The 56,064-nt window shown below is 44.4% G+C and carries 61 protein-coding genes, 1 pseudogene, 3 riboswitches and 1 other annotated feature (1 of these 66 only partly in view); of the genes and pseudogenes, 26 read left to right on the forward strand and 36 right to left on the reverse strand.

Features of this window, described 5'->3' with window-relative positions; all coding sequences use genetic code 11:
* The 4 genes from N288_RS11675 to N288_RS11685 form a co-directional block, all read left to right on the forward strand.
* Positions 1-567 carry the 3' portion of a dimethylarginine dimethylaminohydrolase family protein gene (locus N288_RS11675; protein ID WP_009793755.1) on the forward strand. Its footprint begins 303 nt before the window's first position, so 567 of the gene's 870 nt are visible here — the last part of the coding sequence; its start codon lies beyond the left edge, outside the window; the stop codon is at positions 565-567.
* A 65-nt stretch (positions 568-632) separates the two neighbouring features.
* Entirely contained in the window at positions 633-800 is a 168-nt protein-coding gene (locus N288_RS25125) for a hypothetical protein (protein ID WP_022543874.1), read from the forward strand.
* Between the two features lie 83 nt (positions 801-883).
* The gene (locus tag N288_RS11680) at positions 884-1,087 is read left to right on the forward strand and encodes a hypothetical protein (protein WP_009793752.1); all 204 of its coding nucleotides are present in this window, start codon (positions 884-886) and stop codon (positions 1,085-1,087) included.
* A gap of 88 nt (positions 1,088-1,175) precedes the next feature.
* Positions 1,176-2,285 carry an AI-2E family transporter gene (locus tag N288_RS11685; protein WP_022543875.1) on the forward strand — a complete coding sequence of 370 codons (1,110 nt, stop codon included), beginning with the start codon at positions 1,176-1,178 and terminating at the stop codon, positions 2,283-2,285.
* Positions 2,286-2,348: 63 nt separating this feature from the next.
* Here the strand turns inward: N288_RS11685 and N288_RS11690 are convergent, their stop codons facing one another.
* The gene (locus N288_RS11690) at positions 2,349-2,906 is read right to left on the reverse strand and encodes a GNAT family N-acetyltransferase (RefSeq protein WP_009793750.1); all 558 of its coding nucleotides are present in this window, start codon (positions 2,904-2,906) and stop codon (positions 2,349-2,351) included.
* 120 nt (positions 2,907-3,026) lie between these two features.
* Here N288_RS11690 and N288_RS11695 point away from each other — a divergent pair, with 120 nt between their 5' ends.
* The 4 genes from N288_RS11695 (at position 3,027) to N288_RS25385 (ending at position 5,486) form a co-directional block, all read left to right on the forward strand.
* Positions 3,027-3,371, forward strand: a complete 345-nt coding sequence (locus tag N288_RS11695) for a hypothetical protein (RefSeq protein ID WP_009793749.1) — start codon at positions 3,027-3,029, stop codon at positions 3,369-3,371.
* A gap of 86 nt (positions 3,372-3,457) precedes the next feature.
* Entirely contained in the window at positions 3,458-3,937 is a 480-nt protein-coding gene (locus tag N288_RS11700; protein WP_009793748.1) for a YusW family protein, read from the forward strand.
* 199 nt (positions 3,938-4,136) lie between these two features.
* A complete protein-coding gene (locus N288_RS11705) occupies positions 4,137-5,252 on the forward strand; it encodes a metallophosphoesterase (protein WP_022543876.1) in 1,116 nt (371 codons plus the stop codon).
* 96 nt (positions 5,253-5,348) lie between these two features.
* Complete coding sequence (locus tag N288_RS25385; protein WP_009793745.1) at positions 5,349-5,486, forward strand: hypothetical protein; 138 nt, start codon at positions 5,349-5,351, stop codon at positions 5,484-5,486.
* A 699-nt stretch (positions 5,487-6,185) separates the two neighbouring features.
* On the opposite strand, the gene N288_RS11710 is transcribed toward N288_RS25385, so the two are convergent.
* The 5 genes and pseudogenes from N288_RS11710 to N288_RS11730 all read right to left on the reverse strand — a co-directional run bounded on the left by N288_RS11710 (position 6,186) and on the right by N288_RS11730 (position 12,110).
* Positions 6,186-7,124, reverse strand: a complete 939-nt coding sequence (locus tag N288_RS11710; RefSeq protein ID WP_009793744.1) for a ketopantoate reductase family protein — start codon at positions 7,122-7,124, stop codon at positions 6,186-6,188.
* A gap of 145 nt (positions 7,125-7,269) precedes the next feature.
* On the reverse strand, positions 7,270-8,715 hold the full coding sequence (locus tag N288_RS11715; RefSeq protein ID WP_009793742.1) for a carbon starvation CstA family protein: 1,446 nt from the start codon (positions 8,713-8,715) through the stop codon (positions 7,270-7,272).
* A 148-nt stretch (positions 8,716-8,863) separates the two neighbouring features.
* Positions 8,864-9,599: pseudogene (locus N288_RS11720) on the reverse strand (LytR/AlgR family response regulator transcription factor).
* 1 nt (position 9,600) lies between these two features.
* A complete protein-coding gene (locus tag N288_RS11725; protein ID WP_009793739.1) occupies positions 9,601-11,337 on the reverse strand; it encodes a sensor histidine kinase in 1,737 nt (578 codons plus the stop codon).
* 329 nt (positions 11,338-11,666) lie between these two features.
* Complete coding sequence (locus tag N288_RS11730; protein WP_009793737.1) at positions 11,667-12,110, reverse strand: NUDIX hydrolase; 444 nt, start codon at positions 12,108-12,110, stop codon at positions 11,667-11,669.
* A gap of 100 nt (positions 12,111-12,210) precedes the next feature.
* Here N288_RS11730 and N288_RS11735 point away from each other — a divergent pair, with 100 nt between their 5' ends.
* The gene (locus N288_RS11735) at positions 12,211-12,807 is read left to right on the forward strand and encodes a biotin transporter BioY (protein WP_009793736.1); all 597 of its coding nucleotides are present in this window, start codon (positions 12,211-12,213) and stop codon (positions 12,805-12,807) included.
* Positions 12,808-12,928: 121 nt separating this feature from the next.
* On the forward strand, positions 12,929-13,201 hold the full coding sequence (locus tag N288_RS11740; RefSeq protein WP_022543878.1) for a YqhV family protein: 273 nt from the start codon (positions 12,929-12,931) through the stop codon (positions 13,199-13,201).
* Positions 13,202-13,539: 338 nt separating this feature from the next.
* On the opposite strand, the gene N288_RS11745 is transcribed toward N288_RS11740, so the two are convergent.
* Positions 13,540-14,883 (reverse strand): S8 family peptidase, encoded by a 1,344-nt coding sequence (locus N288_RS11745; protein ID WP_009793734.1) that lies wholly within the window; start codon positions 14,881-14,883, stop codon positions 13,540-13,542.
* Positions 14,884-15,049: 166 nt separating this feature from the next.
* Here N288_RS11745 and N288_RS11750 point away from each other — a divergent pair, with 166 nt between their 5' ends.
* Complete coding sequence (locus N288_RS11750) at positions 15,050-15,625, forward strand: YkoP family protein (protein WP_009793733.1); 576 nt, start codon at positions 15,050-15,052, stop codon at positions 15,623-15,625.
* A gap of 85 nt (positions 15,626-15,710) precedes the next feature.
* Here the strand turns inward: N288_RS11750 and N288_RS11755 are convergent, their stop codons facing one another.
* The 5 genes from N288_RS11755 to N288_RS11775 form a co-directional block, all read right to left on the reverse strand.
* Positions 15,711-16,667: a cation diffusion facilitator family transporter gene (locus N288_RS11755; protein ID WP_009793732.1), complete on the reverse strand. Its 957-nt coding sequence runs from the start codon at positions 16,665-16,667 to the stop codon at positions 15,711-15,713.
* An 88-nt stretch (positions 16,668-16,755) separates the two neighbouring features.
* Positions 16,756-17,859 carry a Ger(x)C family spore germination protein gene (locus N288_RS11760; protein ID WP_009793731.1) on the reverse strand — a complete coding sequence of 368 codons (1,104 nt, stop codon included), beginning with the start codon at positions 17,857-17,859 and terminating at the stop codon, positions 16,756-16,758.
* A complete protein-coding gene (locus N288_RS11765) occupies positions 17,856-18,950 on the reverse strand; it encodes a GerAB/ArcD/ProY family transporter (RefSeq protein WP_009793730.1) in 1,095 nt (364 codons plus the stop codon). Before N288_RS11765 ends, N288_RS11760 begins: the two co-directional genes overlap by 4 nt.
* Positions 18,928-20,442, reverse strand: coding sequence for a spore germination protein (locus N288_RS11770; protein WP_022543879.1), 1,515 nt, complete (start codon positions 20,440-20,442; stop codon positions 18,928-18,930). The genes N288_RS11765 and N288_RS11770 overlap by 23 nt, the downstream gene beginning before the upstream one ends.
* Before the next feature lie 123 nt (positions 20,443-20,565).
* Entirely contained in the window at positions 20,566-21,741 is a 1,176-nt protein-coding gene (locus tag N288_RS11775; protein WP_009793728.1) for an acyl-CoA dehydrogenase family protein, read from the reverse strand.
* 370 nt (positions 21,742-22,111) lie between these two features.
* Between N288_RS11775 and N288_RS11780 the strand changes: the two genes are divergently transcribed.
* Positions 22,112-22,327 (forward strand): hypothetical protein, encoded by a 216-nt coding sequence (locus N288_RS11780; RefSeq protein ID WP_009793727.1) that lies wholly within the window; start codon positions 22,112-22,114, stop codon positions 22,325-22,327.
* A 127-nt stretch (positions 22,328-22,454) separates the two neighbouring features.
* Here N288_RS11780 and N288_RS11785 read toward each other — a convergent pair whose 3' ends face one another.
* A complete protein-coding gene (locus N288_RS11785; RefSeq protein ID WP_232217719.1) occupies positions 22,455-22,733 on the reverse strand; it encodes a late competence development ComFB family protein in 279 nt (92 codons plus the stop codon).
* Positions 22,734-22,871: 138 nt separating this feature from the next.
* On the opposite strand from N288_RS11785, the gene N288_RS11790 reads away from it, so the two are divergent.
* Positions 22,872-23,207, forward strand: coding sequence for a YqzG/YhdC family protein (locus N288_RS11790; protein ID WP_022543881.1), 336 nt, complete (start codon positions 22,872-22,874; stop codon positions 23,205-23,207).
* Positions 23,208-23,386: 179 nt separating this feature from the next.
* On the forward strand, positions 23,387-23,680 hold the full coding sequence (locus N288_RS11795; RefSeq protein WP_165352571.1) for an ArsR/SmtB family transcription factor: 294 nt from the start codon (positions 23,387-23,389) through the stop codon (positions 23,678-23,680).
* Here the strand turns inward: N288_RS11795 and N288_RS11800 are convergent.
* Both N288_RS11800 and N288_RS11805 read right to left on the reverse strand, forming a co-directional pair.
* Entirely contained in the window at positions 23,677-24,594 is a 918-nt protein-coding gene (locus N288_RS11800) for a cation diffusion facilitator family transporter (protein ID WP_009793721.1), read from the reverse strand. The genes N288_RS11795 and N288_RS11800 overlap by 4 nt on opposite strands.
* 210 nt (positions 24,595-24,804) lie before the next feature.
* Entirely contained in the window at positions 24,805-25,533 is a 729-nt protein-coding gene (locus N288_RS11805; RefSeq protein WP_009793720.1) for a polymer-forming cytoskeletal protein, read from the reverse strand.
* A gap of 134 nt (positions 25,534-25,667) precedes the next feature.
* Here N288_RS11805 and N288_RS11810 point away from each other — a divergent pair, with 134 nt between their 5' ends.
* On the forward strand, positions 25,668-25,997 hold the full coding sequence (locus N288_RS11810; RefSeq protein ID WP_009793719.1) for a hypothetical protein: 330 nt from the start codon (positions 25,668-25,670) through the stop codon (positions 25,995-25,997).
* 91 nt (positions 25,998-26,088) lie between these two features.
* Here the strand turns inward: N288_RS11810 and N288_RS11815 are convergent, their stop codons facing one another.
* The gene (locus tag N288_RS11815) at positions 26,089-26,940 is read right to left on the reverse strand and encodes an STAS domain-containing protein (protein WP_009793718.1); all 852 of its coding nucleotides are present in this window, start codon (positions 26,938-26,940) and stop codon (positions 26,089-26,091) included.
* Positions 26,941-27,155: 215 nt separating this feature from the next.
* Positions 27,156-27,407 (forward strand) — a binding site (T-box leader).
* 77 nt (positions 27,408-27,484) lie between these two features.
* Here N288_RS11815 and metG point away from each other — a divergent pair.
* Positions 27,485-29,128, forward strand: coding sequence for a methionine--tRNA ligase (gene metG / locus N288_RS11825; RefSeq protein ID WP_009793716.1), 1,644 nt, complete (start codon positions 27,485-27,487; stop codon positions 29,126-29,128).
* Positions 29,129-29,182: 54 nt separating this feature from the next.
* On the opposite strand, the gene N288_RS11830 is transcribed toward metG, so the two are convergent.
* The 8 genes from N288_RS11830 to N288_RS11865 form a co-directional block, all read right to left on the reverse strand.
* Positions 29,183-29,656 (reverse strand): acyl-CoA thioesterase, encoded by a 474-nt coding sequence (locus tag N288_RS11830; protein WP_009793715.1) that lies wholly within the window; start codon positions 29,654-29,656, stop codon positions 29,183-29,185.
* 138 nt (positions 29,657-29,794) lie between these two features.
* Positions 29,795-29,984: riboswitch (cobalamin riboswitch) on the reverse strand.
* Between the two features lie 52 nt (positions 29,985-30,036).
* A complete protein-coding gene (locus N288_RS11835) occupies positions 30,037-30,300 on the reverse strand; it encodes a hypothetical protein (protein ID WP_009793713.1) in 264 nt (87 codons plus the stop codon).
* Between the two features lie 98 nt (positions 30,301-30,398).
* Positions 30,399-31,472, reverse strand: coding sequence for an ABC transporter substrate-binding protein (locus N288_RS11840; RefSeq protein ID WP_009793712.1), 1,074 nt, complete (start codon positions 31,470-31,472; stop codon positions 30,399-30,401).
* Positions 31,469-32,272: an ABC transporter permease gene (locus N288_RS11845; RefSeq protein WP_009793711.1), complete on the reverse strand. Its 804-nt coding sequence runs from the start codon at positions 32,270-32,272 to the stop codon at positions 31,469-31,471. The genes N288_RS11840 and N288_RS11845 overlap by 4 nt, the downstream gene beginning before the upstream one ends.
* 1 nt (position 32,273) lies before the next feature.
* On the reverse strand, positions 32,274-33,077 hold the full coding sequence (locus N288_RS11850) for an ABC transporter permease (protein ID WP_009793710.1): 804 nt from the start codon (positions 33,075-33,077) through the stop codon (positions 32,274-32,276).
* Positions 33,067-34,173, reverse strand: a complete 1,107-nt coding sequence (locus tag N288_RS11855) for an ABC transporter ATP-binding protein (protein WP_009793709.1) — start codon at positions 34,171-34,173, stop codon at positions 33,067-33,069. Before N288_RS11855 ends, N288_RS11850 begins: the two co-directional genes overlap by 11 nt.
* A 217-nt stretch (positions 34,174-34,390) precedes the next feature.
* Positions 34,391-34,993: an energy-coupled thiamine transporter ThiT gene (gene thiT, locus N288_RS11860; RefSeq protein WP_022543883.1), complete on the reverse strand. Its 603-nt coding sequence runs from the start codon at positions 34,991-34,993 to the stop codon at positions 34,391-34,393.
* A 71-nt stretch (positions 34,994-35,064) separates the two neighbouring features.
* Positions 35,065-35,163: riboswitch (TPP riboswitch) on the reverse strand.
* Positions 35,164-35,239: 76 nt separating this feature from the next.
* Positions 35,240-35,479 carry a hypothetical protein gene (locus N288_RS11865; RefSeq protein WP_009793707.1) on the reverse strand — a complete coding sequence of 80 codons (240 nt, stop codon included), beginning with the start codon at positions 35,477-35,479 and terminating at the stop codon, positions 35,240-35,242.
* Positions 35,480-35,698: 219 nt separating this feature from the next.
* Between N288_RS11865 and N288_RS11870 the strand changes: the two genes are divergently transcribed.
* Positions 35,699-35,944, forward strand: coding sequence for a hypothetical protein (locus tag N288_RS11870; RefSeq protein WP_009793706.1), 246 nt, complete (start codon positions 35,699-35,701; stop codon positions 35,942-35,944).
* 111 nt (positions 35,945-36,055) lie between these two features.
* Positions 36,056-36,292, forward strand: a complete 237-nt coding sequence (locus N288_RS11875; protein WP_009793705.1) for a helix-turn-helix transcriptional regulator — start codon at positions 36,056-36,058, stop codon at positions 36,290-36,292.
* Positions 36,293-36,448: 156 nt separating this feature from the next.
* Here N288_RS11875 and dnaN read toward each other — a convergent pair whose 3' ends face one another.
* From dnaN to N288_RS11905, 6 genes are all read right to left on the reverse strand, one after another.
* On the reverse strand, positions 36,449-37,627 hold the full coding sequence (gene dnaN / locus N288_RS11880) for a DNA polymerase III subunit beta (protein ID WP_009793704.1): 1,179 nt from the start codon (positions 37,625-37,627) through the stop codon (positions 36,449-36,451).
* Between the two features lie 42 nt (positions 37,628-37,669).
* Positions 37,670-38,125 (reverse strand): NUDIX hydrolase, encoded by a 456-nt coding sequence (locus N288_RS11885; RefSeq protein WP_009793703.1) that lies wholly within the window; start codon positions 38,123-38,125, stop codon positions 37,670-37,672.
* An 18-nt stretch (positions 38,126-38,143) separates the two neighbouring features.
* On the reverse strand, positions 38,144-38,821 hold the full coding sequence (locus N288_RS11890; protein ID WP_022543884.1) for an HAD hydrolase-like protein: 678 nt from the start codon (positions 38,819-38,821) through the stop codon (positions 38,144-38,146).
* A 98-nt stretch (positions 38,822-38,919) separates the two neighbouring features.
* Complete coding sequence (locus tag N288_RS11895) at positions 38,920-39,342, reverse strand: GtrA family protein (protein WP_009793701.1); 423 nt, start codon at positions 39,340-39,342, stop codon at positions 38,920-38,922.
* The gene (locus tag N288_RS11900; RefSeq protein ID WP_022543885.1) at positions 39,296-40,333 is read right to left on the reverse strand and encodes a glycosyltransferase family 2 protein; all 1,038 of its coding nucleotides are present in this window, start codon (positions 40,331-40,333) and stop codon (positions 39,296-39,298) included. Before N288_RS11900 ends, N288_RS11895 begins: the two co-directional genes overlap by 47 nt.
* Before the next feature lie 19 nt (positions 40,334-40,352).
* A complete protein-coding gene (locus N288_RS11905; RefSeq protein WP_156917055.1) occupies positions 40,353-41,984 on the reverse strand; it encodes a DUF6044 family protein in 1,632 nt (543 codons plus the stop codon).
* A 205-nt stretch (positions 41,985-42,189) separates the two neighbouring features.
* On the opposite strand from N288_RS11905, the gene galU reads away from it, so the two are divergent.
* The gene (galU, locus tag N288_RS11910) at positions 42,190-43,071 is read left to right on the forward strand and encodes a UTP--glucose-1-phosphate uridylyltransferase GalU (protein ID WP_009793698.1); all 882 of its coding nucleotides are present in this window, start codon (positions 42,190-42,192) and stop codon (positions 43,069-43,071) included.
* 1,159 nt (positions 43,072-44,230) lie between these two features.
* Here galU and N288_RS11915 read toward each other — a convergent pair.
* Positions 44,231-45,571, reverse strand: coding sequence for an MATE family efflux transporter (locus N288_RS11915; RefSeq protein WP_009793697.1), 1,341 nt, complete (start codon positions 45,569-45,571; stop codon positions 44,231-44,233).
* Between the two features lie 176 nt (positions 45,572-45,747).
* Here N288_RS11915 and N288_RS11920 point away from each other — a divergent pair, with 176 nt between their 5' ends.
* Entirely contained in the window at positions 45,748-46,287 is a 540-nt protein-coding gene (locus tag N288_RS11920; protein WP_009793696.1) for an STM3941 family protein, read from the forward strand.
* A 40-nt stretch (positions 46,288-46,327) separates the two neighbouring features.
* On the opposite strand, the gene N288_RS11925 is transcribed toward N288_RS11920, so the two are convergent.
* Positions 46,328-46,885 (reverse strand): hypothetical protein, encoded by a 558-nt coding sequence (locus N288_RS11925; protein ID WP_009793695.1) that lies wholly within the window; start codon positions 46,883-46,885, stop codon positions 46,328-46,330.
* A 114-nt stretch (positions 46,886-46,999) separates the two neighbouring features.
* On the opposite strand from N288_RS11925, the gene N288_RS11930 reads away from it, so the two are divergent.
* Complete coding sequence (locus N288_RS11930; RefSeq protein WP_009793694.1) at positions 47,000-47,581, forward strand: TetR/AcrR family transcriptional regulator; 582 nt, start codon at positions 47,000-47,002, stop codon at positions 47,579-47,581.
* Positions 47,582-47,633: 52 nt separating this feature from the next.
* Here N288_RS11930 and N288_RS11935 read toward each other — a convergent pair whose 3' ends face one another.
* Together N288_RS11935 and N288_RS25390 are read right to left on the reverse strand one after the other, a co-directional pair.
* Positions 47,634-48,440 carry an alpha/beta hydrolase gene (locus N288_RS11935; RefSeq protein ID WP_035402322.1) on the reverse strand — a complete coding sequence of 269 codons (807 nt, stop codon included), beginning with the start codon at positions 48,438-48,440 and terminating at the stop codon, positions 47,634-47,636.
* Between the two features lie 16 nt (positions 48,441-48,456).
* Positions 48,457-48,624 (reverse strand): Fur-regulated basic protein FbpA, encoded by a 168-nt coding sequence (locus N288_RS25390; RefSeq protein WP_084520832.1) that lies wholly within the window; start codon positions 48,622-48,624, stop codon positions 48,457-48,459.
* 67 nt (positions 48,625-48,691) lie between these two features.
* A riboswitch (SAM riboswitch) is annotated at positions 48,692-48,796 on the reverse strand.
* Positions 48,797-49,163: 367 nt separating this feature from the next.
* On the opposite strand from N288_RS25390, the gene N288_RS11950 reads away from it, so the two are divergent.
* The 3 genes from N288_RS11950 to N288_RS11960 all read left to right on the forward strand — a co-directional run bounded on the left by N288_RS11950 (position 49,164) and on the right by N288_RS11960 (position 52,464).
* Positions 49,164-50,090: a DMT family transporter gene (locus N288_RS11950; protein ID WP_009793689.1), complete on the forward strand. Its 927-nt coding sequence runs from the start codon at positions 49,164-49,166 to the stop codon at positions 50,088-50,090.
* A 108-nt stretch (positions 50,091-50,198) separates the two neighbouring features.
* On the forward strand, positions 50,199-51,938 hold the full coding sequence (locus N288_RS11955) for an AAA family ATPase (RefSeq protein WP_009793688.1): 1,740 nt from the start codon (positions 50,199-50,201) through the stop codon (positions 51,936-51,938).
* Between the two features lie 235 nt (positions 51,939-52,173).
* The gene (locus N288_RS11960) at positions 52,174-52,464 is read left to right on the forward strand and encodes a hypothetical protein (RefSeq protein WP_009793687.1); all 291 of its coding nucleotides are present in this window, start codon (positions 52,174-52,176) and stop codon (positions 52,462-52,464) included.
* 44 nt (positions 52,465-52,508) lie between these two features.
* Here the strand turns inward: N288_RS11960 and def are convergent, their stop codons facing one another.
* On the reverse strand, positions 52,509-53,087 hold the full coding sequence (gene def, locus N288_RS11965; RefSeq protein ID WP_009793686.1) for a peptide deformylase: 579 nt from the start codon (positions 53,085-53,087) through the stop codon (positions 52,509-52,511).
* Positions 53,088-53,209: 122 nt separating this feature from the next.
* On the opposite strand from def, the gene N288_RS11970 reads away from it, so the two are divergent.
* A complete protein-coding gene (locus N288_RS11970) occupies positions 53,210-54,481 on the forward strand; it encodes an ATP-binding protein (RefSeq protein WP_009793685.1) in 1,272 nt (423 codons plus the stop codon).
* Positions 54,482-54,517: 36 nt separating this feature from the next.
* On the opposite strand, the gene N288_RS11975 is transcribed toward N288_RS11970, so the two are convergent.
* Complete coding sequence (locus N288_RS11975; RefSeq protein ID WP_022543891.1) at positions 54,518-54,928, reverse strand: hypothetical protein; 411 nt, start codon at positions 54,926-54,928, stop codon at positions 54,518-54,520.
* A gap of 285 nt (positions 54,929-55,213) precedes the next feature.
* Between N288_RS11975 and N288_RS11980 the strand changes: the two genes are divergently transcribed.
* Positions 55,214-55,858, forward strand: a complete 645-nt coding sequence (locus tag N288_RS11980; protein ID WP_009793683.1) for an SDR family oxidoreductase — start codon at positions 55,214-55,216, stop codon at positions 55,856-55,858.
* The last annotated feature ends 206 nt before the right edge of the window (positions 55,859-56,064 follow it).

Raw genomic sequence — 56,064 nt, forward strand, 5'->3', positions numbered from 1 at the left:
ATGGCAAGCAGGATCAGGCAGGGAGAAGAGGATGTGTTCAAGGAATGGCTGGAGAAGGAGAGAATTTCCTATTTCAACCTGATAGGAGAAAAAATTGAAGGCGGAGATATCGTCATAGACCGCGACACTGTTTATGTTGGCTTGAGTGACAGGACAAATGAGAAAGCCGCTGCCCATTTGAAATCACTTCTGCCTGATCATGAGGTAATTACGGTCCCTTTTACAGATAAATTCCTTCATCTGGATTGTGTCTTCAATGTCATATCTGAAGACGAAGCCTTGATTTTCCCAGGAGAAATTGAGCCGAAAGCACTGGAATACATCAAATCCAGGTATCACCTGATAGAAGTAACCAAAGAAGAACAATTTTCCCTGGGCACGAATGTATTATGCATCGGGGACAAAAAGATCTTCAGTCTGACGGTAAATGAAAATGTCAACAGCCAGCTGAAAGAAAGAGGCTTCGAGGTGATCGAAGTGGATATAACGGAAATCATTAAGTCCGGGGGAGCCTTCCGCTGCTGCACCCTTCCTGTGTTGAGAGAAAGTCCCGGAATCAGAGGATAAAAATGATCATCAAGCCTCCCTTCCTTTCATAAGATTTATATATGACTGGTTGGGAGGCATAATCTGTGATAAATCTTTTACCTGCAATCATCCCTATACTATTATTGCTTATGATCATTGAAGAGGGATCCATATTTGGAATTTGCCGCTATATGAATGGACCAGGTAAATTCGAGAAATCATTGGCCGCCGGACTGAAACAGGCAAAGCAGAAGTTTTCAGAAAAAAATTAGCTCCGCGGACCAGGAACCCATTGTTTGAGTGACCTGGATATTATAAAATAAATACATTCCATAAAGACAGGAGTGTAGATTAAATGGCTAAATCCAAAGCGAAGAAGCTGCGCGCTAAAATGGTGCGTGAAGGAAAAAGAAATCCGGAAAGCAAAAGAAGCCCTTATGCATTGATTGATATGTCTGAGAGAAGGACAAAAACAAAGAAAGATCTTTTATACAAATCCAAACATAAGGGCCAATCTGGGTCTTTTTATTTTGCACTTCGAATGGTGATGTCCGCCTAAAATACATAGCCTGGCAATTATCAGGAAAATTATCCTAACTTCTGTTATACTTTTTACAGGAAGAAAGCGAAAGCGAAAGGTGAATTCTGTGACAAAAAAAAATATCCAATTCTGGTCCCTTCAGATCCTTCTGATTGTGGCCATCATTTACGTATCATCCAAAATCTCCTTTTTATTTGAACCAATCGGAATCTTTGTGTCTACCTTGTTTTTCCCGATTATCATCTCAGGCTTCCTTTATTTTCTGCTTAACCCGGTCGTCAATTTCCTCCAGGCAAGAAAACTGCCGAGGACCCTTGCCATCATAATCATCTACCTGATTATCATCGGGCTTATCGTCCTGGTGATCGGCAGCCTTGTTCCTATCATTTCAAAGCAGGTTACAGCATTATTCAATGATCTGCCGACATATGCACAAAGAACAAGAATCTACTTAGAAAATCTTTCAAGCTCGCAGCAGTTCAAATGGGTTATGAACCAGGACTATGTCCCGATTGAAAATCTGGAAAGGTCATTGATGGAGTTTGCCAACACAATCCCTGACAGGGTGACAAATGGAATTTCCAATGTATTCAGCCTTGTCGCCAATATTACAGTCACGATTGTAACGGTTCCCTTCCTGCTCTTTTATATGTTCAAGGATGGCGGAAGATTTCCGGCTGCCATATCCAAATTCCTCCCTCTTTCTTATCGGAGTGAAGGTTTAAAGACACTGAAGGAGACAGGTGAAACCCTGGCAGCATACATACAGGGACAGGTGACCGTAGCTTTATTCGTCGGGACTCTGGCCTTCATCGGCTATATGATCATTGACCTGCCATATGCCCTCGTTCTGGCGCTGATTGTCGCTGTTACGAATATCATTCCTTACGTCGGTCCATTTCTCGGCGGGGCGCCTGCTGTATTGATCGCACTGTTCGATTCCCCGGCCAAGGCCATCCTGGCGATTATCGTCATTGCCGTTGCCCAGCAGGTTGAAGGGAATATCCTATCTCCTCTGATACTCGGCAAAAGACTTGATACACATCCTGCTACCATTATCATTCTGCTGCTTGTGGCAGGAAACCTTGCAGGAATTCTGGGCATGATCCTTGCAATTCCGACGTATGCGGTTGTAAAAACAATTGTCATGAACTTTGTCCGGTTCCTTCGGGCAAAAAGAGAAAGTGTTGTCTCGGGCTCAGATACTGCCCTATAAAAAAGGAAGCAAACTCAGTTGAGTTTGCTTCCTTTTTATGGTGTTCTTACCTATTTTCCTTTTTTACAATTCTATCCCGCTTTTTTTGTCATATTCCATCAGCCAGGCATCTCTCCATTCACCTTCATGGTATTCGTTTTTCGGGAGAAGCTTTCTTTTTTGCATTCCGCAGCTCTCATAACAGGCAATGGCCCTTTCATTCCATGTCTGGGGATCCATGACTACCAGGTCTGCTCCCTTTTCTTTTATTAAATAGCTGATCATTGACTGAACGAGCAGCTTCCCGATTCCTTTTCCCCAGCATTTTGACTCCCCGATGAACTGGTCTGTACCATAGACAGAAATACCCGGAAGGTATCCGTATTTCTCCCTTTCTTCTTCTTCCAGCGGATAAAACTGAATATATCCCAGTTCTGTTTCTTCCCATTCAAAAATACAGGCTGCCACATGCCGGTCCCGATTATAGAAATGCTCATCTACCATTTGCAGTGAATGAGGATTGTCTCTGCCTTCGTAATATTCCAGTACTGACGGATCCTGCAGCCAGCGTACAAGGTGTAATTTATCCCTTTCTTCCAGTTCTCTTACTTTCAGGCTGCCATTTTCAAATAATACACTCATTATAAGCCTCCACATTAATATTCACTCTATTATAAGAATTCTATAATCTTCTGTTCTTTCCTGTATGAACTCAGTTTTTTCTGTCAATAGTGGTAGAAAACACAGGAACGGGGTTCATAGATGAAGAAAGGCATTTATTTTATCAATGAAAAACTGGCAGCCGGAGATTATGCGCCTGAAATTGTACAGGAAATCCAAAAGAAGGCAGCGCAAAATTATATGAAATTAAACGGGATATCTCCTGTCAAGTTGAACCGCTGGCAGATTAATGAGCATTATGAAAACCTGCATGCCCTTTATTATGACTTAAAGGAAGGCAGAACGATGCTGGACTGCCTCGTATGTTATAATGAACAATCTGCTTCTGACTTCGCTGCTGCCTATCCAGCCAGATGGCTGCTGCTGAAAAGTTTTTTCCATGAAATATGCTTTTCAGAGGACCGGCTGCTGCCTGCAGCAGAGTAGATCAGAACAGAAAACCTCACATATGCGTTTTTAATATAGCGAAATAGGAAATATACATATTATAAAAACGAAATAGGAGGTCTGTCATGAAAAAATCGAAGTTATTGAAACCAATAGCAGCCGCCCTTCTGATGCTGCCGCTTGCTGCCTGCGGGAATGATGAGAATGAAGTCCAGGATCCGCCCCCTAGCGCACCTAGCCAGGAAGATGATTTGAATACAGATAATAAACAGCCGGTTGAGGATTTCTCCCGCATCAATTTTACAGATTTTGAGCTTGATGCTGAGTATCCGGATATGAAATCGTATGAAGTTGATTACGAATATGATCGAAATAATACGATGGAAGCTGAGATCAAAGATGGTTTAAATGATGAAGAATTAAACGGAGATGAAGCGCTGGACAAGCTGCTGGAAGCATTCAAGCAATTTACTTTTGATGAAGAGTCTTCTGAGGATGAGGTACTGGTACAGGTAATACAAGGCCTTGATCTTAACGAAGACTATGAAAATATTGAAGTTGAAGTAACTTTTACGGATGGTACAGAAAAAACTTATTCAAAATAAACGAAATCTGAAGGGACAGCTGGACTTAGCCCTTCAGATTTTTTACTGTGTTCCTGAATGGGAAATAAAAGGCTCTGCTGCTGAAAGCGGTATTTGCGGCCCTCCTTCTATAATCTGAACAGTTATCCTCCGCTTAACTTTCTGGCATGATTCTTTGTGTTTAAGGCACAATAACAGAATCACGGGAAGGCGGTGAGCCATGTTGAAAAAAGAATCCATTTTTATTACCGTGTTTGTTTTATTAACCATGCTCCTCTGTGTTCCTTCAGGCTCAGCTGTATTCAGCGAACACCATCCCAACATGCAGCTCAGGATCATGGAGACGACGGACCTTCACTCTTACATATTGAATTACGAATATAAAAGCGGAAAAAAAGTGAAGAGCTTCGGATTTGTAAAAACCGTTAGCTTAATCAAAAAAGCGCGCCTGGAGAGACATAATACCCTTCTTTTTGACAATGGCGATCTAATCCAGGGAAGTGCTCTGGGAGATTATATTCATGAGCATCCCGGCCTGCCTCACCCTATTATCAGCATTATGAACGAGCTGCAGTATGATGCCGCGGCAGCCGGCAATCATGAATTCAATTACGGGCTGGGCTATCTTAATAAAAAGCTGAAAGAGGCAGCCTTTCCTTATGTTAACAGCAATCTCTTTATCCAGGGTACAGAATCATTCCAGGAAGAGCTTCCCTATTTCTCCCCTTATGTGATTCTTCATCGGAACTTTACGGCAGATGATGGCAGAAAATATCCTGTCAAAATTGGTGTGATTGGTTTCATTACACCTGTTGTCCTGAAATGGGATGAAGAACATTTAAAAGGAAAGCTCAGCAATAAATCTATGGTCGAGTCAGCTGAGCATTATATTCCGATTATGAGGGAAAAAGGCGCAGATGTCATAATAGCACTGGCACATGCTGGTCTCGAAGCTGATGAACAGGTTAAGGATAAAAGCAGGAATTCAGTGCTCGGGCTGAGCAAGGTGCCTGGAATTGATGCCATTATGTTCGGCCATACCCACCAGGTCTTTCCGTCTCCTAAACTCAGGGACAGCAGCGGTCTGATCGATTCGGAAGCAGGGACAATCAATGGAATTCCGGCTGTACAGGCAGGTTCCTGGGGAAGCCATTTAGGGATTATAGATTTCAGCCTGGCTCTTGATGAAGGAAAGTGGAAAGTTGTATCAGCACATTCCGAAGTCCGCCCCGTCTTTCTGCCTGATACACCGGGCCTTTCAGGCGGCATTGAAAACGATCAGAGAGCAGAACAGCTCGCAGAGGAGATTCATACTAAAACGAAAAAGCATAAATGAGTGAACTGCAGGTAATTTTACTTTACTTCCAATCTCTGCTATTTTATACTAAAATGTATGAAATTAGACCTATTTCGATAGTAGGGGTGACTATTTATGCTGAAAGACAGCGAATATTTGCTTTTTATTAGGGAAATTGGCAGATTGATCACTGACTTTGAAAAATGCAAAGAGCCTGATATCCAGCAGAAAATCCTCCAGGATATAAAACTGCTGGGGTTTGCTCTCCAATAGTATAAGGTTAAAGATCTGCATTAGACTTTAAGACAACTAATGAAATTAGAAATCCCCTTCAGGCAAACAGAAGTTGTGATTGGGGGGAAACCCTCTGCTTCTGTTTTTCAATGAGCAAGTGGGCTTTGGGGGCCCTGACTAAGACCGTCTGATTCACTTTTCTGTAGCTAGATGGTGTTAGTCGCACTGACTAAGACCCTCTGATTCGCTTTTCTGTGGACAAGAGGGTATTAGTCGCTCTGACTAAGACCTTCTGATTCGCTTTTCTGTGGCTAGATGGTGTTAGTCGCACTGACTAAGACCGTCTGATTCGCTTTTCTGTGGACAGACGGTTTTAGTCGCACTGACTAAGACCGTCTGATTCACTTTTCTGTGGCTAGATGGTGTTATTTGCTCTGACTAAGACCCTCTGATTCGCTTTTCTGTGGACAGACGGTTTTAGTCGCACTGACTAAGACCCTCTGATTCGCTTTTCTGTGGACAAGAGGGTATTAGTCGCTCTGACTAAGACCGTCTGATTTACTTTTCTGTGGCTAGATGGTGTTAGTCGCTCTAACTAAGACCGTCTGATTCGCTTTTCTGCGGCTAGAGGGTATTAGTCGCTCTGACTAAGACCTCTGAATCGCTTTTCTGCAGCCAGAGGGTGTTAGTCGCTCTGACTAACACCCTCTGATTACTTGTCTCCGGACTGTTTTGAGTTTACCCCCTCTCTTTTTGTTCTTCCCTCCTCTTTTCATATACCTGCAGATTCATATAGATGGTATTCAGAACTGGCACTGGTAAACGGTGTTCAGCCGCTGCATCCAGGAGATATTTAAAGAAGTGGGCTGACTCGGTCTGCAAGCCTTTTTCCATGTCTCGCTGCATGGAAGATTTCATATGATATCCGACTGCATTTATTTTCTTAATGATATTTTCTTTTGCATCATCCGGAAGATTCGCTCCCAAGCTTTTCATGACAGGAAGGATTTCCAGAGCAAGCCCCTCTATGATGCTTCTCCCCTCTGCTGTATCCCTTATAGGACCGACTGGCGAACGTGTCAGCGTTGTAAGCCCGGACATCATGCTGATAAAAAGATACTTGCTCCACATTTCACTCACGATCTCACTGCTGTACCGGAAAGAAGCCTTTGTTCCGGCAAGTGCTTCACGTATTCGGGAAATCCGCCCGGTCTCCCTCCCGTCAATTTCGCCAAAAACAACCTCCTGTATATCGCTTTTCTGAACAATTTCTCCTTTTTCATCCAATGTTGATTCTATGAAGCAAAGACCTCCAAGGAGCCTCTCCTTTCCAAAGGCCCTTTCAAGCGTGTCCATATGTGCAATGCCATTCAGCAGCGGAAGGATGCATGTACCTTCTCCAGCAAAAGGCTTAATATTTCCGATGGCTTCCTCAAGGTGATAGGCTTTCACAGAAAGCAAGATCAAATCAAAGTTTTCTTCTGAAGGAAGCCCTGTTCTCAGAAGCTTTGGTTTCAACATCGCATCTCCATGTACGCTGTTGATGACCAGGCCGTTCTGCTGAAGCTGATCGTATTTCTTTTCCCTTACTAGAAAGGTAACATCTTCTCCTTTTTCAAGGAGCCTGCCTCCGAAATACCCTCCTACTGCTCCTGCCCCTGCAATCAATATACGCATATTCTTACCTTCCTTTCTCAGAAAACGGCTGCAAAAATAAATCCTGCATCATTCCGTTTATTTCCAGCATTATTTTTAATTTTAGCACAGCATCTAAGCAGAAGAGCCCGGAAATGCTCATCCAGGCTCTTACGCATAATTGATCTTAAGCAACTCTTCCTGTGATATCTTCTTCGAGTGCGATATTGTTCTTTCTTGCCCTTCCTGCAGCGTTATAGAAAAGAACAGTGATAATAACCGTAGCAATCGCAGCCCCTAAATACGATATATTCATTGAAAGGCCAAATCCGATTTTTGCGTTCAGGATATAAGTGACGGTGGCCATTGTCATGAAGATGCCCGGTATCATGGCAATCCAATAATTTTTTCTTGCAATGAAAAGGTACATGCTTGCTACCCAAAGGGCGATGACAGCAGTAGACTGGTTTGCCCAGGAGAAGTATCTCCAAAGAATCTCAAAGTCAATCTTTGTCAGTGCAAATGATATTACAAACAGCGGCAGGGCGATAACCAGGCGGTTGCCCAGCTTCTGCTGGCCGAAGCGGATATAGTCGGCAATGATCATCCTTGCACTCCGGAAAGCAGTGTCGCCTGATGTGATCGGCAGGACTATCACTCCGAGCACAGCCAGTGTTCCGCCGACAGCACCAAGAGTCAGTTTGGAAGCTTCACTTACTACTGCGGCAGGCCCGCCTGCTGCAAGCAGTTCATTCAAGCCTGCAGAGCCATTGAAAAGGCTCATTGCAGCTGCAGCCCAAATCATGGCAATAACGCCTTCTGCAATCATCATGCCATAGAAAATCTTTCTGCCTTGGTCCTCATTTTCTGTTGTCCTCGAAATGATTGGGGTCTGGGTCGCATGGAATCCGGATAAAGCCCCGCAGGAAATTGTCAGGAACAGAAGCGGGAAGATCGGTGCATTATCAGGATGCATGTTTGTCAGATTGATTTCAGGGATAGGCGCACCGCTGATGATGAGCGAAGCCCCTACTCCAAGCGCACTGATCAAAAGCAATGCTCCAAAGATGGGATAAAAGCGTCCAATGATTTTGTCAATCGGCAATAGTGTCGCCAGTATATAGTAGATAAAGATGGCACCAAGAATCAGGCCCATGCTCATCCACCCGTTCATCAAATTGTGAAGAAGCCCTGCCGGGGAAGTAACAAATACAGTTCCCACAAGAAGCAGCAGCAGAATGGCAAATGCATTCACAACATGCTTCATAAAGCTGCCGAGAAATTTTCCGGCCAGTTCCGGCAAGTGTGCACCCCTGTTGCGGATGGAAATCATACCTGTCAGATAATCATGGACAGCACCGGCGAAAATGCAGCCGAGCACAATCCACAGGAAAGCAACTGGTCCATATAATGCACCCATGATAGGTCCAAAGATCGGACCAACACCTGCTATATTCAGCAGCTGGATGAGAGAGTTTTTTTTCGTATTCATCGGCAGATAATCAACGCCGTCTTTGTGCGTATAAGCTGGAGTCTGCCTCTCCTTTTTAACGCCGAATACTTTTTCTACAAATTTTCCATAAGTGAAATACCCTGCTATAAGTAAAATGATGCCTGCTATAAAAGAATACAATTGAAATGCCTCCTTTTGTAATCGCTTACAGAAAGTATAAGGCACCTGGAGGAAAATGTGGCGGAATTGTGGCCAACATGTCAATAATCTGTCTTAAGATGCTGAAATAGAGAGGTGAAATGCAGGCACAATACTCCTGCCTGCATCACTAAATTTCCAGCCTGCTCCTTAATCCTTTGGCATAATTCCGGCTGACAGATAATATTTCTTCAGACCCCTCCACTTCAAGCTGGTAAGCGCCGTTAAACCATGGAGTCAACCTTGATACATAGGGCAGATGGACGATTGTGCTTTTATGTATGCGGAAAAAAGGAAATTGCTGCAGCCTGCTTTCAAGCTCCTTTAATGGAGTTTTAACAGAATAGCTTCCGTTTTTCGCAACAATCCTTGAAACTTTATCATCACGAGAAATATATAGGATGGACAATGGGTCTAATATAAGAGATATTGCCATCTTCCTCCACTGCCAGTTTCCCCGGGTTCACGGCTGCGGCTGTGCTGTCGCCTTCTTCTGCAAAAATCTTTCTGAGTCTTGATACAGTTTCTTTAACCAGCTCTTCGTCAAAGGGCTTCAGCAGATAATCAACCGCTTCATAGCGGAAAGCTTCTGCCGCAAACTGCGGGTAAGCTGTCGCAAAGATTATTTTTGGCACTTTTTTTAAATCATTCAGCGATCGGGCGGCTTCCATGCCATTCATTTTTGGCATTTCAATATCCAAAAATACAGCATCCGGCTGCAGCTGCAGACACTGGATGACTGCCTGTTCACCAGATTCTGCTTCCCCTATTACCTGAAGGTCTCCATATTCGTTCAGCAGGTGAACAAGCTCCTGCCTGCTGTATGGCTCATCGTCCGCAATCAGTATGCTGATTTTTCTTTCCATGCTATTCTTCTCCTTTGTCCGGCAGCACGAATGAGACTGTCGTCCCTTCATTCAGCCTGCTGTCAAAATTAAGTCCGGCTCTTTCCCCAAAGAGCATCGCCAGCCTCCTGTTTACATTATAAATTCCAAGTCCAGTCCCAGTCAGGGAAGGTACGATGCCCCTTGCCAGCTGGTGAAGGCGTTCTGTTTCGATACCTGCCCCATTGTCAGAAACGGAAACTTTTGTCCCTTCTTTTTTAACAGCAGCAGAAATAATGATCCTGCAGTCAGCTTCCTTATCCTTGATGCCATGCTTTACTGCATTCTCTACAAGCGGCTGGAGTGTCAGCGGCGGAATTTGAGCAGAAAGTGCTTCCTCTTCTATCCGGAATTCAGTTTTAAGCCTGTCAGAAAATCTTGCTTCCTCTATTTCCAAGTAGGCTTGTACATGCTTTAATTCTTCCTTCAATGTTGTACGTTCCAAAGTTGTACCCGTAAGATTCTGCCTCAGGAAATGGGAAAGCGACAAGAGCAGCTTGCGGGCTTTCTTTGGATCAATGCGAATCAGGGAAACGATTACATTCAAAGTATTAAACAAAAAGTGCGGGCTGATTTGTGCCTGCAGTGCCTTGATTTCTGCATCCTTCGCAAGCTGGTATGCTTTCTCTCCCCTTGCAGCATCTAGCTGATTGCTAAGGAGCATGCTCAGACCGGAAATTAATTCAATGACTACATTGGTAATTTCTTTTTCTGACTTAAAATAGAATTTCAAGGTGCCGATGGTCTGTCCCCTTTCCTTCAGCGGAGCAATGGCGGCAGCACCAAGCGGACATGACGGACTGCTGCAGCTGATATCATTCCTGCCGGCAATGATCAAGGCTCCTTGGCCAAGCACCTTTCTGGTTATATCTGTTTGAATCAGATGTCCTGATTTGTGATGGTCATCAGCCACGCCAATATGAGACAGGATGCGTTCATCATCTGTAATCGACACGGCGCTTGCATTGACTTCGTGGTAAAGGATGCGGCATACCTCTTCTGCCGCATCTCTGGTCATCCCTTTTCGCAGATGCTTCAAAGTCTGGCGTGCCAGCCGCAGGGATCTCTGCGCCTGGATGGCTGCAGCTTTTTCCTCTTCATTGACCACGCTTTTGATGATCAGCAGGAAAATGGCACAGCCGACTCCATTGGCGAGAATCATGGGCAGACCGATGGTTTCGACCAAAGCTGAAGCTTTACTATAAGGACTTGAGAGAAGAAGGATGATAAGCATCTGCACACTTTCGGCCAGGGCTCCGATAAAAAACGCTGTCGACAGCTTCACATGCCTGTTTCTCTTATGCAGGATGCTTGCAATGATCCCAGCAAAGATTGAAGCCAAGCCGCAGGAAAAAGCTGTAAAGCCGCCCAATGTAAAACGGTGGACTCCTGCCACCAATCCGGCGCCAATCCCTACCCTGTATCCTCCGAATAGTCCGGCAAGAACCACGCCGATCACCCTGGAGTTTGCAATGGCTTCATCTGAAGATAGCTCTGACGCCCAGCGGCTGAACTGCAGGGTATCCGTGTCAAAACTGACACCGGTATAGGTGCCGAATATACCGAAGAATCCAAAAAAAAGAACAGCGACCCACCGCTGTTTTGCCGTCAATGATTCCTGGTATATCATTTCGCGGAAAAAACGGAATCTGGTCAAAACGAAGGCTATGGTAACAATCAGGCCAAGCCTCTCGAGCATTGTCAGCAGCAGCTCGAACATACGGACACCTTCTTCCTACCAGTTAATTGCCCCTATTTTACTATAATTTCTTAAGCTTTACTATTATCCAGGAAAAGAGAACATAAATAAGCACCTGCCGGAAAGGCAGGTGCTTCACTGTTCAGGCTAATATTAAAAGCGCAACCATGACAACAGATGGGAGGCCGTAGTAAAGAGCATTTTTGAATAAGATCTCATTAGTATCCTGGTTCTCCCACCCTTTGTATTCTGGACGCCTGCGGGTATACCACTCGCCATATGTCTGCATGATTATCACCCTTTCTTTTATCTGTTCTATACCCGTGCAGGAAGAAAAGTACACATTTGGATTACAAGAAACGGATTAGATAATTTTCAAGCCCTGCTGGAAAAAGTACTTCCCTCTCATCAATAAAAGAAATAACCGGTATCCATTTTGCTTCCGACTTTCTCCCATTTTCGTTCACTGGAATGGACTCTTTTTCGTATAGTGACTCATTCACAAGCTCGGCCTCATAAAGCTGTGTCAATTCATGTCTCGTGATTCCATTAATAGAGTAAATGTTTTCTAAGCAGGCAATATAATTCACTATATTGATCTCTGCTCCTATCTCTTCCATGAACTCTCTTTTCAAAGCATCTATCGAGGTTTCCCCAAGTTCTATTGTTCCTCCGAGCGGGCGGTAAAAGACTCCCTCACCCTTTGAATGCTTCCCGCTGAGCTTTTCCGCCAGGATGCGGCCGTCCTTATAAATAATGCCCAATGTATTTGCTCTTGGCCTGTCCACCATCATTCGAACTCCTTTAGTAAACTAAATATAATTTCAGTTGACATATAGTCGTTTTCCATCTTATTCTTATTTTAGTATAAAACAATTCTGGGAGGCATAATTCATGAAAAAGAAATTGACGCCGCTACATCTTTCATTGGCCGGTATGTTTACTGCCCTGATGGCAATTGGAGCAAATATCACATCATTCGTCCCATTCATGGTAATCGGAGGGGTCCCTATTACCCTGCAAACATTCATCGCGATCCTCTCTGGCGCCATCCTTGGCAGCAGGCTGTCAGCCATCGCCATGACTGTATATGCCTTGGTTGGCATCGCTGGTGTCCCTGTGTTTGCAAAATTCGGCTCCGGCTTTGCGACTGTCATCAGCCCGACATTCGGCTTCATCCTTACATATATTCTTGCAGCTTATGCAACAGGGAAGATAATTGAAAAGAATTCAAGCAAAGCATCTTATATCACAGCTGCGCTTACGGGACTGGCCGTCAATTATATATTAGGGACAAACTATATGTATCTAGCCTATAAACTATGGTTTGCAGCACCGGAAGGCTTCACTTATGCGATGGCATGGATCTGGATGCTGGTTCCGCTGCCTAAGGATATCATACTTTCCGTACTGGCCGGCCTTCTTGCACTAAGACTGAATCGGAATGCGCTTTCTGGCAGCCGTTTGAATAAACTGAAACAGTCAGCATGATGCCATAAAGATTCTGTCATGATGGGCAGAATCTTTTTACTTTCAGCAGGTGCTGGAATTGTTTGTCCTTCCCGGCAGTCCGGCTGCATATACTATAGCAAACTGCTTTTGGGAGGTACTTATGTTTCAGCTTTTGGAAAAAACCATAATCATGATGGCTTCACTGAGGATTTTTTCGGGAAGCCTTGAAATTTTGGCTGCATTTCTGATCATCAAATACAATGATATTGAAAAAGCACTCGTATTGAACAGCTCTCTCGCCCTCGTTGGCCCGCTAATCCTGATTGCAACAACCACTATAGGGCTCATTGGCCTTGCCGATAAGGTTTCATTTACCAAGATGCTCTGGGTATTTGCCGGTGTCGGCTGCATATTGTATGGAGTGAAGAGCTGAGCGCAGCTTATATATGGATTGTAGGCTTATTAAAAGCTTAATTAATTATCATTTTTCCAATCCCTTAGCTTTCAGCTGGAGTGGTGCAGTTGATTTCCGTGCACTTCGCTTTCTGCGGGGAGGCGCTGTTTTACCGAAGGACTCTGCGTGCCTTTCACTCCAATCAGCAGGGGTTTAATAATTTTTTGGGTTTTTGAAGAGGCCCTATAGGATCTGCAAAGACTAAAAGCTATTTTATTTTAAGCAACGGCTTCACCTCTGGAGAAAAAGTATATTCAATTAATGTTATCCAACATGGAAAAGGACCTGCCCGCTCATTACCGCGGCCGGTCCTTTTGTTATTTTTCAGCAGCTGCAAGTGCAGCATTGATATCAATCAGGCCATTGCCGAAGTAAGCATCCCTGCCTTCTTCCCCAATATCCCTCGCTGTACCTTTTATAATATTCATGACCTCTCTATTGGACAGATCAGGATTGACTGAAAGAATGAGCCCTGCAAGTCCTGCGACATGCGGGCTTGCCATGGATGTGCCTGAAAGGGCTGCATACTGATTTTTAAAATAGGTGCTTGGAATATACACACCTGGTGCAGTCACATCAATATAATAACCATAATTAGAAAAATCAGCTTTTTCACCCGTATAGCTTACAGCCGACACACTGAGCACTTCCGGAAAGGCAGCCGGAAATGATGGCTGTTCAGAGTTGTCATTCCCTGCAGCTGAAATGAGGACTGCTCCTTTGTCATAAGCATACCGGATCGCTTCCTCCAGGAAAGCAGACGGCTGGTAGTTGCCAAGGCTCAGATTGATCACATCTGCTCCGTGATCCGCTGCCCAGATAATGCCCTTGGCGATATCGAATGTATAACCGTAGCCCTTGCTGCCCATTGCCTTAACCGGCATGATCCGATTATTCCAGGTTATGCCTGCAATACCTTCCCCATTGTTTGTTTCAGAAGCTATAATGCCTGCAACGTGAGTTCCATGGCCATTGTCGTCGTCAAAATCGCTGCTGTTCTGCATAACATTATAGCCCTTCATCAATCTTCTCCTGAGATCAGGATGATCTATATCCACCCCTGTATCGACAACGGCAATAATGATATCTTCGTCACCCTTTGAGATATCCCAGGCTTTCTCAATATCGATGGCAGGCAGGTTCCATTGGTACTTTTCTCTATAAAGCAGGTCATTTGGAAGCTGAGTTTCATTTTGCATCAGGATGAAGTTAGGCTCTGCATAGGCGACATCAGTCCGTTCCCTGAAAAACTGCAGAAGGTCTGCGGTTGTCATACTGTCAGACTGAAAAACAAATATGGAATCCATGTGCCGGAAGAATTCTGCATCAAGTCCGGCTGCCAGACTGTCAAGCTCATCATCATCAGGAGGAGAGGAAAATTTAACAGTAGCTTCATGCTCTATATAGTGGCTTTTATCCTTCAGGTTATGATGGATGATCTTCACATCGTCATCCCCGTTCAGGATTGTTTTAATTCTTTCGCCCTGTTCTATTGCATTGATTCTCAGCAGGCGGCTTGAGCTTTGTTCTAAAGATTGTGTATGACCGGAGAGCTCCCCTTCATCTTTCCTTTCATGGTTGTTGCCCGGCAGCTGGAATAACATCATAACAGCCGCAAACAACGCTGCAGCACTGATGAGGGCTGTGATTATTCTTTTCATTAAAGTGCACCTCGGGTTGTCAGTTTTCTCTTAGCGTGCTCATGAATGCTGCTAATCATGATGGTAAACATTCACATCGGACACAGCCTTAAGTTTGAATACAGGGAGTATACAAAAGCACCTTTTATAAAAAGCTAACAAAAAATCAACATCAAAGGAGACTGGAATGATCATTCGTATCTGGCTGATTTACTTATGGGATTTCCTTGATCCTGTCTATTATTGCTGTACAAGGTTGTTTCATTTAAAGCTGGAGGAAAAGTACAGCGTATTCCGGGTCAGAAAGACGAAATATCGAGGTCCCGATATCATCCTCTCAGACGGCTCCTCCCTCAAAAAAAATGATATTGTCATCAAAATCCATCTTCATAATTCGAGGCTTCTCAAGCAGCTTGTCCACATTAAAAGCCCGGTATCCAGAGGCAGAGCTTTAATCAGAATTGTCGGCGAATCCATGCCCTGTCTGGCTCTGCATCTTGAAAAGCATCCTGACAACGACTTAATCAAGGGTGTCATAGGCATCACCATGATTAACAAAGGCTACCAGATTCTTGGCTTTGAACGTCATCCTTTGACACACAGGGGGTATATTCTCCTTAAGCAGCTGATGCAGGCACCGATTTATTTTTTGTCCCAGCCTAAAGCTAAATGGAAGGACTTAAAGGATGCAGCTCCTGCGTATCTCGTCATGACAAAGCAGCAGCTGGCAGCAAAATATCGTCAGTCCCTTTTACAGCAATAATAGCTGACTATTTTAGATCCTGCATTTACAGCTTTCTGCTGCATAGAAAAGGCACACTTCTTTTGGAAGTGTGCCTCATTATTATCTAATCCCTTTTCCATGTGGTGATGTTGTCAGTTTCAAGGATACCCATCCTGACATCCCCGACATCCGGATCTTTGAAGAGCTTATCCCGGACCCTGTAGATGATATCATCTGCTATGGCCAGGGAAAGGCCGGCTTTCAGCTCAATATAGCTTTCAATATGATACTTCCTTCCTTCCTGGAGGATGCGCATATCTTTAATATCAACCACGTCCGGATCTGATAGGATGGTATCTGCCACCCGGTCTTCAATTTCCTTTGGTGCCGCAACACCAATCAGTCCAAGAGTATTTTCATATCCAATTTTGATGGCAATTCCCACCAGCAGGAATCCAATCAGGATTGTCCCTACCCCATCCAGGAAATAGAAGCCTGTCAAATGGGCAAGGATGATTGAAATAAGTGCCAGCAGAGCCCCGAAGGTCGCGATGATATCTTCATAAAAGACAAGTCTTGTAGGCGGTGCAGCAAGGCGGACATTCTTAAATGAAGTCGTAAATACGCTGAATCCCTTTGCCCCGCTTTTTGTTTCATGGGCAATCTCTTTCATTGCCTTCACAAGGACTCCCCCATCTGTCAAGATGGCAAGAATCATGATAATGATGTTCAGCCACAAATCAGAAGACTCATGGGGATGGACAATAAGGTCCCATCCTTTATGAATGGTTTCGTATGCCATAATGGAAATCACAATAACGGCGATCAAAACGAATAAATTGACCACACGGCCAAATCCGCTTGGAAATCTTTTTGTTGCTTCTTTCTCGGATATGGCGCTTCCGAAGAAGACGAATCCCTGGTTCAATGCATCCGCAACCGAATGAAGGGTCGTAGCAAACATGGCACCGCTGCCGCTTATTGCTGCTGCGACTCCTTTGGCGATGGCTAAAGCCGTATTCCCTACAGCTGCAATCCCTGAAGACTTATTCCCTCTTTTTAAAAACGCAAGCAGTGACATCACCCTCTATCTTTGTAGTCTTTGTTTTAATATTTATTTACCATGATAGAGCGAAAACCAAACCTCTCAAATAAAAGGGTGGCAATCATTAATTGATGATGCCGTTACCCGAAATAAGGATGCGGACCTCCGGTTTTACATCCACCTTTGCATAATAATCACTCCCCTTTATGTTTTCCCATATATCCGGGTGAAAAGCGATTAATTCTCTTCCAACTCCCAGTAAGTCAGCTTTTTCCTCTTTAAGAATACTGAAAACCCCCTTTGCATCATCAGACATTTTTTGCGAAATTTCCCTGGCAAGCTCCTTGGCAATCTTTTTTTCGTGCAGATGATCGAGGGGATATTCCTCAATATTAATGTCAATCGACAGAACTGCCTTGAATACTGCCCTGCCGTAGCTATAGGTATAATGAAGGTCTCTTTTAACTTTGTTGACAGCAAAAGTGACCGTTTCGCCTTTTGACAGTTTATAAGCGAACCTGCATTCTTTGTTCATCTTGTCCATGAACAGCATCAAAAGACTGCTTTGCTCAGGGGTTATGACCTTTCCGGTAAATATCCTGTCATGAAACAGTGCGCTCCCGCTGACTTCAATCTTTTTATTCTCATCATTATTTTTAATAAAAGGAACCATAAAGTCTTTGCCCTCGTCGAAGAGGATGGTACAAATATTCTGCACTGTCAGCTCCTGGATTTCGGTGCTTTTTTCACTGTTAAGAAGCAATTCATACAAAAACTCCCCAAGCAAGGGTTCATTTTTATGATTCTCCGCCAGCAGAGCGCCTGCACTTCCGTCAGCTACTGCCACTTTAGCAATGATGGGCGTCCGCGGAATACGGTAGACGATATCAAGGACTGTATAGATATCCCTTTTAGCCAGCTCTTCTCCAAGGATCAGCACTTTGCTTTTGGAAGGGTCAAATTCCCCCGCAAGTGACCGGTTGATTGTAAGCCTTGTATCCCGTATATTCAAGCCCTCTCCCTTTGCAATTTCATTGGTGGCCTCCTGCTGGGGATTAGGAACCTTGGTTGTATTGCGGATGATTGAAGTAGTTTCGTATTTACCGTCCTCAGTCAGATCAAAGGCGGAAATATAAACAAGGCGGGAATTTTTCAATAGCCTTTCATCCCAGCAGCCGCCTAGAATCAGCACTATGATAAGCAGCCATGCCAGCTTAATGGTCCTCAAAGGCCCGCACCCCCTTTCTTTAAAAATGCTGCTGCGATATACAAGACTAAAGGAAGGGCAGAACTGAAAATAAGCCCGGCAAAGGACACCGCCCTGCCAATGCTGGTTATCTCCATTTCCCCTTGCGGAATAAAGGTTAGGATGAAAATGATGCCTGTAGCAGCAAGGACGGCTCTTCTGTGCTTGATTTTAAGCAGCTTGGAGAGGCCCATTCCTGCCAGGTATGTATAGCTGATAATCGTTGTTGCAGCTGCCGTCATCCAAACGGTTATAAAGACGAGATCAAGCCTTTCTATGATCTTGAAGGTGATGGCTTTAAGCATGTACAGGACAGGTTCCGGGATGAGTACGATCTCCTTCGGGCTGAACATGATAATGCTTGCCATAAACAGATATAAATAAAATACACTGATCACTATCTGGGCCAAAAAGGCTCCCTTTACTGCCCCCTTTTTTTCCGGCTCCCTGACGAATGCCAGGAAAAACAGTGCCGTTTCTACGCCGAGAAAACCATATACTGCTTCTTTTGCCCCCCTTAAAATCGGGAGAACTCCTTGTGAGGCAACAGGGAACATATATCGATAATCAATTTCAGGCTCCTTAAAAATGAATAGAGAAAGGATGAAAAGAAAGACAATGAATACCGAAGTGAATGAAAACAGAGAGACGATGCTGCTAAAGGAGCCGCTGCAGGCAGAAACGGCTATGAACATCAAAAGAAGAATAAGAAGCCAGCGAGGTGTATCAAGCAAAACCCACCGGCCGATGATATCGGCAAAGTTCAGATAAACCAGCAGAGCTGTAGATACAAAATAGCATATATAGCCGAGATTGATCAGAGCCCCGCCCCATTTTCCAAACACCTTCCCTGAGAAATCAAACAGTGTCTGATGGGGGAAGCGCCTGCAAAGCAGCCAATAGAAATAAATCAAGGAGAAAATAGCAGCGGCTGCCAGCAATAAAGATATCCAGCCGTCATTTTTTGCGGCCATATAAAGTGAATATGGCATGGACAGTATGCCTGCCCCTATTTGGGTCTGCAGCAGGAGGAAAAATAAATCTTGCTGGTCAATACGTGTCTTCACTTTCATTTCTTTTCCACCCCCTCGAGCTCCCCTGTTTAGTTAAAGAAGCTGCCATTGAATCCTTCGGCCTTTTCTTCATAAGCCATACAGGGACCCTTATGAATGTGTCTTTCAGCTCCTTCAGCCTGAGAGGTGCAAAAGGACTGAAATACGGAACACCAAATGATTTAAGCTGAGCTAGATGGATCACCAGCAGAAGCAGGCCGAACACAATGCCGATGAAGCCGAATATGCTTGCCAGAAGCATAAGCGGGAACCCGATAAACCGGAGGGTATTGCTCATTTCAATAGATGGAATGACAAAGGATGCAATTGCGGTCAAGGCCACTACTATGATCATGACATTGGAAACGAGGCCGGCTTCCACCACTGCAGTCCCAATAACAAGCCCTCCGACTATGCCAATGGTTTGTGCAATCGGCTGCGGCAGCCGTACTGCCGCTTCCCTCAGCAGTTCAAGGGCCAGCTGCATGAACATTGCTTCTATGACTGGAGGCACCGGCACAAAATTCAATGACGCCTGAAGTGTGTAAACAAGTTCAATTGGAACGATTTCATGATGATAGGAAACAACCGCCACATAGAAAGCAGGCAATATCAGCGACAAGATAAATGAGATAAGCCGCAGAAACCGGAAAAAGGAGCCCAGGTACCAGCGGTTGTTATAATCTTCCGGAGATTGAAAGAAAGCAAAAAATGTCACTGGCATGATCATCACAGAAGGGCTGCCATCCGTAATGAGCACAGCCCTTCCTTCCATCAAATGTGCAGCAGCTCTGTCCGGCCTTTCTGTATTCAATATCTGTGGAAACGGAGAAAAAGGATGGTCCTCGATGCAATCCTGGATAAATCCTGGACTCTGAATGCTGTCCATGGAAATGCTGGCAAGCCTTTTTGTAATCTCGGTTATCAGTTTTCCGGAGGTGAGGTTTTCTATGTAAATAAGTGCAGAAGCGGTATTGGTCGCTTTGCCGATCGTTATATATTTTACTTTTAAATTGGGATTCTCGATGCGCTTCCTGATCAAAAGGAGGTTCTTGCCGATGTTCTCAATGAATCCTTCGTGAGAGCCCTGGATAATATGTTCATTGGCCGGGTCAGAAATTTCTCTGGAAAGGCTGGAAGCTGCAGAAAGAAGCACACCCTCGGAAGAATCATGCTCCATGGCAAAGCAATATCCTGTCAGAATCCCTTTCAGTGCATCACTCAGGATAGAAGTGCGTTGAACCTCCTGTGTTTGCGCCTGTTTCTCTATGAGATTTCCTGCTGATAGTGAAAGCGGCTTGATGATTCTTTCCTCAAGCCTGGCATCATCAACCATGCTGGAAAGAAAAAAGAGATAAAGAGTCCTTCCCTCTGCTTCAATGATCCTTTCCTTGAAGTCATCAGAGCCTTCCATCTTCTTCCTGACATGATCAGCGGATACCAGCTCTTCAGGCATTTCTTCAGGCTTCCATTGATACTTTTTTTCAGTAGTGTTTTTCTTTTTAAAAGCCATTGCTTACACCCCGGTTATGCTCTTTCTTTCAGTGCTGGATGTTTTTATTATGCAGTTTTGCCGGTAATTTACTCGTGTACTTTTTCCTTAACAAAAAAAAGAATGGGAATTCCCATTCTTTTTTCAGTCAAGCCTTGATAAGGCTTTGCGGGCAAGCAGCGATATGGTCATATCATCCATTGGAGGATTATGAAGGCCTGCCCTGATATCCAGATAATATTGCTGCAGAGGATTCTGTTCAGAAAGGCTTCTTGCGCCAACGACCCGAATTGCAAGGTCAGCAACTGTTAATGCTGCATTTGTAACAGCCAGCTTTACAGCACCGAGAAGAGGCTGCATGGACTCTCTTTCATTTTCTGCGGCCCTGTCCCATCTGTCTGCCGCTGCATAAAGAAACTCTCTTGCCCGCATCAGTTCAAGCTCGATCTCCCCTATTTTCTGCTGGACAGAAGGGATATCGCTGATGGTTCCCTGGATGCTATTGGGAGAATAACTTTTAGCAAAGCCAGCCGCATAATCCTGGGCTGCTTGTGCAATGCCAAGATATACCGCTGGAATATGAAGAAGCCAGCCATTCGCCTTTTTGTCCTGCCCCAATATTTCAGCCAGGAATGTCTTATCAATGGAAACCTCATCAAGCACAAGATCATGGCTGCCGGTGCCTCTCATACTGACACTGTCCCATGTCTCCTCGATCGACAAACCTTCAGCCTCTCTGGGAACAAGGAAATTTCCTGTCTTGTCTTCACTTGGAATGAAGGCGCTGACAATAAAATAATCCAGAGCCGGAGCCATCGTTGTAAAGGTCTTTCTGCCGCTGATCACCCAGTTTCCACCCTTGAGGACTGCTGTAGTCTGGGGCCGTCCGCCCCGTGTCGGGCTGCCTGTCTGCCTTTCCGTTGCGGCACTGTTTATCAGCTTCCCGTCCAGGATTTCACGGCAAAGAAAGGAAAAAAGTTCGTCATCCCACTTCCTTTTCTCTCCCAGATTTTTCGTTATCCCCATATGCCATCCGATTGCAAGTGCAGTAGAACCATCTCCTTCTGCGAGCTTTTCCTGCAGCCTGATCATTTCTAGCAATGAGATACCCTTTCCGCCCCGGTCTGCCGGAACAGTAAGGGATGTGTAGCCGGAAGCTTTCAGGTCTAAAATATTTCTATGTGGGAAGCTCCCTCTATTTTCCTTTGATCGGCTCCGCTCCTTGAAGATGGCGGACAGCTCTTTCATCTGTTCGTATTTGTCTGCTTCACCCGCAGCTTTGATAAAATCGCGCACATTACTCCTCCTTAACTTTTCCATTCAAAATCACGTTACTACTATTATTAATCAGATGGGGTTAGTGTGCAATTATTGTGAATTAAAATTGGGGGCAGGATGTGCTTGGTGCCACTATTGTGATATGAAATAAAAAAATAGTGGTCAAAGCCGGTGGAGGTAAAACCACTACCGTGAAGAAAAACAACGAAAATAGTGGCTTCAGCCGGTAGCGGTGAGACCAATATTTTGAAGAAAAATGAAAATAGTGGCTCCAGCCACAGGAGCTGGGACCACTATCCTGAAGCAAAATAAAAATAGTGACTCCAGCCACAGGAGCTGGGACCACTATCGTGAAGAAAAACGAAAATAGTGGCTCCAGCCACAGGAGCTGGGACCACTATCCTGAAGAAAAATGAAAATAGTGGCTCCAGCCGGAGGAGCTGGGACCACTATCCTGAAAAAAATAAAAATAGTGGCTCCAGCCACAGGAGCTGGGACCACTATCCTGAAAAAAATAAAAATAGTGGCTCCAGCCACAGGAGCTGGGACCACTATCCTGAAGAAAAACGAAAATAGTGGCTCCAGCCACAGGAGCTGGGACCACTATCCTGAAGAAAAATGGAAATAGTGGCTCCAGCCGGAGGAACTGGAACCACTTTCCTGAAGAAAAATGAAAATAGTGACTCCAGTAAGATGTGCAGGAATCAACCACAATTTATTAAAAAAGAAACTCGATACCTCCGCTTCACTGACTGCTAATGCTTCGGATATTTACTCACCACATGAATCGCATTGATGATTCTTTTATTGATCCATTTCCGGTTTTCCTCTGTGTTCAGCTGTTCAAATACCATTTTCCTGCCTTCTTCTGTAGTTACATAATGGTTTGGCAGATTATTGAGGCTGATGGCGATAATATCGGCGCGGCACTTCATACATTGGCAGAAGGTTTGATAATCCGGGCTCAGCATAAGGACTTTTACGAGTGTTGCGACAATTTCTTCCATAACATTAACGTATTCCGGTTGTTTCAATCAATCTCCCGCCTTTTACAAGATGTCTGGTGGAACGGTAATTAAGTAAATAACGAATAAGGGCATAGACTGCACTCTTTTTTTCAATACTAATACACAATGATGACAGGCTAACTAATTATAAAGGAAGTGAGCGGTTTGAAAAAGTCGATACTGATTATATTATTGTTAAGTTTCCCTGCTCTGCTTTCCCCTTCTGCTGCAAATATCCGGCATATCTCAGCTGCACAGCAGACGCCAGCATATGCCAAATGGGGAAAGCTAGCGATGACCAATACAAAAATAAAGTATCCCGGAGCAAGAATCCTTGATTATCTTCATGTAGGCAGAACAACACAGGGATCCAACTGTACAGAAACCTTCAAACTTTGGCTTGCCAGGGACAATCGGGAATTCGGTGTCTTTGTCCGTATAACTTTTGATGAAAAAACAGAAAAAATCCGAGCAATTACCTATCAGGAGACGCCAAGATAGATAGGAGAAAAAATGCTGATAAGCATTAATTTATACCTATATGGCCCGAAAAGCAAGAAGCACGAAGAAAAAATCCGGGAAAAGTTCTCCGGGATTTTTCTTCGTGCATTTTTTCTTTATAATGATATAAAAAGGAGGCTGAATCAATGGCAGAAGAAGAAAAGACACAGCCGCACATTATGAAGGATCTGGATGAAGAAACCTTATTCATTGTATCGCAGACATTTAAAGCATTATCCGATCCGACCAGGCTCAGAATCCTGAACCTGCTTTTTCAAGGGGAGCACTCAGTGAACGAAATTGCTGAAAAACTTACTCTGCTTCAATCGACGGTTTCCCATCAGCTGCGGTTTTTAAAAAATCTCAGGCTGGTTAAATTCAGGCGTGAGGGCACTACCTTATATTATTCCCATGATGACGAACATGTGATGGGGATCCTCCTGCAAACCATCGAGCATGCCAGCCACCATTAATTGCATGTGCCATGCGCACTTGGGCAGCCTTTTTCATATCTTTCCACCTGGATGGTGCTGTGGTCGATTCCGTACTGGTTATGAAGGGCAGTCTGTGCTTCCCTAAGGACTTCATCGTGACGGCCTTCCTCTGTAATAGCGATATGGCAGCTGAGCATCGGCACTCCTGATGTGATCGACCAGATATGGAGATCGTGAATTTCTTTTACAGATGCGATGCCTTCCAGAGAGCTGCGGATGCTGGAGGCGTCAATCTGTTCAGGTGCTCCTTCCATCAATATATGGAAGGAATCCTTTGTAACTCTCCATCCGCTGATAATGATCAGGATGGCAACGATGACGCTTGCAATCGGATCTGCAATGCCCCAATTAAAGAAATAAATCAGCAAAGCTGCGGTGATGGCACCTACAGAGCCCAGCATATCGCCAAGTACATGGAGAAAGGCGCTTCTTACATTCAGGTTCTCATCTTTGTCGCCCTTCATCAGTATCCAGGCCGCAATGATGTTGACAATAAGGCCGAGAACCGAGATAGCAAGCATCCCCATGCTTTGGACTGCCGGCGGGTCCATAATCCTTTGGACGGCCTCATAAAAGATGTAAATGGAAATCGCGATCAGCGTCAGGCCATTCAATGCAGCTGCAATGATTTCAAATCTCTTATAGCCATAAGATTTTGCTGCAGTTGCCTGCTTTTCTCCAAGCTTTATAGCAAAAAAGCTCAGTCCCAGGGCGACAGCGTCGCTGAGCATATGGCCGGCATCTGATAAAAGAGCTAGGCTGTTTGTCAGGATGCCCCCTATAACTTCAACGACCATAAAAGAAGCGATGATGATAAATGAAAGAAAGAGCGCCCGTTTGTTGCTTGAATGTCCGTGAGAATGTCCGTGTCCATGATTATGATGGTGTCCCATTTCATTCCCTCCTTATATGAGTATATGTACATATATTATGCTATAAGTATGAAGGATGTTCAAATATTTTCTGGAGCTATCATTTATTTTCCCTGCTTTTTTCCGCATTTAAACCGTTTTATCTTCTGTTTCAAAAACCAGGACTAAATGAACTCATAAAAAGACGCCCTATTCCAGGCGCCCAGTCAGCTGTATATTCCAGGTAATAGATTATATTTGCCTGCTCTCCAAAGCCGTACCGTTCCCCTCATATTTGAGGGATCCTGTATACTCCACAATATCAGCAATGGCATTTTCACCTATCACAATATGATTTCCCCTTACCATCTTCACATTCGTATTTTCGAGATGTATATCTTCACCTTCTATCAAAGCTGCTTCAAGCCGGGAAGGAAAAAAAGATTGGAGCAGCCCTCTGAGCGGATTGTCTTTCTTTTGCCTGATTAGAATGCTTTTTCCTCTCATCTCTTGCACTTTGCACTCGCCCATGATAAAAGACTCTATGCTCTCTGCCGCCAAATGGCTGCTGATTATAAATTGGCCTTTTGATTTAAATTCCTCTGTTTCCACACCGCCGCCTGCAGTAAGCCTGCCATTAACAATAATTTTTCTGGATGCGAGCCTTCCGCCGATTCTTCCTTTTCCATTTACCTTAATTTCGTCCGCAACAGCCACATCGCCGGAAAAGCCTGCGCTCCCGTCGATAGACAGCGCTGCCCCTGAGAAGCTTCCGGCAATCGACGCATTTCCATTGATTTTAGCTTTTTCAAAAGATAGCAGGTCTCCGTTGAATTGTCCTGAACCATTGCAATCAAATATGCGGCATTCAATATTGCCATTGACAGTGCCTTTTCCGTTGATGCTTACCTTATCATAGCTCCCGCCGTCCGAAGACCCAACCCCATTTATGGACAGCTTCCCTGCTCCTTGTAAAATCATTATGATCTCCTTTTAGAGTAGATTTTTGTATATCATATCATAATGATGGAATATTCATTATAACATTTTGAATATTTTAATATTTAATGAAACATTTTCAGCTCTTTCATCGTATAGATGACGAGGTGATAGTTATGAGCAGGAATACGATTGTCTTTATAGCTGCTTTAGCAGCTGAAGCTTTGGCCGCATGGGGAGTGGCAGCATATTTTTCTGTAAGGTTTATTGAAGTGCTCTTCTTTATTGGTGCCGCATTTGCTGCAGTCACTTTTATTTTTTCAACAAGCGGCGGTTCGCCCCAGAGGCACATCAACAGCATGGTGGGCGCCCAAACGGGGATCATCCAGAAAGATGAACCCTTCTTCTTCAGAAAAGGCCCGGTCTTTTTTGCATCTCTCGTCCTTGCTGTCATCGGCTTGATCTTCTTCGTCCTTCTTATTGCAGGAATCATTCCGCCAGCCTAGAAGAGTTCAGAGCATCGGGCGCGCCTAACGGCTTGCCTCTTGCTGCATAAAAAAATGCACCTCAGGCTTAAAAGCAGGGTGCATTTTCTAATTATAATTCAGGTTTCATGCTCAGCCCCATTTTCGCCAGGGCATTTTTCAATGTGCTATGTGTGTTGATTTTGCTGAAGTCGATTCCAAGCTGGATAGATGTCATGGCAACTTCCGGGCGGATGCCTGAGATGGTGGTCTTGATGCCTAGCAAGTCCAGCGTCTGGACGATATGATAGATTTGCTGCGCTACCATTGTATCAACGATCGGTACACCGGACAGATCGATAAACAAATAGGAAAGCTTAGCTTCTGTGCACTGAAGGGGCACGCTCTCTAATATTGCTTTGGCTCTTTCTGTATCAATATCGCCTATCAAAGGAAGAACGCCAATGGATCCGATGATCGGGATAATGGGTGCACCAAGCTGATGAATGAGATCCTGCTGTGCTCTCAGCCTGTTTCTGGTAATTTTGTAATACTGTTCAGCAAATTTCTGTGTGAGAATGTCAAAAGCTGAATGAATGACCAGACTCCACTGGAGGATATCCTCCTTGACAATCTCATCGTTCTTTTTCGCAAATTCCTCCACAAATTCCCAGTATGTATCTCTCACCTTGCCTAAAGCTGATATTACCTCATAGATCGGAGTATCGGTATCTGCCCTGCTTTCAGCAACTGTGCTCGCCCATTCCTGGACCAATTTTTCGAATAAAGACCGGTCATCCAAAAGAATGGTCGAAACGGTCTTATTAGTGAAGGCATTTTGCTCACGGAGCATTCTTTCAATCTTTATATCCGCTTCTGCTGAATAAATCGATCCTTTATCTTTTGCCCTGGTGCTCAGCCATTTGTCAGTAATTCTCTGAGAATTATTGCTGAGATATTCAAATAACATTTGGTTTTTCTGCATAATCAGCCTTCCCTTTATCTGGACTATTCTATATGAATATTATCATTATCTGCCTTTTGTATGATAAAGGTTTGCTTTTAAACAGTCAAATATTTGCAATGGGCATCATGCTGATACAGCCAGATTTTTTCCCTTCCCCTGTTAAATTTTGCTGGACATTTATGCTGCCCGTGAATATAATAATCTTTAAATCATTGGCAGATATTAACTCTTATACAAAGGCATTGAAGAGAAAAAGTAAAACAGATCCGTTTTTCCCAGAGAGCTTCGGCAGGTGAAAAGAAGCAAAAGCGGCTGTTTGAACAATGGTCTCCGAGCCCCGTACTGAACGCGATCTTCGCCAGTAGGCTGCGGCAAGTAGTGGTACTTGTTATCAAACCCACAGTATAAGGGCATCTATATGCCCCGTACTTGCAGAGGCCGAAAGGCGAATAAAGGTGGTACCGCGGGCAAGCCCCGTCCTTTTCTATATGTATAGAAAAGGACGGGGCTTTTTTATTTTATCCTAAGATCTGCCAATGGAAAAATGAGGAGGAGATTGAACATGGCAATTTTTATTGGCGGGGCATGGCCCTACGCAAACGGTTCCCTTCATCTTGGGCACATTGCAAGTCTGCTGCCCGGAGATATCCTTGCAAGATATTACAGAATGAAGGGCGAAGAAGTCCTGTATGTTTCCGGGAGCGACTGCAACGGAACACCCATAGCGATCAGGGCAAAACATGAAGGCAAATCAGCGAAAGAAATTGCTGACCGCTATCACAGGGATTTCGCAGCAAGCTTTGAACAGCTGGGTTTTACTTATGATTTATATACAAGGACAGATGCCCCGCATCATCATCAGACTGTACAGGAAGTATTTCTGTCGCTCTTGGAAAATGGCCATCTTGTTCCAAGAACGATAGAACAAACTTATTGCCGGACATGTGTCCAGTTTCTGCCTGACAGGTATGTAGAGGGAGTCTGCCCTTCCTGCGGCAGCCAAGCACGCGGGGATCAATGCGATGCCTGCTCAGCCATCCTTGAGCCGGCCGACCTTCTGGATAAATCCTGTAAAATATGCGGGACACCGCCGGAAATGAAAGAAACTGATCATTATTATTTCAGGCTGAGCCATTTTCAGAAGCAGCTTGAAGAGCTGTCCGAGGAGGCACGCTCCCGCCATTTGTGGAGGGACAACAGCAGCAGCCTGACAAGAAGATATTTAACTGAGGGGCTTCTGGACCGGGCTGCAACTAGGGATTTGGATGTTGGGGTGCCAGTCCCTATTGAAGGAATGGAGAAGAAAAAAATTTATGTATGGATTGAAGCGGTGATTGGCTATCTTTCTGCCAGCAGGGAATGGGCCCGCCAGCACGGCAAGGATGGCAGCAGGTTCTGGGGTAGTGATGTTATATCCTATTATGTGCATGGGAAAGACAATATCCCTTTCCATACCATCATCTGGCCAGCTATTCAAATGGGGATAGGGCTGCCTGGGGAACCAGCGCGGATGGTTTCCGGCGAATATCTTACACTAGAGAAAAAGAAGCTTTCAACAAGCAGGAATTATGCAGTCTGGGTCCCTGACATACTTGAAAGATATGAACCGGATTCAATCCGGTATTTCCTTGCTGTCAATGCTCCTGAGAACAGGGATGCTGACTTTTCCTGGCGGGAATTCGTTTACAGCCATAACAGTGAGCTGCTTGGGGCATATGGCAATCTGGTCAACAGAACTTTTAAGTTTATCGAAAAATATTATGACAGCATGATACCGGATGGAAAATTAAGTGAAGCTGTACAGGAGGATATTAAGCATTTATATGAGAAAACCGGAGAAAAGATCGAAGGCGCAAAGCTAAAAGAAGCGCTTGAGGATATTTTCGCCTTTGTACGCTCGGCCAATAAATATTTTGACAGTGAACAGCCTTGGAAAACGATTAAAAGCGACCCGCAAAAATGTGCAGATGCATTGCAGACCTGTGTGTACATCATCAAAAATCTGGCAAGGCTTCTGAACCCCTTCCTCCCTTTCTCCAGCAGGAAGATAAATAACATGCTGCAGGTGAATGCGCATACGCTGGAATGGAAAGAGGTTCGGGCTGCAGAGAAAAGGCTCGGCACTATCGCCCCCCTTTTCAGCCGCTTAGAAGAAGGAAGGATCCCAGAGGAGCTGGATAGGCTGGAAGCAGCCCGTAGGAAATAGCTGCTGAAGAAGGTGCCTTATTTCATGAATACAGAGGTGGCTGAAAGCCACCTTTTATCGTATAAGCATTCTGTTTTTTCTATGCTCCTTTCGTGCCCCTGCTGAAGCAAACAGCCTGATTTCTTCCTCAGAATGAGGCAGCACCCCGGATACTGGAATGGGCTTGCCGTTTTCATCCACGGCAACCATGGTTAAAAAGGATTCGGTCGTCAGCGTTCGAATCCCTGTTAAAAGATTGGCTGCATGCACTTTCACATAGACTTCCATGGAGGTTCTCCCTGTTGAGGCAACAAAGGCTTCAAGAGTAAGGGCGTCACCGACTGAAGCTGAAGACAGGAAATCCACAGAGTCGATCGAAGCTGTTACTACCATGCTGCCGGAATGCTTCATTGCAGTAATGGCAGCAATTTCATCAATATAGGATAGCACTTTGCCGCCGAAAATTGTCTGAAGATGGTTTGTATCCGGCGGAAGCACCAGCCTGGTCTGAATGGTGCGGGAACGGTCTGCTGGATAAGCTTTTTTCATAGGTTTCACTCCTCGGGCTTATTGTATGAAAAAAATAAAAGGCATCCTTCATAGAGGATGCCTGCACATAAAAAATTTAACAAATAACAAAACTTTGCCATATTAAAAGCGCATCACTCTCCTATCACCCGTAGGACGGTTGTGTACTTCTTTATGGCAGGTCTCCTGGCTCAGCATCACAGACTCCTTCCGCCTTCCCGTCCGCTAAGGAACAGTGGCATCGAGGGAGGAGCCTCCGCATTACAGTGGCGGGACCGCGCCGGAATTCAACCGGCTTCCCTTTTAAGCTTGCAGCATGCTGCAAAGCACCATAAAGCATTTATTCAATTAAAGAAATCATATCATATTCTATCATTATCGGATATAGATTTCGGAGAACATTAAAAATGGGATTCAATCTTTTCAAGATCAAGTATCAGGGAATTGATCTCCTCGGAAGAGATGCGCAGCGGCATCTGGTCATTCAAGGTGATGACCTGGCCTCCCTCTTCGTCCCTATGCCTGTAGAGGTAGTCAAGAAGCTGGATAGCCTGATCCTTGGTCAAAATGGACTGAGTCTTAAAGTGTTTGATCATGCTGATGGAAAACTGTTCTGCCTGATCATCATATTCCCCTGAAATGATGTTTCCGCTGATATAATACATGACTGCCTCCTCCTGTTTTTAAGACTAGGATCCCCTGACAGGACGGAAATCATGCTAGAATGCAAAAAAGCGGCCGGAGACTCCTCCAGCCGCTGCTATTATTTACTATGCATTTTGAATTCCAAAAACAGTTCATTATAATGTGCGAGCATTTTTTTCCCAAGGTTCTCGTACACTTCCAGCTTTTCGGTCATTTCCGGGTCCGGATAGAAGCGCTTGTCACTGACAATTTCCTCCGGCAGGTAATTCAGCGCCTCTTTATTCGGCGTCGAATAGCCTACATATTCGGTATTCTGGGCAGCGACTTCCGGATCAAGCATGAAGTTCATGAACTGGTGGGCGGCATCCACGTTTTTTGCCGTTTTTGGAATGACCATATTATCAAACCACAGGTTCGTCCCTTCCTCAGGGAGAACATACTCAATATTGTCCTTTTTCCACATCAGCTCTGAAGCAGTTCCTGACCAGACAACACCTATGGCTGCTTCATCGTTTTCAAGCAGCATCCGGATTTCATCCCCGACAATGGCTTTGATATTCGGAGTAAGGGTATCAAGCTTTTCCTTCGCTTCCCTCAGATGCTTCTTATTTTGATCATTAAGGGAATAATTGAGGGAATTCAAGCCCATTCCCATAACTTCCCTTGCACCATCAATTAGGAGAATCTGGTTTCGCAGATCTTCATCCCAAAGGTCATTCCAGCTTGTAATTTCTTTGTCCCCAAGCAGATCTGTGTTATAGGCTATGCCGACCGTCCCCCAGAAATAAGGGATAGAGTATTCATTTTTTGGATCGAATGCCAAGTCCATGAACCTCGGGTCGATATATTTCAAGTTTGGAATTTTTGAATGGTCTACCGGTAAAAGCAAATCTTCTTCTTTCATTTTTTCAATTGCATATTCTGACGGAACCGCTATATCGTAGGCTGTCCCGCCCTGTTCAATCTTGGTCATCATGGCTTCATTGCTGTCAAAGGTTTCATAAATCACCTTGATGCCTGTTTCTTTTTCAAAGCGGTCCACGAGTTCTGCATCGATATAGTCTCCCCAGTTAAAGACCGTCAGCGTATTTCCGCTGGAATAGCCTTGTGAGGAATTAAGCCGGGAGACTGCATACAGCAGAAGTGCAGAAATGACAGCAATGACCAGCAGGGCTTTACCGAGCTGTTTCATTTTTTGACCCCCATTCCAGTCGGCTTCGCATTTTTCTGGGTGATGAAATAATAGCCGATCACCAGTATAAGTGTGAACAGGAACAGCAGCGTGGAAAGTGCATTGATGTTCAGCGAAACCCCGCGCCGGGCCAGAGAGTAGATTTCAACCGATAAAGTGGTGAAGCCATTCCCTGTTACAAAGAAAGTAACTGCAAAATCATCAAGTGAATAGGTTAGGGCCATAAAAAAGCCCGCAAAAATGCCTGGTGTGATATATGGCAGAACGACCTTGGACAGAACATCAAAGCGGCTTGCCCCTAGATCCCTCGCAGCGTCCACAAGTGTAGGGCTCATTTCCTGGATTTTAGGCAGCACCATTATAACTACAATCGGAACGCAGAAAGCAATGTGAGAGAGCAGGACCGATGTAAATCCGAGCTTGATTCCGATCATCGTAAACAAAATCAGGAAGGAAGCACCGATGATAACATCGGGGCTGACGATCAGAATATTGTTCAAAGATAAGAGTGTGCTCTTGACCTGCCGCTTTCTTACATAAAAAATGGCAAGTGCACCGGCCACTCCGATGATCGTTGATATGGCAGCCGACAACAGGGCAATGATGATGGTGTTCAGCACAATTATCAATAGCCTTGCATCAGCAAAAAGCTCTTTATACCAGTCCAGCGTGAACCCTTCGAAATGTGACATTGTCCCGCCGCTGTTAAAAGAATAAAACATTAGATAAAATATTGGCGCATAAAGAACAAAAAATACAAGGATCAGATAAAGTGATGACCATTTAGATAATTTCCCCATGCTATGCCCCCCTCCTGCGATTTCCGGTCAGCAGCATGATGATCACCATCGTAAGGATCAGGAATACGGCAATGGTGGAGCCCATCCCCCAATCCTGAGTGACAAGGAAATGCTGTTCTATGGCCGTGCCCAGGGTGATGACCCTGTTCCCTGCAATCAGGCGGGTAAGCATGAAGAGGGAAAGTGCAGGGATGAATACAACCTGGCAGCCGGATTTGACGCCATCCAGCGTCAGCGGGAAAATAACCCGTGTAAAAGTAGTCCAGGGTGATGCCCCCAAATCATTGGATGCATCGATGAGCGATGAATTCAATTCGTTAAGCGAATTGAAAATCGGCAAAATCATAAAAGGCAGGAAGATGTATACCGATACAAAAACAAAACTGAAATCGGTAAACAGAATCTGCCTTGAACCTATTCCGATCACCTCAAGGAAGCTGTTGGCTGCCCCGTAAGTTCCAAAAATGCCGAGAAAAGCATAAGCCTTGAGCAGCAGATTGATCCAGGAAGGAATGATGATCATCAGAAGCCAGAGCTGCTTATGCCTGGTCTTCGTAAGCAGGTAGGCAGTCGGATAGGCAATCAGTAAAGAAAAGGCAGTGATCAGGAACGCATACCAGAAAGAGCTCAAAGTCATTTTCAGGTAAACGGGCGTGAAAAATTTCTGGTAGTTCCCGAATGTGAACTGCCCTTCTATATCAAAAAATGAATAATACAGCACCAAAAACAAAGGGGTCACGACAAATAAAACGATCCACAGCAAATATGGGATCAGATACAGGTTGCGTGTCTGATTAGTTCTCATGGCTTTCCTCTTGATAAGCCTCCAGCCTGCGGTCAAATTCTTCCTCAGATTCTCCCGGCCTCATGACATGGATGGCTTCCGGATCAAAATGAAGGCCTATTTCATCCCCTACTTTTGCCTTTCGTGTAGAATGGACAAGCCATTCATTCCCATCTTTATCAAAGCAGGAAATTTCATAATGAACTCCCCTGAATAGCTGTGAATCTACACGTACCTGAAGTTTGCCCTGCTCGCTCGGAGTAATTTCCATATCCTCCGGCCTGATGACCACTTCAACCCTTTCATTCAAATCGAAGCCGGCGTCTACACATTCAAATTTCCTGCCTGCAAATTCAACCTGATAATCGGTTAGCATGGTCCCTTCGACGATGTTGGACTCACCGATGAAGTCGGCCACAAACCGGTTGACAGGCTCATCATAAATATCAGTTGGCGTTCCGCTCTGCTCAATCCGGCCTTTGTTCAGCACAAAGATTTCATCAGAAAGAGCAAGCGCCTCTTCCTGGTCATGGGTGACAAATATAAACGTAATGCCAAGCCTTCTCTGAAGCTCCCGCAGCTCGTACTGCATTTCTGTACGCAGCTTCAGGTCCAGTGCAGAAAGGGGCTCATCCAGCAGGATGACTTCCGGTTTATTGACAATTGCCCTCGCAATCGCGACACGCTGCCTCTGCCCTCCTGACATCTCTTTGATTTCCCTCTGTTCATATCCTTCCAGGTTGACAAACTTGAGCGCCTCTTTCACCTGCTCATTGATTTCCTGGTTTTTCATTTTTTTGATGCGCAATCCGAATGCCACGTTTTCAAATACATTCAAATGCGGGAAAAGTGCATAGTCCTGGAACACGGTATTGACCTGCCTCCTGTTGGCAGGCACTTTATTGATTTTTTGTCCATTGAAGAAAATGGATCCTTCTGTCGGTTCGATGAAACCCGCAATCAGGCGCAGGATCGTCGTTTTTCCGCAGCCTGAAGGACCAAGGAGCGTGTAGAACTTTCCCCTTTCTATATCAAAGCTGACGGCGTCCAGAACCGGACTGTCATTGTCATATTGTTTTGTAACATCTTCAAAGCGGATAATAAACTTATCTGTCATTTCAATCTCCTTTACTATATTAATAGTCGATGTACCTCTAGAAGTTAAGCCTTGTAGGCCAGTTTATCACTTTAGTATAATAGCGTAACTTATTATATACCAAAATTTGTCGAATGAAAGCATTTTTCAGCAATTCTCTTCAATTTCCCTTTTTTAAAAACAAAAGCAGTCGCTTCTGGCCGATTCGCCAGAAGGGACTGCTTTGTGCACATGGTTATCAGTTCGCCAATTTATGCTCTTCCGCAGCGGAATATACCTGTTTCCTCTGTACCAGGCGCGGCGCTGCAGAAAGGAGGAGCCACAATACGGCTGTACATAAGACAGCTGACCCGAGCATCGTTATCCCATTAATCATGAGAGAATATACAAAAGGAGACATCCCTTCAGGTGCATAGCTTCCAAAGAAAATCATACCTGCAAGAAAGTGCCAGAAATATCTGCCCGCACTGCCAAGGAAAATGGCTGCAGCTGTCCATCCCAGAGCCTTACCCTTCTTGCCTTCAGCAAGGCTTTTTTGGAGGGCAAGAGCTAAGAAGCCGGCACAGCCAATAAAGGCGAAAGCAACGAAGTATTCAATGAAAGTCTGCAGGGGCGTCACTATCCAGGCGTCGCCCATGACAATCTGGAGAATCCCCCATAAGAATCCGGAAATGAAGCCCGCTTTCCAGCCCCATCGCAATGAAAGTATGAAGATGGGCACCATTGCAATGGAAATGGATATTGCAGGCGTTAGTTTAATAGAAGGAAGCAGATCAAGAATAACAGCGAATGCTGCAAAAAAAGATGCTTCAATCAAGGCAACCAGCCCTAATTTTTTCATAAAAAATTCTCCCCTTTTGTCCGAATTAACGCAAACCTCAAGGGAGAACTGATCAGGAAGCGGGCATACCTTCACCCATCCATCCACATCCCTGCGCTAGAATTATCTAACAGGTTCAAAGGGTCAGAACAAAAGTTCACTCTCAGCATTAAGCTCCCCTTGTGGTTACGTTATGTAATTAATACTATAATGCATTATATCTCATTCCATCAGGCAGGAAAAGAGCATATTCTGAAAATCGTTTTGTCATGCCGGTCCTCCTTTCTCTTTTTCGAGCTTTTCATAAAGTTCAAGACTTTTGCTGCTGAGATACTCCAGCAGCTTAGGGTGCTGTCTGAAATAGTCGACAAATTCCCTTTGTTCTCTCTCCTGGAACTTAAGCACCTGTTCATAATGCTTGCTGCAATAATAAATCGTACGGTCCCTGTTCCACTCCTTGAGGGGGATCAGGTCCCCCGCTGCCTGGCAATAAAGGCATTTTTTCATATGATCCTTCCTCTAAGTACAGATTAAGCTCCAGGCAGGAAAAGTTGTTTCCCGTCCATACTTTAGTATATTACAGAACGTATGTTCTATTCAATTCATCAGTTTTACTGGTTTTTATATGATCTAATCGGGTATTCAATTAATATATGAAGTATTCTTGTAATTGTTTAAATTTTCAAATAATAAGAATTTACATGCATACAGGAAGGAGGCTTTAAGATGAAGAATATCCTTGATATTAAAGGCAGGCTGAATCCATATTGGTTCAATAAAGTTATTTTCAAGGTTTATATCGCTGACGCAGTGGATGAGAAAACAGTGGAATTGGAAGGTCAGAAGCTTGTTGTGGTCAATGAAACTGAAAAATTGAAGCCCGGCGAGAAGCTCAAAGTCGAGTTTCTGAACATGTGGTTTGTCTATAGCCGGATACCACGCGCAGATCAGCCAGCCAAGCAGCCGCTTTAACTCAAAAGCCGCTTTTTTCTTCTCCTTCCTTCTTTTATTTTTATATTTCACTAGTGATGTTCTTCACTTTCTTTTATAATATGAAAATAAAAGAAAAAAGGAGATTTAACCTTGGATAAAGAAATCATTAAGTTTATCAGAAAGAATTATAATCTTTCACAGCGTGAATTCGCCAAAATGATTAATTGCAGCTTTTCACTGGTTGCTTTGATTGAAATCGGGAAACGCAATGTTTCAGACAATATAGAAAAAAAGATTAAAAATGCGTTCGGACTTGAAGCGCAGGATATTGAATCCATTACCAGCATCATTAAGGAAATCGGCCGCGGTATGCCTCCTTTCAGCTAAAAAGCCTGGATGGGAGGAAATACCTCTGCTTAGCCCTCCCCGCTTTGGCCGTTTTCCAGCTGGATTACTTGATACAGCGCAACAGATTTCCCTCTGTTAATAATATTCTACTAGTATTCAGATCCCCTTCAGATTTGATTTTCTCACCTTTCAGTTTTAATCTTGATTCTGAACCTGTCCCTTGCCAAGGAACATCCCTGATGCAGTCCTGACAGGAGAAATAAGGTGAAAATAGTTTGCCTCCCCAGGGGAAGAGATCAGGATTGGCTTCATTGTCCCATAAAGCCTTATTTTAATATATTCTGACTCTGTTCCTATCAGCGCATCCGCCAGATAACTCCCATTTATTACTGCTGAAGCTTCTGTTTCTCCTCTGATGCTCTGCAATTCCTGCACCTCCTCGATCATGCCCATTTCAGACATTGGGGAAGATATAGTGATGGAGTTTTCATCCTTGGCTTGGATGGAAACAAGAGAGCTTCTTTTTTCTCCAGCAAATATCATTGTCCGCTTGACACCTTGAAGAAGGTGCTTCCTATTGATGACTAACTCTGTTTTGCACCCTTCCGGCTTCAGTTTCTCAGAAGAGGGAAATCTGCCGGTCAAAAGCGAAGAGCAGAAACGGAATGTTGATGTGGCGAATACGGCCTGTGAATCAGATATATAAATGGCTGCTTCTCCGCTTGGTGACTTGCCTATCAATTTGAGCAATTCTGCTGCATTTCTTGCCGGGAGAGTAAATGACTGGCTGAACCCAGCAGAGCCGTCAGCTTTCCACATGGCAAGCCGGCTTGAATCTGTCGCCGTGAATGTCAGCCCGTTTTCATCAAATGCCAGATTGATGCCTTCCAGGATTGGCCTTGAGCTTGTTTTGGCCGCAGATGCAGCTGTATTCCTCAATCCTGCTGCAAGATCAGATGCTTCCAATGGATATATATAAGGAAACTCTACATGTGCTCTATCAGGAAACTGGTCTAGCGGGAAACCCGCAATCGCTGCGGAAATCTGCTTGTCCATTGAATTAATCAGGATTTTATGTGAAGTGGAAGCTTTGATGCTTAAACGGCCAGGTATTTTCCTGATGACTTCAGAAAGCATTCTTCCATCAGCTGCCAGCTTTCCATATTCCAATATATCCAGGCCAGAATCCCTGCAGTTTATTAATGGGTGCTCAAAGATCACAGAGCGGTCCCCGTTTCCGGAAGAGACAGAAAGGCCTCCGCTGTGTGCTTCTATCATAACGAGTTTGCCAGCAGCACTATGGCTTCCCCCTGCGATTCTTGCCGCCTCACTGATGCTTTCAAAAATACTCTCACCATTTACTTTAAATTCCATCTGGTCCACCTCCTTTGATATGAGAATAGCTCTCTTTCACTGCTAAATCCGCCTGCCTCTTTTAGACATTTCTTTTTTCCGCAATAAATCTTCTGCAGCCGTAATGCTCCGCGTCAGCCATTCAGGTGCATCCGGCTGTTCAAGGATTTCTCTGATGCTCATCCACATCACTTCCTCGTTTTCATCAGGACAGACTGGACTGGCTTCACCGCTTTGGTATTCACACAGAAAAACAATGTCAATCACATGATATCCGTCATCCGTAATGAAAGAACTGCTGCATACATACTCCATTCCATCTTTAATCAGTACACCTGTTTCCTCCAGGATTTCTCTTTTTACTGTTCTTTCCAAAACATCTGTGGAATGACCCTCCTTCTCCGCCTTGCCTCCGATCAGAGCCAGCATTCCCCCGGCATGGCTTTCCTGGCTGCTTCTTTTTCCGATCAGCCATTTACCTCCTCTGTGGACTGCTCCTTCAACATTTACTATGAACATCACTTTCACGCCTCTGCTTTATGTTAAATTTTCTTTCACACCGAAGCTGCTATATAGTTCTTCAACCGTCCGAATCAAATAAGTCGGCGATGAATCAGCAGTTTGAAAGAATTCATCCTCGGTTCCATATCCGTAAAGGACAGCAGCTGAATCAATGCCTGAGTGATTTGCGCCGATCACATCATATTTCCGGTCACCAATCATTAAAATATTTTTCTTTTCATATTCCCTGAAATGCAGAAGCACGGATGATATGATATCCTTTTTATCCGAATAGCTGCCATCAAGCGAAGCACCTTCTATGTAATCAAAAATATGTGAGATTTGAAAATGAGATAAAATTCTTTCAGCAAACGCTATAGGCTTTGAGGTGGCGACGCACAGTTTGCAGTCTTTTTCTTTTAATGATAAAAGCAATTCTGATATTCCGGGATATAATTCGTTTTCATATAATCCTTTTTCTGTGTATCTCTCCCTGTAAAACTGTACCGCTTCGTCTGCTTCCTCTCTGCTGAAAAGGCTATGTTCCTGAAAGGAATGGTGAAGAGGCGGGCCGATGAAAAGTTTGAGAATCTCCACGGGCGGAACAGGCCGCCCCATCTTTTCTAAAGCATACCTGATCGAGCGTGCTATTCCCGGATATGGATCTGAAAGGGTCCCATCAAGGTCAAAAATAATAAGCGAATATGGTTTCATGTATTCCTCCTTTCCCTCACTTAATATTACCATAATTATCAAAACATTCAGGGAGTTATATAAGTGAAAAAAATAGACAGCTTATTAATGGAAGCTGCCTACCTTTTAAATACAATATATTTCTGTCCCAAATAATTCAACACTGTATATAATACAGTTCCCAACAGGACTGCCGCCGTTTCTGGATAGAATGCCAGATGATTGTCCAAAATCAATACCAGCTTCTTTGATAGGCTGTAGGAAATAAAATAGCAGCTTGCCGCAAGGCTCGCAAAGAGAAGACCGCTTTTTATAAAAGGCTGTGAGCTTTTAAATGTATAAGCTTTATTAAGAAAATAGCTTGTCACAGCACCAGCAGCATTTCCGAGGAGCGTGGAGAACCAGTACCCTGTCCCTGCCAACAGTAGAATATAAATGCTGCCTAGCCCGATCAGTGTATTGATTAGGCCGACAAGGAGGAACCGGACAAGTGTATCAGTTGGTTTCAGGAAGCTGGCGATACTTGATGCTGAATCCTTCATCCTGCTCCATCTCCCTGTTTTTCAGCTGAAGTGACGCAGGCAGTGTGTAGGTATCAATTTCGACTATGAATTTTGGCCGCCTTTTAGTTTCTTTGTAGATCTTCCCTATATATTCCCCGATCATTCCTATTGCGGTAAGCTGCACTCCGCCTATGAGCCAGATGGATGAAATGAGAGATGTCCAGCCGGCTTCAGTGCTGCCGGTAAACTTTAGAAAAAGAAAATAAGTCCCAAAAAGGATGCTGATTACAGAAGATACAAGACCTGCCATTAAAACGAGCCGGATCGGTGTCACCGAAAAGGAAGTCAATCCATCAAGGGCAAAGGATAGCATTTTTTTCAGCGGATACTTCGTCTCCCCGGCCATCCGCTCTTTCCGCTCATACATGACCTGGTCTGAGCGGAAGCCGATCAGGGGTATAATGCCTCTCAGGAACATATTTGCCTCCCCAAAATGTGCCAGCTCCTCGGCAGCGCGCCTGCTTAAGAGGCGGAAATCAGCATGATTATAGACCAGGCTGGCGCCAAGCTTTGCCATCAGTTTATAAAAACCCTGGGCAGTCGCCCGTTTGAAAAAAGTATCCTTTTCCCTTTTACTCCTAACTCCGTAGACTATATCACAGCCTTCATGATATTTAACCAGAAATTCCCTGATGGCACAGGGATCATCCTGAAGGTCTGCATCGATCGTGACAATGCAGTCCGAAGATTTCATGCTGGTAAAAATTCCTGCTAAAAGGGCATTTTGGTGCCCTGAGTTCCTGGACAGCTTAAGCCCTGTCACCCGTTCAGATTTCAGGCTTTCTTTATGGATGAGATTCCATGTCCTATCCCTGCTCCCGTCATCAACAAACAGAAGCTTGCTCGAGCTGGAAATCAGTCCTTCAGTTTCAAGGTCCTCCAGAAGCCTGCCAAGTTCCGCCATCGTATATGCCAGCATCTCTTCTTCGTTATAGCAGGGTACAACGATAGTTAATATAGTTTCAGTCATTCTGCTTCCTCCTAGATGTCTATATTGCCTTATACAAATAAATCTTCCAGGCAGCATCCCCGGATGTGAATTCTCTCTCCAGCTCCAGACCGTTTTCCATGCTGTTCATAATCGGCACGGCAGAAAAAAAATATTCACCTCCCATTTCTTTGAAAACAGCAGTATCCAATTTGAGATTTTTGAGCTTTTTATCAGAAGTTTTTTTGAACATATAATGCTTCCCCAGTTCTGCTGTAAAGATATAGCATCTTCCTCCCCATTCATCAAAATAGCGGCGAATGGTCTTATTTTTTGCCAATTCCTCCGCAATTATTTTCCTGAACTGGTGCTTATAGGTGAGCGGGTAGAAATTATTATACGTGTCCAGCGTATAAAAGCCGTTATACTGGGCAATTGCCGGATGGATGCCTATGCTTGCAACCCGGTAATCCTCCTTTGGCCTGTCTATGTAATTTCCTATTTCATCGAATAAACTTTCTGCGTAGAATTCTTTCACCGAGGGCTTTCTGCTGTAAATAATTTCGTCATTGAAAGCTCCAAGCAAAAGAATCTGAGCGATAATGACGGCAAGGATGCTTTTTCTGCTTTTCGACGATGTCCAGACGATCCTTAAGGCGAGCGCAAATCCTATATAAATGACAAGCGGCCGCAAAAAGTGAAACCTGGCAAAATTGAAGGTGTCCATAAAATGAAAACGCTCTGTCAATGGAAGCCATCCTTTATAAAACCAGAAAGCGTACCAGAAGGACAGAAGAAAATTAAAGGCAAACAAACATACGTAAATTCTCTCCTGCCTCCAGCTTTTATTCTTCCAGACAAGGAATAAAGCATAAAGGGTGACAGGCAGGATAATGAGCCCGTGAACTGTCATGACATGGGTATGGCCCAGAACAAAGTTTTTAAAGGCAAGCCTTACGCAATGGGCGAACGTAAGCCGAGCATGAAAATATTCATCACGGCTGTTGTCTTCTTCCAGAAAAAGAAATGAGTGGACAAGGCGGTATTCAACCAGCAGATATAAAAATGTCATGCCTGCTATAGCCGCAAGAAATCGCAGATTTGTGCCTTTTCCCCTGAAAAGGTCAACCAGCCATAATCCTCCCATTGCTGCAAGGAAGAAGAAAAATCCGAGAACAAAGCTGGAGTAAAAAGGAAGCAGGGTGAGCGCCAGATAGCTTTTCCAGTCTGACTTCCCCTTCCGTATATTCAAAAATGCCCATAAGGCAAGGGGCATACCGAGAGTGCTCAGCATTCCGGATGGCCAAAATGGAGTCAGCGCGAATGCAAGTGCTGCCCCCACCCTGATGGCTGACCATTCAGGTGATCTGATAAAATGAGTTTTCAGCAAAAGATACATGCCCATGAATGCAGCACATCTTGTAAGGAGCTGATTAAGGGCATAGGCTGTCATGGTCGGAAAAATAGAAAACAGCCAAACGATGCCGCTGAGTTCAGTGCCAAAGGCATTGCGCGGCAGGCCGTTGATGACCTGCGGGATGACAGCCTCTGCCGTTCCATAAGTCTGCCCGCTTTCTCTGAGGACTTTATACCATGCATGGTTAGAATCCAGGTTGTCATGGACTCGTATATGCGCATCTTCCCCGAGAATGAATAAGGGACTTACATACAAGGCAATGGCAGCAAGCGCCATGATGATATTTTTTCGGTCTTTCAGGAATAGATTTCCGGTCAATTCATACACCCCGCCAACTCTTGCATTGGTATTAAATTGTGCGGGCATCAGGAGAACTATTCCTTTTTTTCCTGATTAAAAGGTGCATATCCCGTTTGTCCCTGTTCATATGTTCAGTTGAGTGCACTTAATTCAGCTAAAATTCTGCTGGGAGGTATCAAGCATGATCAGAAAAGCGGTCATTCCGGCGGCCGGTCTTGGCACCCGTTTTCTGCCCGCCACCAAAGCCCAGCCAAAGGAAATGCTGCCGGTTGCCGACAAGCCTGCCATCCAATACATCGTGGAGGAAGCCATTCTTTCCGGCATTGAGGATATTATCATCATTACGGGAAGAAACAAACGTGCAATTGAAGACCATTTCGATAAGTCTATCGAACTTGAACTGATACTGAAGAAAACCGGCAAAACCGAACTCTTAGAAAAAGTGGAAGCAGCTTCGAATCTTGCTTCAATCCATTATGTAAGGCAAAAGGAACCATTGGGACTCGGGCACGCAGTTCTTTGTGCAAAACAATTCATCGGGAATGAGCCTTTTGCTGTCCTCCTCGGTGATGACCTGGTTGATTCCGGTACCCCTGCTCTCTTGCAGATGATCAGCCAATTCAAAGAAACTGGAACGTGCATGATCGGTGCAAAGGAAGTTCCCTGGGAGAACGTTTCCAAATACGGGATCATCGACTATTCCTTCAAAGCAGGCAATCTTTGTAAAATCGAGCAGCTGGTCGAAAAGCCTTCAAAGGACTCTGCTCCGACCAATCAGGCTATCATCGGGCGCTATGTTCTTACACCAGAGATATTTACTGTACTGGAGTCCCTTCAGCCTGACTTTTCTGGAGAAATCCAGCTGACTGAAGCTCTTTCGCAGCTTCTGAAAAAAGGGCCCATGTATTCATGTCTGATAGAAGGCAATCGCTATGATACCGGGGATAAATTCGGCTTTCTTCAGGCTTCAATCGAGTTTTCCCTTAAGAACGAAGAGATTAAAGAAAAGCTGGAGCGATATTTGTATAGTTTGCGGGAGAGAGAGAAGAGAGCGGAGAGCTGAAAAAAGACACTCTTTGGTGGAGTGTCTCAGCATCTAAAAAAAATGAAGCCAAACTGAGCGGCAACATTAAATGGGAATTTAAGGGGAAAACTCGTTCTGAGAAAAAGTGAAGAGGACTTACTAAAAACGGTAAGGCTTGAAAAAAGTTAATGACACATCAACGTGCAGCCGAGTCATGTATCCCCACGATGGGTACATGATTTCTTTTATTCTTCCTAGTCATGTATCGCAGGAGCCTGTTGGGATACATGACTTTCTTTTTTTCTCCATACTCATGTATCCCAGGAGCCTGATGGGATACATGACCATCCTTTTTTCTCCCTACTCATGTATTCCGGGAACCTGATGGGATACATGACTCTCCTTTTTTCTCCCCACTCATGTATCCCAGGAGCCTGATGGGATACATGACTTTCTTTTTTTCTCCCTACTCATGTATCTCAGGAGCATGATGGGATACATGACCATCCTTTTTTCTCCATGCTCATGTATCCCAGGAGCCTGATGGGATACATGACCATCCTATTTTTCTCCCTACTCATGTATTCCGGGAACCTGTTGGGATACATGACCATCCTTTTTTCTCCCTACTCATGTATTCCGGGAACCTGATGAGATACATGACCATCCTTTTTTCTCCCTACTCATGTATTCAGGGAACCTGATGGGATACATGACCATCCTTTTTTCTCCCTACTCATGTATTCCGGGAACCTGATGGGATACATGACTTTCTTTTTTTCTCCCCACTTATGTATCGCAGGAGCCTGATGGGATACATGACTTTCTTTTTTTCTCCCTACTCATGTATCTCAGGAGCATGATGGGATACATGACCATCCTTTTTTCTCCCTACTCATGTATTCCGGGAACCTGATGAGATACATGACCATCCTTTTTTCTCCCTACTCATGTATTCCGGGAACATGATGGGATACATGACTCTCCTTTTTTCTCCCCCACTCATGTATCCCAGGAGCATGATGGGATACATGACCATCCTTTTTTCTCCCTACTCATGTATTCCGGGAACGTGATGGGATACATGACTCTCCTTTTTTTCTCCCCACTCATGTATTCCACGAGCCTGATCGATATATGGCTTTCCTTTTTTCCGCACGCCAAAAGACACTCCGCACAGGGAGTGTCTTTTGGCGTGTCATTTTTCAGTTGAAAACAGCTTTTTCTTGTCCCATCTGCCGTATTTATAGTACGAAAAAGCAATCACGCTGCTGATCATAAAGCTTGTTCCCATTCCGTATGCGATCCCCTCTTCCCCCATCCATTGTGAGAACAGCCAGGTCAAAGGGTATCTCAGCACCCAAAAGGAGATGATATTGAGCACAAGCACCTGGAACATGGCACCTGCAGCCCTTACTATGCCATTTAATACAAAATTAAGCCCGAGGAACGGATAAAAGAAAGCAATTGATACAAGATAGCCTGTACCAAACTCAACGGCTCCAGGCTCGGTAATGAACAGGGATATTCCCGCTTTTGCTAATAGCACAGCCGCTCCGGCAATCAAGAGCATTATGCCTAAATTGTAGAGTGAACCATAGAGCGCAATCTTATGGACCCTTTTCCACCGGCCTGCCCCAATATTCTGTCCTGCCATGCTGTTGACAGCTGTGCCGAGCGCCGAAGCCGGCAGCATGATCAGGCTGTCAATCCTCTGGGCTGCCCCAAAGCCTGCAACCGTGTCCGCCCCGAAGGAATTCACCACACTCATAATGGCCATTACACCCGCTGAGATCACCATCATCTGGAGTCCTGATGGTATGCCTAATTTTAGTATCGTCCACACTTCATCTTTACCGGGCATGAACGGTATCGAAAAAGGTGCGAGTTTTCTTTTTAAAACAATATACATGCCAGATATGAATGCGATCCCCTGGGCGGCAAGAGTGGCATAGGCAGCTCCATCGATCCCCCATCCCAGGATAGAAATGAACACAGGGTCCAATATGCTGTTTAGGACCACCGCGACCAGTACAAAAATCAGCGGCGTCCTGCTGTCCCCCAGAGAACGAAGAATCGTCCCGATAAAATTGTAGCCGAACAAAAAAAGGATGCCGAGGAAATTAATCTTTAAATACGAGTCTGCTTCAGCAATCATCGCCTCTGGGGTATCAAGCCACTGGAGAATAGGCTTTGAAGCAAAATAGCCTGCCGCTCCCAGCGCAAGGGAAAGCAGTGTGAGGATAATCACAAAACTGTTTAGATATTGCCTCAGACCTTTATCATCATCTCCTCCTTTTTGCTGCGACAAGATTGTCAAAGCTGCATTATTGATACCGATAATAAATGACAGCACCGTAAATATGACGGTGCTTGAAACCGCAATGCTGCCGAGTGACGCGGCTCCAAGCAGATTCCCCACCCAGAGGCTGTCAACAAACTGGTAAGAAACCTGCAGCAAGTTCGTCAGCATGATGGGAGTAGAAAAAATAAACATCTGCTTCAGAATATTCCCTTGTGTAAAGTCTTGCTGGGACATAAAAACCACACCTTCAATAATGATTGCTTCTATTATTTCTCTTTTTATGTATAAATTCTACTCAAACGTTTCGAATATCGGATTATTGCTTCACCATGGAATTTTTTGGTTTATATTTCGGTATAAGGGGGAATTTTCCATTTGGTATCTACTAATCAATCAATAAGGAGGACAAGATGGAAAAACAATTTTATGCCGCGAAAGGAAAACTCTTTCTGTTTATGCTGGTTGTATTGGCTGCAGGTGTATTTTTTGCCTGGCTGGCTGCAGATATGGTTTTACATGAAGAAAACAGGGAAACTTTTATGCTGATTATCTATTTACTGTTTGCTGTTTTATTGTTTGGATGTGCCCTGCTTTTTGCAGGAATGATTTATGACAAAGCCCCCTTGGTTTCTTTCAGCACAGAAGGTCTGGAAGTCAATGGTCCAGGCGGCCCCGGTCTCATCGTCTGGGAAGATTTTGAGGGTATCTTTCCATATGAGGTTCAAGGCAATGCTTTCCTTGGGGTTATCTTGAAGGATGAAGAAAAATACATTGAAAGGCTTCCAGCGAGAAAGAAAAGATTGGTGAAGATCAATCAAGGAACCGGTTTTCCACCTTTTAATATTAGTATGAATTCCCTTAAACAACGGAAGGAATTCATTGAAGAGCTGGAGAAAAGGGAAATACCGATTCTGGTTGTTGAGGAAGAACTGGAAAAAGAAAACATATAAAAGAATATCCCCCCTCGCTGATTGAGGCGGGATATTCTTTTCATATATTCATCTCTTTGCTTTTTTTAGGGGCCTTTGGCCAGATAAAATAACTAATGCAATAAATCAAATCTGCTGCTAGAACAATCGACCATATTTTCACGACACCGGATAGTGCTTCCGTTCTCCCAGGATCATCTATGATTAGCACGGTTCCCATCAGCAAGGCAGCTCCGATAAGATATGCGGCTCCATGCCTCGCAAAGCCTTTTATATTATGCCTTGCATGATCCATACCATATCTTTTTTCCGGCCGTTTCCCCTTTTTGGCGATGTAATATAAAAATCTTTCATCCGCCCACTGAATCATACTTTTTCCAAAGGCTATCGACACACCGATATATACGGCAGCCAATGCATGTGCCTGTGTTGCTTCTGAGCCTCTGTATAAGTCCGCACCCGCTGCTGCCAGCAGGATCAGATCTACAACAGGAGTCATCGCGAGCAGGATGAGACCGGTTTTCTTTTTTCCGAAAAGATAACGCATACAAAGGCCGGCCAGGATTAAAACCCAAAAGCCGACTTCACACCCTATGATAACCCACAATATCCAGTTCATACTTTCCCCTTCCAGTACTATTGTTGTTTAAACTCATCATAACACCACACTTTTAGTGATACAAGTGTATTATTAAAAATTGAAACCTGTTTTACGGTCTGCTACACTGAGACTATGCCTAAAATAGTTGATCATGAACAAAGGAAAAAAAGAATCGTCCAGGCCACCTGGCAGGTTATTTTGGATAAAGGGGTGGAAGGTGCGTCTGTCCGCAATATTGCAGCGGAAGCCGGTGTTTCTCTTGGCGCCCTGCGCCACTATTTCTCCACACAAGATGAACTGCTTGTCTATGCAATGAAACTGGTAAATGAAAATGTGATAAACAGGGTTTCGGAGATTGCATTGAAGGATTTGCCCCCAAGGGAAAAGGTTTATCAAGTCCTGCTTGAAATTGTTCCAACCACTGATGAGAAAATGGCAGAAATGGAGGTGTGGTTTGCGTTTGTTGCATACAGCAGGCAAAAGGAAGAATTTCGAATCCTGAAGCAGGGAATATATACGGGGATTGTTCAGATGATGGATTTTCTAAAGTCCCATGGAGAGCTGAAGGATGGCCAGGATCATGATCTTGAGACTGAAATGTTATACAGTTTCATTGACGGGCTGGCCCTGCACAGTATGCTCGAGCCTGAACGTCTGAAACCGGACAGAATAGAAAAAACTCTCCGCCGCTACCTGGATAGAATCCTAAAATGACCACAGATGACCGGATCTTTTAAAATCCGGTCATTTTCAGCATTGATTCAGTTCATGAAGATGCATATGACTGCTGCTCCCTGAAAGCTTTGAGCCATTCTGATGTGCATTCGATCAGCTCCGCAAAGCAGCGGCCGGCTGAATAGGTATGGCAGGCTCCTGTAACATAATGCAAGGAACATGATCCTTCCTTCCGCTTCCTGAATTCTTCCGCATATCTTCCTGAGTGGGATACCGGAATATCCTGGTCTGCTGTTCCATGTACAATCAGGACATCGCCCCTGTATGCCGCAAGCTCTTCCAAAGGTTCATATCTCTTCAGCGAAGAAAAGTAATTGTCCGTTAGCTGATAGCCCAAATAATCAAGTGAAGCTCCCTTGTCCAGTGCCTTTACCTTTTCACTGCCGACAATGCAGACGATATCCTGATATGGTCTTGCAGAAGCCGACCATATGATAAGCTTCCGGATGCGGACATCTTTTGCAGCAGCCAGCACGGCAACGGCTCCGCCGAGGCTATGGCCGATGAGAGAAATTGAATGAGGATTTGCATAATCAAGCTTCACTGCAAAATCGATAGCAGATAAAGTCTGCTCCAGCAAATCGGGAAGACCTGTTTCTCCGTACTCACCCGGACTCTCCCCGCAGCCCTCATAATCAAAGCGGAGGACAAGATACCCATCTGCAGTAAGACGGTTGGAAGTTTTAACAAATAGCCTGTCGACACCAATACGGCTTCCTGTAAACCCATGGCAGATGATGACCAGGGGATAGCGGCGGTTCTTGCTGAATCCTGCAGGAAAATCCAGCGATCCGCACAAGTGCTTATCCTTCCAGGGTATTAGAATACTTTCTGACATATATAGTCCCTTCCCTCTATTCATTAATATGTGATCTGTTTTCCTGATAAAGTTTTAACAGTTCTTCGTACGGCACCTGAAATAGCTGGCGGCCTTCTTGTTTGTATATACCCATGGACAGCAGCTCTGAAATCAGCTGGTCCTTTTTCTCTTCTTCTTTTATCATTATAGTTTCTTCCTTCATTAAAAAAGCCCCTTCTGACCGGTGGCCCGGAAGCAGAAGAGGCTTTATGCGCGTATGGCTGCCGCTTCTCTCATCTTCCAAGCTTCCGCTTGTTGGATTTGGCACAGTTCTCGCAAGGAGTCTGCTGCCGAGGCTTCATAGGGCCAATTCCCTCCGCCTCTCTGGATAAGAGTATTCCTATAAGTTTTGTTGGAATTAAATATACGCTACTTTCTTTTGATTGTCAAGATGTACTGCTGCAATTTCCTGTTCAGCTTTTTATTCAGCTGATATAGCCAATAGGTTTCCTGTCCGAAAGTGAAATGCAAATCACAGGTCCCGATTTTAACGGCATGAGTGTATATATAATGCCCCCTCTGGAACATCGGAAACCAGAAGAACTCTTTTTCAGTTACATCCATATGGAGTCTAAACCCTTGGATGAAGTCATCATATTCAAAGGCAAATCTCTTGAAACGAAAGCAACAGTCTATCACTTCTTTCAGTCTATTTTCTATTCTTCTTGAATAAGAATAATAGAAGGTATATGGGAGGTGGGAATGATGCAGGGCAATCGCATTCTATCTTTATGGTACGCCCTTCTGGCAATTGCGTTCTGGGGTGTTTCATTTGTTTCAGTCAAATGGCTGGTATATTATTTGGCACCGGGTGCCCTGGTTTCCTTAAGATTTATGATTGCTGCCATCTTCCTGGGCTGCCTTCTCACAATATTCAAAGAATCCTTTTACATAAAAAAAGAGCATTTCGCCCATGTTTTTATTCTTTCGGTACTTGGGGTGTTCATCCATCAAATGGTACAAGCTTCTGCCATGCTCACCCTGGATGCCTCTGCTGCCGGGTGGATGATCTCTTTCACACCTGTTTTTACTAGTTTGCTTTCCTTCCTTTTCTTATCTGAAAAGCTTTCGCTCCTTAAAATTTGGGGAATGATGATTGCCGTTACAGGGGTTCTGGTTATCTCTGCAGAAAATTCAGGGGGTACGCTTCAATTCAGTCCTGGTCTTGGTTATTTCCTCCTGCTTTTCAGTACCTTTAATTGGGCTGTTTATTCGATTTTGTCCAAGAAATTTGCACTTCCCTATTCTTCTCTTGCTGTCACCTTTTGGACAAGCCTGATAGGCTGTTTGGCGACTCTGCCATTCCTTTTGAGAAATCGGGGGTATGAATTACTGTATACCCTCCCTTTGGACGGGTGGCTGCACCTGCTGTTTCTAGGCATTTTTGTATCGGCCCTGGGCTACTGGTACTGGGGAAGGGCGCTTGAGGTGCTCGAAGCGACACAGGTTTCGGTCATGATGTATTTTGAACCGCTGTTTACACTGCTGGCAGCAATCCTTATTCTCGGGGAAAAAATCCCATTATACAGCAGCATCGGCGGAGTTCTGATCATCATGGGAGTGTCGGCTGTTAACAAGCCGGTACTCGGCTTCCTTATGAAAAAGCTTTTTAAATACCCTGTAAAATAGAATTTAAAACCCTTTACCAAAAATTACATGTTTTTTCCCTTGCATAAATCTATACAGTCCGAACAAGTTTTCCTATAATGGAGATAGATTCATTTAGGAGGGAAATTGTTGAAATCCACTTTCAAAAAAATTTCGAAACCTGTCCCCCTTATTTCATTGGCCATTCTAATTGCTGCTGCTGCGCTGTGGTTCAGCCTATCCGGCAGCAAAGAAGTTACCATTCCCTTTTCTTCCATAGAAAATATCATTCAGGATCATCCTAGTGAAACTGTCCTATTAAAAGAAATGAAAAATGGCACTCTCCATTTGACCGCAGGTACAGCTGAGTATGTGTCACAGGTGCCTCCAAACAGCCAAATGGTTGCTAAACTGATTGAAAATTACAATATCCAGTACAGCTATTCTTCCGCAAATCCATTTACTTTCTGGATTTTGGGTGGAACACTGATCCTTTTTGCAGGGATTGGCCTTTACCTTCATAAATCCGGCAAAGGAATATCCACCGCCAATTCGATGAAAAACAGCGCCAGCAAGGCAAAGCCCCTTCCTTCCATCACAATGGATGATATTGGCGGCCTTCAGGATGAAATGAAGGAGGAAATCCTCCAGACACTTTCCATCATTAAAGACAGGGAAGCATCAATCCAGCTTGGTGTGAAGCCGCCAAAGGGAATCCTGCTTTATGGACCTCCGGGTACAGGCAAGACGCTGCTTGCCCAGGCGATTGCCAAGGAAATCGGCGCTTCATTCTTTTCAACCAGCGGATCTTCTTTTAATGAAATGTTCGTCGGCGTAGGCGCCTCAAGGGTCCGAAGCTTATTCCAGAACGCCAGAAAGCACTCACCTGCAGTTGTCTTCATTGATGAAGTCGATGCCCTTGCAGGCAAGCGGAAGCAGCATGGCGGGGACGAAAGCGAGAAAACATTGACTGAGCTGCTTGTCCAGCTTGACGGCGGCCATTCAAATGACGGCATCCTGTTCATCGCTGCTACAAACCGCAAGGATATGCTGGATGATGCTTTCCTCCGTCCAGGCAGGATTGACTTCTCTTTCCTAGTTCCGCTTCCGGATACAAAAGGAAGGCAGGAAATCATCAGCATTCACACAAAAGGCAAGCTTCTGGCAGAAGATGTAGCAGCTTCCCTGCCTGCACTAGCAGAAAGCACTTCCGGCTTCTCAGGGGCTGACATCAGCTCTCTCTTTGAGACAGCCAGCAGAAGGGCCATCCGGAACGGGAAAGAAAAAATAGATAAAGAAGACCTTGATTTTGCCATTGACCGGACGGTGCTTGGAAGCACAACACGCCCGCTTCAGGACCCCGAGACTAAAAAGAGGGTTGCCATCCATGAAGCCGGACATGCCTTGATTGCCGCCATCACCAAGCCTGGCTCAGTAAGAAAAGCAACAATCATACCACGTGGACAGGCGCTCGGATATGTTGCACCCATACCAAAGGAGCTTCATCTGTCCACCAGCAGTGAGCTGCTTGACCAGGTCAGCATGATTCTTGCTGGCGGAGTTGCAGAAAGGCTGTATCTCGGCGAGCATAGCATCGGTGTCAGCGGCGATGTCCAGCAGGCCAAGCATATACTTGAGCAAATGGTGGAAATCGGCTTATTCCAGGACGGTTTCAACCTGACCTTTGTCAAAGCGGAAAAGGAAGCCAAGATGCAAGAGCTGTTCCAGCAGGCTCTAGCTAAAACAGAAATGCTCATTAAAACGAATGAATATGAATTTGAATGCCTGGTTGCGGCCCTTCTGAAGAAAGAGACACTGGAAGGTGCAGAGGTTCAGGAAATTGTTGGCGAACCATCGAAGCAGCATGAGGCAGAACTTGTGACAGTATAGAATCAGCAGAAAGCAGCCCTCGGCTGCTTTCTTTTTTTTGATAAAAAACGCTTTGCCTATATTCCAGTATAAAGCATTGAAGAATAGCCATACTAGCGGTGTAGGAATTGCAAAGGTTTATCAGAAAAAATAGAGGCTCCTGCCGGGTCAGTCCCTATAAGCCATGCCTCATTCGTTCATTGATGAAGAATAAGTTGATGCTGTTTCTATTTAGAGTCTGAAAGGAGAATTCAATATGAAAGAACAATTAGAGCACATTAAACAGCTGCTGGAGGAAAATTTTGATCATCCTGAGTCACTGGATCTGGATTCGTGCATCCATGAACTTGAAGCACTAAAAGAAACAGCCGGGAATAAAAAGATTATGATCCAGGATCTCATCAACAGTCTGACCCATGCCCGAAACAGCAGTAAAGAGCTTCTGAATGAAGGGACCCCTTCCTCATCAGCAGCCTTCGGCCAGGCGTACCGGGCAGTTGAACAGGCCATCTCTTCGGTTTCTTTCACAGATAACGACCCATATTAAAAAAAAGGAGCGTTTCCGCTCCTTTTTTGCTGTTTTTCTCCATCTTAAAACAATTCAGCAGCTGATGCACCTGCAGGCAGCTCGAATGGATTTTCTTTGTTGATGCGGTCATAAAACATGATGCCGTTCAGATGGTCAATTTCATGCTGGACGATGACAGACGCAATCCCTTTTAGGCGCATCTCTACCTGCTCCCCTTTTTCATCGGAATATTTGATCTTGATTCTTTCATAGCGGGGAACATAGCCTTTAACCTCCCTGTCAACAGAGAGGCAGCCCTCACCCTCCGGAAGATAAACCATTGCAGCAGAGTGGCTGATGATTTTAGGGTTAAAGACCCTCAGCTCTTTTACTTCCCCTTTTTCATCCCTGAAGAAGGCAGCAAACATTCTCTTATCCTCCCCTATCTGGTTGGCTGAAAGGCCGACTCCGGGCCTGAGCTGATATTTGTAGGCCAATTCAGGATCCTGGCTGTTTTTTAGATATTCCATCATCATCTCCATGATAACATGGTCTTCCTGATTGAGAGGGACCGCCACTTCAGCTGTTTTTTGCCGAAGTATAGGATCTCCTTCTCTGACAATGTCTTTCATTCTAATCATTTTTCTGTCCTGGCTGTCCATAACTACCATTCCTTTGTTTTTTGTAATGTGTAAAGTCCTCTGCAGGCTCTTTAAAATGCCGTCTATCCATTTTCAAAATATTTGCTATAATGTTTTTGACAGGACTTTAAGTGTGGAGGCTGATGAAGTTGCGGGAGTTTGCTGAAAATCTATTTCTTCATTTTTTTATCATGATGATCATCCCGCTTATGCACAATGTTAGCATAAAGCATGAAAAAAGAGCATGGGTCATGTTTTTTGCTGCTGCTGCCTCCCTGGTGCTGACACTGGCATTTCCTGTGAGAATGTCCAATGGCCTTGAATTTGATATGAAGTTCATACCTGTATTTTTTTGTTTTTTCTATCTTGGACCTGTCGGAGGGTATTTGTCAATCGCGGCCCTTCTGATTCTCATGGCCCTTTTTAATATAGATAATCTTTATGTAACTCTCATAAATTATTTTATTATATCAATACCGATGCTGTTTATCCGGAAAAAATATCAGAAGATCAACATCCTTGGTAAAACCTTGGTTGCTTTTGCTTTTTACTTTTTAATCACGTTTACCAGGCTGATATATTTCCTGCAGACTGGCCATATTCAGCATGCAGTGAACCTTGCCCTTTTCTTTCTTTTATCATTTATAAGCCTTTGTGCTGCCATTTATATTATGGAAATGTACAGATTGCACTCAGAAATGGCTGAGAAACTACAAACAGCAGACAAATCCAATGCGATCAGCCAGCTTGCAGCCTCTGTTGCCCATGAAATCAGAAATCCCATGACGACAATCAGAGGATTTCTGCAGCTTATGAAGGAAGAGCAAAACCTGACGGACGGCCAGCGGTCATATGTAGCAACTTCACTTGAAGAGCTTGACAGGGCGAATCATATTATTTCAGATTTCCTTTCGCTCGCAAAACCTTCGATATCCTCAAAGGAAAAGCTGCCGGTAACAGATCTAGTGAGGGAAATTTCCGAATTCATCAGGCCTTTTGCCCTTTTATCCCAAGCAGAAATCAGATGTCGTACCCAGGATGATTTATATATATATGGCAATGCAAATGAATTTAAGCAGCTGATGATCAATCTTATAAAAAATGGGGTAGAATCAATGCCTGACGGAGGTTCTATCATTGTGACCGCAGAGCAGGATCAGAAGGAAGTTTCCGTAAAAATAAAAGATGAGGGCTCAGGTCTTTCACCTGGACAGCTCAAACAGCTGGGCAGCCCCTATTATTCAACTAAAACGAAAGGCACTGGCCTGGGGCTGCTTATTTCATTTGATATCATCAAACGGCTTGACGGGCATTACGAAATCATCAGCGAAAAGAATAAAGGGACTGAATTTATACTGATTTTCCCTGCAGCTGAAAGACAATCCAGCGGACAGCATCCAAATCAGCCATTGTAACCAAAGGAATACTGCCCAATAAGGCAGCGTTCCTTTTTATATAAGCAGTGCGTCCTCAAACGGAGCAAAAAAGACTCCTTTTGGCCCCAGCATATCTGTTTCTGAATCTCTTTTTTCTCCTTTTACCTCATATTCACCTTCAGGGAAATAATCGAACATTCCGCTCGATTTATGAAGCTCTATAAAACAGTCATGAAGCTCACACATTAATGTCTGGTATTCTTTATTGTCTAAGGGGTCTCCGTATTCATCCAGCTTAAAATTGGCCTTTATCAGCTCTTCAAATTCCAGATTGCCTGAAGAAGCTACATACAGGTCTACATCGCTGCAGTCTATGCAGAGCAGCATCGGGTCGTCCTTGATGTCCAAATACGCTTTTTCCACCATCTTTTTCAGCATATCCTCTATTTCATCTGCATTTATAAGTGTTTTGGCTGTTTGCAGCATGAATATTACACCTCCAAAACCGAAACCATCCAATAGTACATGAGGTTTCGTCTGGGTTCTATTATAACAAATCGCACCCAATAAGTCGTCTTTCGAGCTGATGCGCCATAAAACGCCAGCATGCTTATTTTTTCGGTAAGAAAAAGGGCAGGCGTGTCAGATTATGCGCTTTCCCAAGAAATATTTCTTATTTCCTGTTAGGGGATATGCTGCAGGCGGAATGTTTTGGGTCTATCAGGGTAGATTGTTATTATACAAATGTGTACTTGGAAAGGAGAATGTAACATGAAAATCCTGATTGTTGGAGCAAATGGGCAAATAGGCAGACATCTGATTGAGAAACTGGCAGAAACTGAACATAAGTCAGTTGCCATGGTTCGTAAAGAAGAGCAGGAAAGCGAATTGAGAGAACTCGGTGCCGATGAAGTGGTCATTGGTGACTTGGAAAAAGACTTCTCGCACGCTTTCGAAGGAGTGGACAGTGTTATATTCACTGCGGGTTCCGGCGGGCACACAGGTGCGGATAAGACCATACTCATAGACCTTTGGGGTGCAATCAAGACGATTGATCAGGCGAAAGAGCATAATATCAGCCGCTTTCTTCTTGTCAGCAGCATGAATGCGGACACTCCTGATACAGGGATAGAATCCATGAAGCATTATTTTGTGGCTAAGAAACTTGCTGACGATCATCTGCGTTCATCAGGGCTGGATTATACAATCGTACGTCCGGGAGGACTTCTTAATGAGCCTGCGACGGGGAAAATTCTGCTGGAAGAAAAGATCAAGGAATTCAGCTCAAGGGAGATCACCCGTGAAGATGTCGCAGCGGTCCTGGCAGAAGCGGTTGACCTTGAGAATACCTATAAGAAAACATTTGAAATCCTGAACGGGGAAACACCGATTAAGGAAGCATTGAAGCAGGTATAAGGAAGAAAGCCAAAAGCAGGGTTGCTGCTTTTGGCTTTTTATATTTGTGTGAGATAGGATTTAGAAAAAGAATCTTTAGACTTTATCAATACTCCACATTGGAATGATATAGATCGTTGAAGATAAGATACCTGGTAAAGAAAGCCAGTGTGGTCTGCTTCTATTTTGGTTTACCAGTAATAGGGGTGTTGATTTCCGTTCCAGGC

The organism is Bacillus infantis NRRL B-14911, assembly GCF_000473245.1.
In the GTDB taxonomy this organism is placed as follows: Bacteria; Bacillota; Bacilli; order Bacillales; family Cytobacillaceae; genus Bacillus_AB; species Bacillus_AB infantis.

Bases quoted from the DNA above. Each gene is read 5' to 3' on its own strand.
- N288_RS11935 (WP_035402322.1), bottom strand. From the start codon at position 48,440: ATGTCAGAAAGTATTCTAATACCCTGGAAGGATAAGCACTTGTGCGGA.
- N288_RS11730 (WP_009793737.1), bottom strand. From the start codon at position 12,110: ATGATGGTGGACAGGCCAAGAGCAAATACATTGGGCATTATTTATAAG.
- N288_RS11780 (WP_009793727.1), top strand. From the start codon at position 22,112: ATGAAAATAGTGGCTCCAGCCGGAGGAGCTGGGACCACTATCCTGAAA.
- N288_RS25390 (WP_084520832.1), bottom strand. From the start codon at position 48,624: ATGAAGGAAGAAACTATAATGATAAAAGAAGAAGAGAAAAAGGACCAG.
- N288_RS11735 (WP_009793736.1), top strand. From the start codon at position 12,211: ATGAAAAAGAAATTGACGCCGCTACATCTTTCATTGGCCGGTATGTTT.
- N288_RS11805 (WP_009793720.1), bottom strand. From the start codon at position 25,533: ATGATTTTACAAGGAGCAGGGAAGCTGTCCATAAATGGGGTTGGGTCT.
- N288_RS11900 (WP_022543885.1), bottom strand. From the start codon at position 40,333: ATGACTGAAACTATATTAACTATCGTTGTACCCTGCTATAACGAAGAA.
- N288_RS11975 (WP_022543891.1), bottom strand. From the start codon at position 54,928: ATGCTGCAAACAGCCAAAACACTTATAAATGCAGATGAAATAGAGGAT.
- N288_RS11950 (WP_009793689.1), top strand. From the start codon at position 49,164: ATGATGCAGGGCAATCGCATTCTATCTTTATGGTACGCCCTTCTGGCA.
- N288_RS11925 (WP_009793695.1), bottom strand. From the start codon at position 46,885: ATGAACTGGATATTGTGGGTTATCATAGGGTGTGAAGTCGGCTTTTGG.
- N288_RS11745 (WP_009793734.1), bottom strand. From the start codon at position 14,883: ATGAAAAGAATAATCACAGCCCTCATCAGTGCTGCAGCGTTGTTTGCG.
- N288_RS11870 (WP_009793706.1), top strand. From the start codon at position 35,699: ATGAAGAATATCCTTGATATTAAAGGCAGGCTGAATCCATATTGGTTC.
- N288_RS11905 (WP_156917055.1), bottom strand. From the start codon at position 41,984: ATGGCGCTTGCTGCCATTGCCTTGTATGTAAGTCCCTTATTCATTCTC.
- N288_RS11970 (WP_009793685.1), top strand. From the start codon at position 53,210: ATGAAGTTGCGGGAGTTTGCTGAAAATCTATTTCTTCATTTTTTTATC.
- dnaN (WP_009793704.1), bottom strand. From the start codon at position 37,627: ATGGAATTTAAAGTAAATGGTGAGAGTATTTTTGAAAGCATCAGTGAG.
- N288_RS11725 (WP_009793739.1), bottom strand. From the start codon at position 11,337: ATGTTCGAGCTGCTGCTGACAATGCTCGAGAGGCTTGGCCTGATTGTT.
- N288_RS11775 (WP_009793728.1), bottom strand. From the start codon at position 21,741: ATGGAAAAGTTAAGGAGGAGTAATGTGCGCGATTTTATCAAAGCTGCG.
- N288_RS11810 (WP_009793719.1), top strand. From the start codon at position 25,668: ATGAGCAGGAATACGATTGTCTTTATAGCTGCTTTAGCAGCTGAAGCT.
- N288_RS11890 (WP_022543884.1), bottom strand. From the start codon at position 38,821: ATGAAACCATATTCGCTTATTATTTTTGACCTTGATGGGACCCTTTCA.
- N288_RS11750 (WP_009793733.1), top strand. From the start codon at position 15,050: ATGATCATTCGTATCTGGCTGATTTACTTATGGGATTTCCTTGATCCT.
- metG (WP_009793716.1), top strand. From the start codon at position 27,485: ATGGCAATTTTTATTGGCGGGGCATGGCCCTACGCAAACGGTTCCCTT.
- N288_RS11980 (WP_009793683.1), top strand. From the start codon at position 55,214: ATGAAAATCCTGATTGTTGGAGCAAATGGGCAAATAGGCAGACATCTG.
- thiT (WP_022543883.1), bottom strand. From the start codon at position 34,993: ATGAAAAAATTAGGGCTGGTTGCCTTGATTGAAGCATCTTTTTTTGCA.
- N288_RS11770 (WP_022543879.1), bottom strand. From the start codon at position 20,442: ATGGCTTTTAAAAAGAAAAACACTACTGAAAAAAAGTATCAATGGAAG.
- N288_RS11815 (WP_009793718.1), bottom strand. From the start codon at position 26,940: ATGCAGAAAAACCAAATGTTATTTGAATATCTCAGCAATAATTCTCAG.
- N288_RS11840 (WP_009793712.1), bottom strand. From the start codon at position 31,472: ATGAAACAGCTCGGTAAAGCCCTGCTGGTCATTGCTGTCATTTCTGCA.
- N288_RS11915 (WP_009793697.1), bottom strand. From the start codon at position 45,571: ATGTCCCAGCAAGACTTTACACAAGGGAATATTCTGAAGCAGATGTTT.
- N288_RS11695 (WP_009793749.1), top strand. From the start codon at position 3,027: ATGAAGAAAGGCATTTATTTTATCAATGAAAAACTGGCAGCCGGAGAT.
- N288_RS11930 (WP_009793694.1), top strand. From the start codon at position 47,000: ATGCCTAAAATAGTTGATCATGAACAAAGGAAAAAAAGAATCGTCCAG.
- N288_RS25385 (WP_009793745.1), top strand. From the start codon at position 5,349: ATGCTGAAAGACAGCGAATATTTGCTTTTTATTAGGGAAATTGGCAGA.
- N288_RS11920 (WP_009793696.1), top strand. From the start codon at position 45,748: ATGGAAAAACAATTTTATGCCGCGAAAGGAAAACTCTTTCTGTTTATG.
- N288_RS11680 (WP_009793752.1), top strand. From the start codon at position 884: ATGGCTAAATCCAAAGCGAAGAAGCTGCGCGCTAAAATGGTGCGTGAA.
- N288_RS11855 (WP_009793709.1), bottom strand. From the start codon at position 34,173: ATGACAGATAAGTTTATTATCCGCTTTGAAGATGTTACAAAACAATAT.
- N288_RS11835 (WP_009793713.1), bottom strand. From the start codon at position 30,300: ATGTATTATATCAGCGGAAACATCATTTCAGGGGAATATGATGATCAG.
- N288_RS11885 (WP_009793703.1), bottom strand. From the start codon at position 38,125: ATGTTCATAGTAAATGTTGAAGGAGCAGTCCACAGAGGAGGTAAATGG.
- N288_RS11960 (WP_009793687.1), top strand. From the start codon at position 52,174: ATGAAAGAACAATTAGAGCACATTAAACAGCTGCTGGAGGAAAATTTT.
- N288_RS11795 (WP_165352571.1), top strand. From the start codon at position 23,387: ATGAAGGATCTGGATGAAGAAACCTTATTCATTGTATCGCAGACATTT.
- N288_RS11850 (WP_009793710.1), bottom strand. From the start codon at position 33,077: ATGAGAACTAATCAGACACGCAACCTGTATCTGATCCCATATTTGCTG.
- N288_RS11690 (WP_009793750.1), bottom strand. From the start codon at position 2,906: ATGAGTGTATTATTTGAAAATGGCAGCCTGAAAGTAAGAGAACTGGAA.
- N288_RS11830 (WP_009793715.1), bottom strand. From the start codon at position 29,656: ATGAAAAAAGCTTATCCAGCAGACCGTTCCCGCACCATTCAGACCAGG.
- def (WP_009793686.1), bottom strand. From the start codon at position 53,087: ATGGACAGCCAGGACAGAAAAATGATTAGAATGAAAGACATTGTCAGA.
- galU (WP_009793698.1), top strand. From the start codon at position 42,190: ATGATCAGAAAAGCGGTCATTCCGGCGGCCGGTCTTGGCACCCGTTTT.
- N288_RS11700 (WP_009793748.1), top strand. From the start codon at position 3,458: ATGAAAAAATCGAAGTTATTGAAACCAATAGCAGCCGCCCTTCTGATG.
- N288_RS11800 (WP_009793721.1), bottom strand. From the start codon at position 24,594: ATGGGACACCATCATAATCATGGACACGGACATTCTCACGGACATTCA.
- N288_RS11865 (WP_009793707.1), bottom strand. From the start codon at position 35,479: ATGAAAAAATGCCTTTATTGCCAGGCAGCGGGGGACCTGATCCCCCTC.
- N288_RS11755 (WP_009793732.1), bottom strand. From the start codon at position 16,667: ATGTCACTGCTTGCGTTTTTAAAAAGAGGGAATAAGTCTTCAGGGATT.
- N288_RS11710 (WP_009793744.1), bottom strand. From the start codon at position 7,124: ATGCGTATATTGATTGCAGGGGCAGGAGCAGTAGGAGGGTATTTCGGA.
- N288_RS11740 (WP_022543878.1), top strand. From the start codon at position 12,929: ATGTTTCAGCTTTTGGAAAAAACCATAATCATGATGGCTTCACTGAGG.
- N288_RS11705 (WP_022543876.1), top strand. From the start codon at position 4,137: ATGTTGAAAAAAGAATCCATTTTTATTACCGTGTTTGTTTTATTAACC.
- N288_RS11845 (WP_009793711.1), bottom strand. From the start codon at position 32,272: ATGGGGAAATTATCTAAATGGTCATCACTTTATCTGATCCTTGTATTT.
- N288_RS11765 (WP_009793730.1), bottom strand. From the start codon at position 18,950: ATGAAAGTGAAGACACGTATTGACCAGCAAGATTTATTTTTCCTCCTG.
- N288_RS11895 (WP_009793701.1), bottom strand. From the start codon at position 39,342: ATGAAGGATTCAGCATCAAGTATCGCCAGCTTCCTGAAACCAACTGAT.